Here is a 57,671-nt window from a genome sequence, read left to right on the forward strand (position 1 = left end):
GCACTGTTAACCTTCACTTCTGGACGAAGTGTCAGAATCATGTTCTACGTCTTGGCGGGCATAGGTCGGCAAACCGACAAAATGCCGCCAAGGGGAGAATATGACGATAGTTGAGCGTGCAGGCGCCAAAGCTGTAGTGAAGGAAGACGCTGGTAGTAAAATCATGCGTCACGCTACCGTTTTGTCTGGTCAATTGCAGCAACTCAGAACTCGTATGTATCCCCCAAAGGCTGAAAAATCATTGCGTCATTTTATGACCAATGAGGTTTCCAGATTGACTTCCATTCCTGACTCCACCCTGAAACTGATGTCCAGCGAAGGACGTGGACCCGTTCCGAGTCGGTTGGAGAACAATCACCGAGTTTACACTCTTCCGCAAATTAATGAGCTGCGCGAACTGTTTGCCAAGCAGAAGCCCGCCGACGCGCTTCGTTTTCTGCCGCGTCGTCGTGCTGGTGAACATTTGCAGGTGTTGGCGATCGCCAACTTCAAGGGCGGTAGTGCCAAGACGACAACCTGTGTGCATCTCGCGCACTACCTCGCTCTGCAAGGCTATCGGGTGCTGGCGCTTGATCTGGACCCACAGGCTTCCTTGTCGGCAATGTTTGGTGCGCAGCCGGAAGTGGATGTTGGTGCAAACGAGACAATATATGCGGCGCTGCGCTACGAAGATGCTGAGCGTCGTCCAATTCGCGACATTATCCGCAAGACCTATTTTGACGGTATTGATCTGATACCCGGCAATCTTGAGGTCATGGAATATGAACATGAGACACCGCGTGTACTCGCCAATAAGTCCAGTTCAGGCGCGATCTTTTTCGAACGACTGAAGTTGGCTCTTGATGAGGTTCAGGACGACTATGATATCGTTATCCTGGATACGCCGCCATCTCTTGGCTTTCTGACGTTGAGCGCTATCTACGCTGCCACCAGCATGATCATCACTGTGCATCCTGCCATGTTGGATGTCGCGTCGATGAGCCAGTTTCTATTGATGATGGGTGATTTGATCGGCGTTCTCAACGAGAGCGGCGCGCAGCTCGATCAAGATTTCATACGGTATTTGATTACACGTCATGACCCGAATGATGGGCCTCAGTCCCAAGTGGTGGCGATGCTACGTCACCTGTTTGGCACCGATGTTCTGTTGCCAACATCGATTGAAAGCACAGCCGTGGAAGCGGCCGGACTTGCCAAACGTTCCCTCTATGAACTGGAGATGGGACAGATCGGCCGGGATACTCATAAACGTGCTCGCGAAGCCGTCGATGCCGTGAACGAAGCGATCATTGATTTGATCAATAGCAGTTGGGGGCGCAAATGAGCAAAGGATCTCGCAAATCGATCGTGGCCAGTTTCGGACTGCTTTCGGCTGAGTTGGAAAATCACCTGAAGGGTGAGGTTTCTGCACCGGCAGTGGCACCTCAGGCTGCCAACAACCGTGTGGGAGCTGGTGTCATTGGTGCTGCACATCGTGCCATCGATGATATTCGTGCCGAGCGTGACCGTTTGAAAGCTTTGGTAGAGGCTGGTGGTGGTTCACTGCTGATGCTCGACACCGCCGTTGTTGACCCCTCGCCCTATCCGGACCGTTTGCCGGAAGATGACCCGGATGCATTTCAGGCCTTCAAGACGTCGATTGAGACTGACGGACAAAAGGTACCTATTCAGGTTCGCAAACACCCAACGGCAGCCGGCCGCTATCAAATTGTCTACGGTCATCGCCGGTGGCTTGCCGCCAAGGAACTGGGCAAGCCGGTTCAGGCAATGGAAGTGGATATTTCCGACCTGGATCTTGTTGTCGCGCAGGGTATTGAAAATGCCAGCCGACAGGATTTGAGCTGGATCGAGCGTGCCTTGTTTGCATCGCGTATGGATATGGCCGGGATAAAGCCGCGCGACATTTATGCGGCGCTTTCAATCGATGACGCCGAACTGGCGCGGATGCGTGGCGTTTACCGCACCGTACCAGCCGACGTGATTGAGGCCATCGGCCGGGCGCCTAAGATTGGTCGACCGCGTTGGGTCGATTTCGCTAAGCGCATCAGCGCCAACAAAAATGCTCTGGAGGTAATCCGGAAAACTCTTGCCAATGGCAACGGTAAGTTGCTGACATCAGACAAGCGGTTCCAGAATGTGCTGGAAGCCATCAAGCCGACGGTCACCGAAAAGGCACCGACCGAGATACTCGACGCCAATGGTGATCGTCTCGTGGCACTGAATATGTCCGCAAAAGAAGTTCGCATTTCTGCCGAGGATCAGCTTGGCAAGGAATTCATCAAGTTTGTTGCTGAGCAATTGCCGACACTCGTCGAGCAGTTTTCGCTTCAACGCGCAAAAAAGAACAACTGATAGCACAAGCTATCTTGTTGATCGAAAACGAAGAAAGGTATTTACCGCAAAAGAAAAAGGCCCCCAAACGTTGCCGCATGGAAGCCTCTCTCAGATTTAGCACTTCGAGAATCGCATTTCCATGATTCACAGTCAAGAGTTTTCGGCATCTTTTTGGTGAGCGGATTTCTGTTGCCTTAAAAGAGGTAAAAGAAGATGCAACCTGTCAATGTAACGACGCCCTTTGGGCGGCGGCCGATGACGCTTGACCTGATGAAACGGCAGGTCGCTTCGGCTCAGATTCAATCCGGTAAAACCGCCGATAAGTGGAAAGTGTTTCGTGATGTGTGCGAAGCTCGAGGTATGCTCGGCGTGCAGGACAGATCACTTGCTGTGCTCGACGCGCTTTTGAGCTTTTATCCTGAAACAGAACTGCGTCAGGGTGACCAGCTCATCGTATTTCCATCAAACGCGAGTCTTTCAGTTCGCGCCCATGGCATGGCGGATGCAACATTACGCCGGCATTTGGCAGCATTGGTTGGAGCAGGGCTTATTGTCCGCAAAGACAGCGCTAATGGCAAACGGTTCGCCCGCAAAGGTCGTTCAGGGGAAGTCCAGGACGCTTTCGGTTTTGACCTTTCACCAATACTTGCACGAGCAGAAGAATTTGCACACCTGGCGCAAGAGGTGGCTGCAGAGCGTGCGAAGTTCAGACGGTCAAAAGAAGCTCTAACGATATGCCGCCGCGATGTTCGCAAGCTCATCTCGGCCGCGATCGACGAAGAGGCAGACGGCGATTGGCATGCTGTTGAAGAAGTTTACAACGAGCTGGTCGCGCGTATTCCAAGGTCGCCGACGACCGATGAACTGAATTCGCTGCTCGATGAGATGCAGATACTCAGGGCAGAGGTACTCAATCTGCTGGAAACACTAGACAATTCAAATAATATAAGCGGCAATGCAGATCATTTTGAGCGGCACAAACAGAATTCAAATACCAACTCTCTTAATGAACTTGAAGCTAGCTCTGAAAAAGAGCTGGACCCGAAACTTGGTGTCAAAACAGCCAAGCCGAATGTGGAGTTGAAGGCATTTCCTTTGGGTATGGTGCTTCGGGCCTGCCCCGAGATTGTGCCCTATGGTCCGTCCGGCGTTATTGAGAATTGGCGCGATTTGATGAGTGCCGCGGTGACTGTTCGCTCAATGCTGGGTGTCAGCCCGTCCGCCTATCAGTCGGCGTGCGAAGTCATGGGCCCTGAAAATGCGGCGGTTGCAATCGCCTGCATTCTGGAACGAGCACAGCACATCAATTCAGCTGGCGGGTATCTGCGCGATTTGACCAAACGCACAGCACTTGGCGAATTCTCATTGGGACCAATGTTGATGGCTCTGCTGAGAGTGGCTGGGACTAATCAACGCCAGGCGGGGTGACGCGGTGGTGTCATGTGCAAATGAGCTTGTCGGGGTTTGTCTTTATAAAAGTCCAACGTCTGATTTCCGAAATCGGTCGGTGGTTCATAGCAAGACGATGGTAGTCGACTGATGTCGGAAGCATTAATCGCTGGCAGCCGAGTGTGGAAGATTGCAGCGAACCGGCGGGCTTAAAGTCGATTTCGCAAGTGGCATTAAATGGAAACAGAATTTGTTTCGAAATGCCACTGCTACTGTTGGTGAGATTTTGGCCCGATGGCTCGGCATATTTCCAGGCCGAGAGAAAATAGTGATGTCAGCTCTCGCTTAGCGAGATTTGCAGCGGAAGTGATTATAAACCATCGATCAACTGAACTGTACAAAAGGCAATGAGCCACTGAAGTGGCTGTTACGTTTTTAATTGTCGGTAGAAAGGGGGAAAAGGACACGGCCAATCTATTGGCGATATGGGACGACAGTGACGGCTAATGTAAAGCCGCCCGTTAGGGCAAAATAAAACCCTGTCAACTGACAGGGTTTTAGGTGTTTCTGTTTGCCTGAATCAGGGGCCTTCGCTGGTATCGAGGCTATGCTGAATATAAAGTGCACGCAATTTTTGGCTTATAGGACCAGGCTTTCCGTCGCCGATATTTTGTCCGTCTATAGCGATGACGGGCATAACGAAAACCCCGGCCGAAGTGATAAATGCTTCCGCGGCTGATTTTGCTTCATCAGGTGTAAAAGACCGCTGTTCCGTCGGAATACCGGCCTTATCTGCGATATCAAGAATTGATCCGCGGGTAATTCCATGGAGCAGAGCATTTGATAATGCGCGGGTGATAAGTGTGCCATCGCCGGTCACGATATGAAAATTGTTGGATGTGCCCTCGGTGATGAAACCATCCTCGACAAAGAGAGCATCATCTGCGCCCTTGCGTTGGACTTCCATCTTCGCCATCGACGAATACAACAATTGTACGGTCTTGATCTGGCGATTAGACCAACGGCCTTCAGGGACCGTGGCGACCGAAATTCCGGTTTCCCATCGTGGATTTGCCAAGACATTGCGGGCCTGGGTAAACATCACAATTGTTGGCTCGAGACTGGCACTATAGAGAAAGTCGCGATCTTCGGCACCACGCGAGATTTGCAGATAGATCAAACCGTTCGTAAGTTCATTTCGGCGAATGATTTCGAAATGGAGCGACTTGAGAACATCATTGGTCACCGGCGGTTTGATACCGAGCGCTTCGAGTGAACGGGCGAGACGTGCCGCATGGCCAGTGAAGTCGATCAGCCTGCCGTTAGCGACTGCGGTTACTTCATATATCGCATCGGCGAAAAGATAACCGCGATCGAAGACAGAAACCTTAGCGTTTTCTTCCGCGACCCATTCACCGTTGACATAAACGGTCCTGCTCATTTCGCTTTTCCTTTAATGAATTTTGAAGCTCACCTGTCCTACAACATGTGTGATTAACGGGGAATTGCTTTCCTTTCGAATGCCGGTTGAATACGGTTTGCCCAGTTACACTCATTTCCAAAAAAGGTGTTTTTGATAGATGTCCCAACTGCCGCCTATTGCATTTGTCTCGCGGAGTGATGCCGCCTCCGAAGCCGACTGGATCAGTGCCTTGAGTGCGGCTTTACCGCAAGAGACAATCATCTCTTTTTCGGCAATGTCGGATGATGAAAAGCAGCGCGCAGAAATTGCTGTTGTCGCCAATCCCGACCCCGAACACATCGCAGCACTGCCAAACCTGAAGTGGGTTCATAGTCTTTGGGCCGGCGTTGAACGTTTGGTTGCGGAGTTGGGTCCAAAGGCTCCACCTTTGGTTCGACTGACTGATCCGGAACTTTCGCGGGTTATGTCTGAGGCAGTTCTTGCCTGGAGTTATTACCTCCAACGGGATATGCCCGCTTATCGGAAGCAGCAACAGCATCGTGTCTGGCAGGAACTGGAATATCGGCCACCGAGCGAAATGGCCGTTGGTCTGATCGGCCTTGGCGAGTTGGGTGCAGCTTCTGCCCGAAAACTGAAAGATGCGGGTTTCAACGTGATTGGCTGGAGCCGCTCGATGAAATCGCTAACCGGAATTGAAACAGTTGCCGGTGATGATGGGTTGAACACCATGTTGCAGCGTAGCGATATTGTTGTCTGCCTCGTGCCACTCACCGAGCAGACCCGTGGATTGCTCAATGCATCTCGGTTTGGAATTATGAAAAAGGGCGCCAGCCTTATCAACTTCGCACGCGGACCGATTATCGTGACTGATGACCTCTTGGACGCTTTGGATAGTGGTCAGCTTTCACACGTTGTCCTCGATGTCTTCGAAGTGGAGCCGCTACCCGATAATTCGGCGTTTTGGGATCATGAGAAAGTGACAGTGCTACCGCACATTTCCGGACCAACCAGTCGTGAAAGTTCCGCGCGTATCGTTGCTGGGAATATTCGCAACTGGCGGCAAAATGGCACCTTGCCACCGACTGTCGATATTCAACGGGGATACTAGATTTTGGACAAAAATAACCCGGCTTTGATGTGGCCGGGTTATCTTGGAGCGTGATGCGATGAAGCGCAGCTGTGCTCTTAGAATTTCGTGGTTACGCCAAGGAAGAATGTGCGGCCATTTTCCACAAAACTGGATTCGCTCTTCGGCTGTGCGTCGAAGATGTTATTGATGCCGGCTTTGAAGTCTACATTCTCATTGAAGCTATACCTGGTCGAAATATTGGCAACAGCGTAAGGCTCGACGTTCTGAGCGATGAGCGTTTCAGGTGTTGTGACATAATCGACCTGCTTTCCGTAATAGTCGCCTGAGAGTGTGAAGCTCAAATTCTCACGGGCCTGCCAAACCAGTTCCGTATGGACGGAGATTTCCGGATCCGCAGACAATGGCAGGTTAGTTTCGAGGTTCTTCGATTCAAACAGCCAGGTAAACGAGTTTGTCCAGGTCAAAGTGTCGTGTAATGGAATCGAGAAGTTACCTTCCAATCCCTGTGATCTCGCACGGTCGACATTGATCTGCTGAACATATTTCGTGCCGCCGGCAGTGATCAGGGAAGCTACGCGGGCAGAGGTAATTTTGTCTTCAATTTCATTGAAGAAATAATTCAGGCCCGCCTGCAATCCGTCGGAGTTTTCGTAGAAAAGACCGCCTTCGAAACTGTTGCTGGTTTCCGGTTTGAGGTCTGGATTACCGACCATTTCGCAAGGGCCGCCGACAGCACCGCAGCCGCGACCGCGGGATGTTTGCACCCAATTCGGATTGAGCTGGCGAAGATCAGGTGCTTTGAAAGCCTGAGCCCAACCGGTTTTGAACGTCAAATCCGGAGTGACATCCCAGGTGATGTAAGCGCGCGGAGAAAGATGACTGTCAAACATGTCGTGGTAGTCATAACGCAGACCTGTTGTCAGATGGACAGTTTCGATAATGTCGAGCTTGTTTTCGGCAAACAGCGCAGCCGTCCAGTTGTCGGTTTGTGGAGAGCCACTTGTTCCGGTTACGGTATTGGCCTTGCCAAGATTTTCCGGATCGTCCAGTTCTTCGTAGCGGAATTCGCTGCCAATAGTCAGGCCATCGGTCCAGAAATAATCCAGCGGCATGGCCAATTTACCGTCCAGCGTGTAGCTGCGAACGGTGATGCTGTTGCCGAGAACATCGCCCAAACGATCGGTGATGGTGTGTTTGTTTTCGGCATTTTCCATAAAGCCGGTGACTGTCGAGGTGCCAAAGTCCCACTCGCCGACATGGCGAAGCGAAACTGAGGTGCGCTCAATTGTTGTCGGTGTGTCGGCCTCGCCCGGTTCAAGATACGGGATGTAACGCTCACGCCCAAAACCCGCTTCGAGATCAATAACTTGATCGGCTGATGGCGTCCATGTCAAACGACCTGTCAGGTCGAAATCACGTGTGCCGCGTGGTGTCTCCACACCGCCGCCCAAGCTTTCATCAGCTTCTTTTTGTTTACTGACATTGCCAAATGCGCTGAAGGACAGAACATCAGGGATGATCGGACCACTGACGTAACCGCTGAGTTTCTGTTTGGAGCCGGTCAGGGCATTGCTGGGCAACAGCGTTTCTGCGGTCACCGATCCACGCCAGCGATCACTGTTTTTCTTGGTGATGATATTGACGACACCGCCCAATGCATCGGAGCCATAAAGTGTCGACATCGGGCCGCGCACGACTTCAATACGTTCGATTGCATCGATCGGCACCCAATCAAGATCGCCGTTATATTTGCGCATTGTCGTCAGGCCGGCGTTTACGCGCTTGCCGTCTATGAGGATGAGTGTGTAGCTGGAGCCGAGGCCACGTATACTGACACCGCGTGTGCCATTACTGCCAAATCCGACATTAACGCCCGGCTGAGTGCGAATTGCCTCGGAAATATCAGTGACGGCTCTTCGTTCAAATGTATCAGAGTTGATAACCGATACACTGGCCGGTGCGTTGCGCAAATCGGTTGCGACCGACGAGGCTGTCACGACAATCTGTTGAAGCATAAGTGCTTCTTCATCTGTGGCTGTGTCAGCTGACTGTTGCGCGTAAGCGTTTTGAGCAATGAAAATGGCTGTACTCGCGAGGCACGCCAAGGCAATTCGGTGCTTTCCGGCTTTCAGGTTTTGGCTTGGATGCTGGCGTTTTTTTGCGCGCAACATCGTCCCCTGCCCGTCCCCTCGACGGTCAGCGATCAACTTCATGTGACACTCCAGACAATTAACTTGAGTAATGGTATCCACATAATTAACGGCTCTGGTAAGAGCAACCTTGTTGTTTTCGAATGATTCCAAATTTGAATATGAGGAAGTTACGGGGCAGAACGGAGATGTCGTGACAGGGGAAAAAAAGCGACGCGGGGGCGTTGATCAGGCACAAGATCGATCAGGACAGTTGCGTCTTTTGATCGTGCTGGACACTCTTTTGCGAGAGGGGAGCGTCAGCCGCGCTGCGGCAAGCATGGGTATACAGCCACCTGCAATGAGCAGAATGCTCGGCCAACTTCGGGAAATTTATGGCGATCCACTATTCCATCGAACGGCGCGAGGGTTGGTGCCGACGCCACTTGCAGATTCCCTGCGGGTTCGTGTTCGGGCACTTGCGGCAGAAGCGGATCGATTGTTAGCGCCGCAAAAAGAGACTGTCTCCTCCTCCAGGCCGGGTGAAACCGGTTGGAGCGGCCCTGCCCTGTTGGATGCACCACCGCTTGCGGTTCGACCCTCGATGCTTCTGGATGGACAGCCATCACCGGAGCACATCGCCGATAAATTGTCCCGGATAGGGGATAACGCGCCGCCGATGCAGAGACTTGCGAAATATATCGCTCTGTCCGGCGCAGGCGTAGGTCGCAGCCGCTCGCTCAACCAGGAAGAAGCGCAAGACGCCTTGTCCATCATTCTCGACGGCGAGGCAGATCCGATCCAGATTGGTGCTTTGTTGGCGACAATGCAGTTCCGCGGTGCAACGACATCGGAATTTGCAGGTTTTGTCACGGCACTTCGTGCTCATCTCAAGGTATCGGATGTCGGGACCACGACGGCCGATCTTGATTGGCCGGTATATTTATCACCGAAGTTACGCACCTCTCCCTGGTTCATGCATGCCGTGCGACTGGTTAATATGGCTGGTTACCGCGTGGCAATGCACGGTTCTGCCGGCGGTGGTCAGGACGAAGCAAAATTTGTTATCGCTGCGAAGATGTCGGGCATTCCCGTTTGCGCATCGATCAAAGATGCAAAAAATGCGCTGAAGACGGCTGCGAGCGTCTTTATTCCAATGGAAACCCTCGACGCACAAATTACCCGGCTTATCGGTCTGTATCCGTTGATGGAAATGCGCTCGCCGCTCAATACGATTCTGCAGTTGATCAATCCCTTGGGTGCAAAGGCCAGCATCATGGGTGCGTCGGGATCTGCGCGACGGGATCTACACCGCGATATTGCGATGTTGCTGGGTGTGCAGCAACTGTCCATCATCGGCAATATCAGGGATATTCCGGAATTTGGCCCGTTCAGAACGACGACAATCTATCGTTTGCTGGATGGTGCATCCTGTGATTTTTCTATTCCGGGCATGAAGCAGCCAGGTGCAGAACCGGACACGTTGATGACGATGCGGGAATACTGGTTTGCGGTTTGGACAGGTGCGGCGCGTGATGAACGCATGGAAATGGTGATTTGCGCGACGGCCGCCATGGCGCTGATGACGATTGAATGTGCATCGGCGGATAGTTTTCTGGAATACTATCAACGTGCGTTGAGACTATGGAAGGACCGTCTGGTGGCGGCTGCGTAACCATGGTCATGAGTATGACAGCACCTTCAAAATCCGCAATATGATGCAACAGCTGTAAAGTGGCCGCGTTAAAAACCAGCGTCTGAAATGTATTCTGGAAATATGGATTGAAAGATTGGCGGGATATTGAAGGTGCCGTTAACGCCATGATCTAAAAAGATAAATCCCGTTTCTTCGATCATGGTGTGGCCTTATGTTGTGGCACTTTTTAGCTCAAAAAATGCCACAACAAATATCGACCTGATGTCAAATTACCGGATAGAGGGACCAGAAAAACAGTTCGTGTTCCTGCTCCACATCCTTACGAGATGCCTCGTCGCGCGCAGTGCGTGCCGCAGTTTTTTCACTGCCCGTTTCTGACTTGTTCTCGGGCATTCTGCGGCCGAGACCGAAGAGGTCAAAGGAAAGCATGTTCATACCTGCTACCATTTACGTATCTCCTGTCTAATCGTTTACGTCCCGTTAAGTGTGCTTTGTTGCCACTTTTTCGTCAAGATTGGTCAGGCAATCAATTTTCTATTTTTTCTGTAGACTATAGCAAGAATGTTTACTGATGGAACGCGAGAGAAAACGCGGGCTTAATGTGGGTCTTCGTAGGTTTTTGCCAGAGCTGAGTGGGCAGAGATCGCGTCATGTGCGACATCAAAATGTTTGAGTAGGGAGATATAGGCATCGATATTGGCGGTGACTGCGTCTCGAGAGGCGCGATGTCCCGTGTGGTTGAAGCGGACAAGTCGTTCCGCGCCAAGACCTATACCCGATGTGAGATCAGATCCTGCACCCCATGATCGAGCTGCGAAGTCATTCAACGCGATTTTTTCTGGTAATATGACGGTTGTCACAAGCGCGGATGCCTGGTCTTTTTCTACCCATAGTGTGGCGCCCAAGGCTTGCAATGCACTGCGGGTGGCGCTTGCCGCGTGCTTATGGCGCGCCACAATGTCGGCAATTCCCTCTTGCTCCACACGCTGCAAAGCTGCTCTCAAGGCATAGAATTCCAGTGGCGCCGGTGTGCCAGGGAGTGCACCTCTCCCTTTCTCAAGCCATTGTTTTTTCTGGTCAATCAGCGACAACATGGAATCGCGTGGGGGATTATCATGATCAAGAAATGCCCATGCCGCTTTGCTAATCGAGATCGCAGATAGTCCGGCTGGACCTGCCAAAGATTTTTGCGGGCCAATGACGGCGATGTCTATGCCCAGCCTGTCGACCTCCAATGCGTGGCCGCCGACGGAAGCAACGGCATCCACCACGGTGACAATGCCGCGTTTTTTTGCAAGGGCAACGATCTCCTCCAATGGATTGAGAATGCCACTGGCCGATTCCGCGTGCACCACTGCAAGGATTTGGATGTCAGGTTCTGCATCAAGGGCGGCTTCGACAGCTTCGATTGTGATCGGTTTGGCTGGGGCAGCCTGCAAGTTGGTCACTTGCACGCCGCCGCGCGACAGCCAGCCGCCGAACCAGCTGCCATAGGGGCTAGTGACGATGTTGAGTGCGGTGAGATCTGGTCGTGCCAGACTGGTCGCAACGGCTTCAAGTGCCAGCACCGCTTCTGCCTGAATTAGGAGAACATCGTTTCGAGTGCCAAGTATCGCTGCCAGCTGGTCCGCCAATGGCGCATAGGCATCGGCCGGGAAAGGGGGTGTGTCGAGCAGGAAAGTCCAGTCACGGTTCGGCATTGTGGATGTCCTCATGCAATATATTAAGCCGCGGAACGGCCTCAATCAGTTGTTTGGCGGCGGCAGATTGCGGTGCGGCAATGACTTTGCCGGTAACACCGCTTTCAACGATATGCCCTTTTTCCATCACCGCAATGCGATGGCAGACAGCCCGAATAACGGCAAGATCGTGTGATACAAAGATGCAGGCGATGCCGGTATCACGCTGAATTTCAACAAGAAGTTCTAAAATTCTGCTGCGAACGGAGACATCAAGCGCAGAGACGGCTTCATCCATCACCAGTAAATCGGGGCGTAGTGACAGGGCCCGGGCGATCGCAACACGTTGGCGTTGCCCACCTGATAGAGCCATGATCGGGCGTACGGCGTAACTGGCTGGTAGACCCACACGTTCCAGCAATCGGTGAATTTCACGCTCACGTCCCGTGGCTGGCACAATATTGTGGATGCGCAACGGATCGCCAATCGCACTTGTGACCGTTGCGTGTGGATTGAAGGCCCCTACAGTGTCCTGAAACACCATCTGCATGTGCTTGCGCTGTTTTCGAAGCGCTGCCTGCGGCAGAGCCAGCCAGTCCTGTCCTTGAAAACGAATAGACCCGCTATCCGGTGGAACAAGCCGCATTAAGATACGGGCTAGTGTCGATTTTCCGCAACCTGAAGCGCCGGCAAGACCCAACGTTTCGCCGTTTTCGACGCTGAAGGTGATATTGGACAGTGCCGTCACCTGGCGTGGTCCGCCGTCATAGGTTTTTGACAGTCCTGTTACCTGCAGCAGTGGTTCGGTCATTGTTGGGGCTCCAGCACCAGCGGTGGCGTGGAAAGATCAATATGCGCGGAAATCAGTTCGCGCGTGTAGGGATCTTCGGGAGAGTTTATGACCTCACTCGCCCTGCCCTGCTCTACAAGCCGTCCGGATTGCAAAACAGCAATGCGGTCCGCCAGACTGCTGGCCAAAGCGATGTCGTGAGTGATGAAGATCAGCGTCATGCCTTCCTCTTGCACCAGACCATCGAGCAGTCGGGCAATTGCCGCCTGAGTGACGCTATCAAGCGCACTTGTGGCCTCGTCGGCTATCAATATGGATGGCTGTGCCGCAATGGCTGCTGCAATTGCTACACGTTGTTTCTGGCCACCTGAGAGCTGATGTGGATAGGCATTCACCAAGCGCTGAGGTTCCGGCAATTGAACCCGTTCCAGCAGGTCCACAGCCTGTCTCAACGCCTGTCGATAGGAGATATCGAGATGCTGATGTGCAGTTTCGGCGACTTGCTCGCCTATTTTCAGCACAGGATTGAGGCTACTTCCAGGATCTTGAAAAACATATGCCAGTTCACGACCGGCTTGTGGGCGGGCTTTTATGCGCTTTCCATGCAGGGCCCAATCAATTGAGCCGCTCGATTTAGCGCCCTGCGGTAAAAGTCCCGCGAGAGATCTGGCCAGTGTCGTTTTGCCAGAACCGCTTTCACCGATGATTGCCAGTCTCTCTCTTGCATAGATCTCAAGGTTAATATCTGTCAATGCCGGAGTTCGTTGTTTGGGGTAGGTTATGCCGAGATTTTGGATATGGCACAGTGGAAGCGTCATTGGTCCCCTCCCCTGTCGCTTTTCGACAAAGCCTGATTGATACCTTCGCCCAGAAGATAAACACCCAGCACCAGTGTCAGCAAACCAAGGCCCGGTATGATGGAGAGCGATGGTGCTGAGCGAAGCACATTACGTCCCTCGGCAATCATCGATCCCCAGGTGACGATGTTCGGGTCTCCCAGTCCCAGAAACGACAAAGCGGCTTCTGTCAGCACGGCTGCTGCGACGATGATGGCAGCCAGTGCCAGAACCGGTGGCAGGGCATTGGGCAATATCTGCCTGAAGGCGATTTCAAGCGGGTGCATGCCGATCGTGCGGGCAGAGGCGACGTAATCGCTTTCACGAATGGACAACACCTGTGCGCGCGTCAAACGGGCGGGATCAGCCCATGCGCCGAGTGCAATTGCGATGACCACAATTGGCATGGAGGTACCGATGGTACTGACGAAGGCAAGTGCCATGAGAAAGCTGGGCACGATTTGAAAGGCGTCAGTGACACGCATCAGTGCCTCATCAATCAGGCCACTGGCGAAACCGGCAAGGGTGCCAATGATCGTACCGAGGGTTATTGCGGCGATAGCTGCGGCCAGTCCGACGGCGAGTGACGCACGTGTGCCATGTACCAGCCCGGCCAGAACATCGCGGCCCAGCCTGTCGGTTCCGAGCGGAAAGCTCATGTCAGTGAACGGCGGAATGAGTGGCGCACCGGCAATCGACAGAGGATCGGCAGGAAAAAGATAGGGCGCAGCCAGCGCAATCGCGCTCAGTGCGAGCAGGATGATCACGCCGGCCAGTCCCGATGCGGAAGCCATGAGAAAACTGAGCTGTTTCATGTGCCGGTGGTCCCTGCCCCGACGCGCGGATCAAGCGTGGCATAGAGGATGTCGACAAGCAGGTTGACGACAATCACGAACACGGCGCTGACAAGAATGATGCCCATCAACAATGGCGTATCTCGTCCCGACACAGCTTCCTGCGCTAGACGTCCAAACCCCGGTATGGCAAATACGCTTTCAATCACTACGCTGCCCCCCAGCATCGCCGCTGACTGCAAACCAAGCACCGTGACGAGTGGTAACAGGGCATTGCGTGCGACATGGCGTAGAACGATCCTGCTGCGTGAAAGTCCCTTCGAGCGGGCAAACAGTACGAAGTCGAGTTTCCAGATGCCGGCCATGGAGGTGCGCATGACACGCAGGAAAAGTGCCAGATAGATCAGACCGAGACTGGTAACCGGCAAGACGAGATGTCTGGCGATGTCCAGTGCCCTCGCCCATCCCTGTTTGCCCGACGCGATGGTTTCAATACCGGATGTCGGAAACCAGCGAAGCTGAACCGCGAATATAATGGCAAGCACCAGGCCGAGCCAGAAACCCGGCATGGCGTAAAGTGCCAGTGAAGAGACCGACAGGAACCGATCACGCACACTTCCCGGTTTCGCCCCGGCAACAATGCCAAGCGCTGAGCCCAATGCGAAAGAAATGGCTGTGGCGCTTCCCATGAGTAGTAGCGTATTCGGCAGCCGTTCGAGTATGAGCGCAAGCACGGGGCGATCGAAGGACAGAGACCAGCCAAGGTCTAAACGCGCTATGGAGCCAACGTAGAGCCAAAGACGGGCAAGCTTGGATTGGTCCAGGCCGTATTGCGCCCGCAGTGTCTGCACAAGGTTCGCATCGCCGCCACCAATCGAGGTTAGATAGGCATCAACGGCGTCTCCCGAGGCGTTTTCAAGCAAAACAAAAGTAAACAGCAAAACGATCAGCAGGACCGGAATGGCGCTGACGGCTCTTCGTTTCACTAATGTCATGGACCGGCGCATAGCTGATATCCCCGACTATCGATATTCTTGCGAGCGCAGCCAATCAGTATTCGGAAGCATTGACCAGCCTGTTGTGAAAATTTGTCATCCCGAACTTCGGCCGGTGGTAAACCCACGGCGATAATTGCTGAACTCGAAAACGTCGATACTGCAAAGTGCAGCAGATTTTTATGGAGGCCGACTGTTGTTGAAGTTAGGGTTTGGGAGAGTTGTCACCCTGCCAAACCCTGTCAGGTGTCAGGAAACCAGTTCCGTATCTGCCCAGTTCGAAACCGCCCAGCGTGGGTTGCTTGCCACATTCTGCACGGTATCGCGGGCAACGGTGATGAAGCCCCACTCAGCAACATTGATGAGAGGCAGATCCTCGGTGACCTTTTTTTGGAACTCCTTGTAGAGTTCCGTACGGGTCTCTGTATTGACCGCCTCGGCAGCCTTGTCGATCAGCGCATCCAGATCCTTGTTTTCATAGCCACCCTGATTGGAGAAGCCGACACCAGCCGGTGTGCCTGATTTGACGAGAATGGTGGTGGAGATGGCCGGGTCTCCACGGAACACAGGTGGAGCAATCGCCAGATCAAATGCATGATCGGTGTAGACTGCCTTCTGATGTGCGGCGGAATCATTGTTGACCAGCTCGGCATCAATGCCGACTTCCGCCAAAGCCTGCCGCAGATAGGCACCAAACTGTTTGGTTTCATTAAAATAAGGTGCCGGCAGTAGCTTCAGCGAGAAGCGATTACCGCCCTCCCCGCGCTTGTAACCAGCCTCATCAAGAAGGGCGTCGGCCTTAGCAACATCGAAATCATAGGTCTCCACGTCGTCCGTGTAGAACTCAGGCGCATTCTTGGGTACAGGGCCGCTCGAGGCCGTTGCATAACCAAGGAAGATGGTGTCGACCACGAACTTCTTGTCGATAGCATGCGCAATCGCTTGGCGCACCTTAAGGTCGGCCAACTCCTTGCGGCGGTGATTGATTTCGACGACCAGCTGGTAGGTGAGCGCTTCGTAACCGTCGGCAATCACCTTTATGCCCGGCACCTTGGAGATGCGCGACAAGTCTGCCAGCGGAACCGCCGAGAAGGCCGCAAGGTGGATTTCTTCCGCCTCAAGCGCAGCACCCGCCCCCGCCCTGTCTGGCAGAATGCGGTAGATGATTTCCTGCAGCTTCGGTTGGCCGGCATTCCAGTATTTTTCATTGCGTGTCAGACGGTAATACTCACCTGGTTTATATTCCGCAAACACGAATGGGCCCGTACCAACCAGCTTGTTGTTGGCCGGATTGGTGGCAATGTCGGTGCCTTCATAGACATGTTTTGGCAGGACGCTGGTGACGACCGGAAGCGCGTTACGGATAAGCTGGAATGGTGTTGGCTTTGAGAACCGGAAGATTGCGGTATGGGCATCCGGTGTGTCGACGGTTTCGAGATGCGCGAAAACCAGACGGCCGAGGTTCTGCAATGTCTTCCAGACGGACAGCGCCGAGAAAGCAACGTCAGCCGAAGTGAAGGGTTTGCCATCGTGCCAAGTGACGCCCTCACGCATTTTGAACGTGGCGCTCAGGCCATCTTCAGACCCCTGCCATTCCACGGCAAGACGCGGTGCAAGCCCATCCTTACCATCAAAGGAGGCTTCGGCCAGCGGCTCGATGACCTTGCTGGAAATAAAGAACACGCCGTTTGACGCGACGATCGCAGGATTGAGGTTTTTAGGTTCGGAGTCGGCGGCGACAATCAGACGTCCGGAGGCTGCTTCCTGCGCAAAGCCCCTGCCCGCAAGTGTGGTCGAAGTGGCCAGCAGAATGCTGCTTTTCAAGAGCAGACGTCGGGACAGTGAGGATGAGAAAGACATGATTTCACTCCGATAGATGAGATGCTTCGCGGGCCGCAATGCAGCATCTTATGCCTGCGGTGAGAGGAGTGTCCATCTTAAAGGGACGATAAGACAGCAATTGCATTTCAGCTTTTTTGAGATGCAGAGCAATTTAGATGCAATGTGTGGTTTTGGATGAAATGCTATTCTGCGAACCCTGTGACGCTATCAAACCGCATGAAAACACTTGCACGCTTTCCGCTCCTATTTCATGGTCTGTCGCCAGATAAGACGGCCCCTGCCCGATAACGATTTTGCAAGACGCTCAAGGATATTCCATGCCATCCGCCGATAACAAACCTGTATTCAACTCTCTTGTCGCTGAGTTGTCGCCACCACCTGTTCCCTTCGTTTTTGCCTGGGCACGGGCTTACGATGGCGCACGCGGACCGATGATCGACCTGTCTCAGGCCGTACCGGGTTATGCGCCGCATGACGATATTCTGCGTTGGCTGGGTGAGGCGGCATCCTCAAAACAATATTGCGGATACGGTCCGATTGAGGGTGAGACCGAGTTGCGGGATGTCTATGCGCAGCACGTGTCAGAGCTTTATGGTGCGAGTGTTGGCATCTATAATATCCACATCACGTCGGGCTGCAATCAGGCCTTCATGTGTGCGGCGATGGCCGTAGCCAAGGCTGGCGACAGTGTTGCATTGACGGATCCGTTTTATTTCAATCAGGATACGACACTTGCGATGCTCGGTATCAACCGGGTGCTTGTGTCCTGTGACCCAGATAACGCATTTCTGCCAGACATCGCTGACGTCAAAAGAGTGTTGGACACGGGCGTGAAAGCTCTGGCTCTGGTAACGCCAAACAATCCAACCGGTTCGGTTTATCCGCCAGAATTGTTGCTGGAGATTTTCCATGTCTGCCGGGAAAAAGGTGTATGGCTTATCCTCGACGAGACCTACCGTGACTTCCTTCCCGGCCACACGCCGCGTCCACACACATTGATGAATGTCGAGGGATGGCAGGATAATCTCATCATGCTGTACAGCTTCTCGAAATCCTTCTGCGTGCCCGGGCATCGACTTGGCGCGATAACAGCGGGCCCACAGGCTGTGACCGAGATCGCCAAGATCATGGACAATCTGCAGATCTGTGCAGCGCGTGCACCGCAGGCCGCCGTTGCAAAGGCTATTCCCGCTTTGGCCGATTGGCGCGATGACAATCGGCTCGAGATTGAAAGACGGGCCGATGCACTGCGTCAGGTCATGCCGAAGATCAGTGGTTGGGACCTGGTTTCTGTTGGTGCTTACTTTGCGTTCATCCGCCATCCGTTCCGTGGCGTTTCGTCTGCAGCAGTCTCGGAGCAGCTGGCGAAAAGGGCAGGGGTGGTGTGTTTGCCGGGCGTCTATTTTGGTGAGGGCCAAGAGGACTATCTGCGCTTCGCTTTCGCCAATGCCGATGTTGAAACCATTGCCAAGCTGGAGAGCCGTCTCTCTGGATTTACGCTAGCATAAGCTGCTGAAGACCAAGACATCCCGCGAGTTGACAGCTGTCAACTCAGTCAACAAAACCGCAGAATCCCAGATTTTGCGGTTGTTATTTTGTCCTTATGAAATGGGATAGTTTGTGCCCTTATGCCACATTTAGACCACGTAAGTGGTGGTTGGCGGGCCGTCGATAAAGTTAAATAACTGAAATGCTTTCATATTATTCGGTTGACAGCTGTCAACCAGTGCTGAGTTTCGTGCCAAATTTCAGATGTTTTGGGTCGCGGAGTGCTTGACGGGAATCACTGAATCCGTCATCCTGTTACGGAAATTCGCAAAAATTTGAGTATTTGTCGTAACTGGACCAGATTTCTGTAAATCTCGGTATGGTTCGTCAGCTTGAGATAGTTGTCCTGGTCCTCCTTCTGGCGCTCAAGGAATGATTTCACCGCTGTCGAACCCACAGTCCTCATACTCGCCAGTCAGGAGATAGAACCCATGGTGTCTGTAGTGCAGGCGACCGATGAAAAGCCACAGGGCACGCCGAGCATCGTGGCAGATGCCGCGATTGCGGCGGACGCGCGTGCGCTGTCCGAGCAATTGAAGGCGATGCGTGAACGCCTGTATCCACCGATGGCACAGAAGACACTGCGCCAGTTTTCCTCAGGTGAGGCTGCAAAGCTCATCGGTGTTTCGGATGGCTACTTGCGCCAATTGTCGCTGGCGGGCGAGGGGCCACAACCGGAAACCGGGACCGGCGGCCGACGTTTCTATACGTTGAACGACATCAATGCACTGCGCCATCACCTCGCTGAACAGGCTTTGGCGAAAGGCAACACTGCGAAGGCACGCAGTTATCTGCCGCAGCGTGATCTGTCGCGCGGCGAACACATGCAGGTCATCTCGGTGACCAACTTCAAGGGCGGCTCTGGCAAGACCACTTCAGCTGTTCATCTGGCGCAATATCTGGCGCTGACCGGTCACCGGGTTCTCGCCATCGACCTCGATCCGCAGGCATCATTGTCGGCGATGTTCGGTTATCAGCCGGAGCTGGATCTGACCGGCAATGATACGCTGTACGGCGCTATTCGTTATGACGATCAGGCCCGCCCACTCTCGCAGATCATCCGCGGCACATATTTCCCGGGGCTTGATCTGGTCCCTGGAAATATCGAACTGCAGGAATTCGAGCACGAGACGCCACAGGCGCTGACACGCCGCCACAGCGGCATAGACAGCGGGCCGCTGTTCTTTGCCCGTATACAGGCCGCTCTGGCCAGCGTGGAGCTGAATTACGAAGTGGTGGTCATCGATTGCCCGCCGCAGCTCGGATATCTCACCCTGTCAGCGCTGTGCGCCTCCACATCCGTTATCGTTACCGTCCATCCGCAGATGCTGGATGTGGCATCGATGAACCAGTTTCTGTTCATGACCTCGGATTTGCTGGGCGTGGTGCGTGAGGCTGGCGGGGAGTTAAACTTTGACTTCCTCCGCTATCTCGTTACCCGTTTTGAACCGAATGATGGACCGCAAACACAGATTGTCGGCTTCATGCGTTCGCTGTTTGGGGATCGGGTTCTGACCGCGCCGATGCTGAAATCCACAGCTGTTTCCGATGCAGGCCTGACCAAGCAGACACTGTATGAAGTGGGCCGCGAAAACTTTACCCGCACCACCTACGACCGCGCGCAGGAAGCGATGAATGCGGTCAATGCGGAAATTGAGAAACTCGTTCACGACGCATGGGGCCGATAGGAGGCTGACGAAGATGGTTGGAAACTCCCGTAAAACCGAACTCAAGGCTTTGTTTGGCGGCTCTCTGCCTGTTACGACAACACCGGCTGTTGCGCCGGAAGTCAAACCTGCCAGCCCCGCACCAGTGGCTCCGGTCAGCAATACAGAGACAAATGCACCGGCGCGCAGCGCCTCTGGTGCAGTTCGTGCCATGGGCCTGTCGCTTGGTTCAATGACCCGTGAAGCCGAAGAGGCGAGGGCGCTGCGCCAGGCCATGAGCGACGGCGAGCACGTTCTGGCCGTTGATCCAGCGCAGATCGATGCCTCATTCGTCGAGGACCGTCTGAGTGTGGCGGGTGTAGATGATGAAGACTTTGCGGTGCTGCTGGAAAGTATCCGCGAAAGTGGCCAGCAGGTGCCGGTTCTCCTGCGTCCGCATCCGGAAAAACAAGGTCGTTACCAGACGGCCTATGGTCACCGTCGTATTCGTGCGGCGCTTAAACTGGGGCAGCCGGTCAAGGCAATCATTCGCTCTTTGAGCGATGATGAGCTGGTTTTGGCGCAGGGTAAGGAAAATGCCGAACGCCGTAATCTTTCCTTCATCGAGAGAGCAATTTTTGCCAGAAACCTCGCGGAGCGCGGGTTTGATCGTAAGGTGATCGGTGACGCGCTTTCGGTTCAGAAAAGCGAACTCTCCCGCCTCATGCAGGTGGTGGAAAAAGTGCCAGCCCGGTTCATCACTATTATCGGGGCTGCTCCCAAGGCCGGCCGTGATCGTTGGATGAAGTTGGGTGAGATGCTGCAGAGTGATACCGCTCAGGGCAACGCCATGGACGAGATCGGCACAGATCGTTTCGGCACATCGCAAAGCGACCAGCGGTTTGAATTGCTGTTCAAACGACTTTCGGCCCGCCCGCCTGCCAAACAGAAAACCCAGCGTCCACGTGAACTCCGCGACGGTAAGGGGAAGGTGTTTGCGACACTGCGCGTCGATGGCAAAGCGCCGCGGATCGACTTTGTCGGAAAAATTGATCCGGAATTTATCGAGAAGGTCGTCGATCTGCTGTCGCGGGAATACACGGCGCATACTGCTAAGCGCTGATCGGAACAGGCCAGAGCACATCTGCGTGTGTTCAATATGTTGCGCTCTGGCTTTTACACCGATGACACTGGATTCTCGCAGGCTGGAACTGGGATTGAACCAGCCATTTCGGATGGATTTGGACGTTGAGCTTCGCAATCGAAGCAAAAGCCGCTATTTTTGCCGATTAAGAACCTGACGACGGGGCGTGCGGTTTTGGGTGTAGATCAGCATCAAACTCCACATAGCTCTCCGTGCCACAGCTATGCTTGTTGGACAGAATCTGTCCCTGCTTTCACACTCAACGTCCAAAACCGATTGCGTTGTGTTACGCAACGACTGAGAAAGTTACGCCCTCGGCGGCTAGGCAATTGCTGTAGTGGTCGATCGACGCGACTTGATCGATATGCCATACGCCGGGCGCGATGGGTGTGTCAGTAAGTAACTGCACGGTGTTTGCAGCGACCAACGCAGTGATCGCCGCTTCCTCTCTTCCTTCCAGTGACATGGTGGCCGTGGCCTCGCGGCCACTACGTGAGCCCGTCACCACCACTGAAAGAGCCGTGCGATCAGAACCGAGCCTGATGTGCATCATGCTCTTGCTGACCAGGCGGCGGAGAAACGCGCTCTTTGTCATGACTGGCAGCAGGTGGAATAAAATCCGACTTAGAGTCGCGCTATCAAAGGTCAGCAATGTTCTAACCTTGCCGATACCGCGTGTGCGGCGAAGCACGTGTTGATCTGCGAAGTTGAATTCCATTGCCGGGTGCGGGCGGTCATTTTTACCGAAATGCAGTTTTTCAATGGGTGCGCGTTTGAAATTCTGAAGTGTCCAGTCGATGGCAGCTGGTCCGTGCGTGTCACCAAGGCCGAGCAAGATACCGATACGCGCATCCGTCGCGTCATCCAGTTTCTCGGCACAGGCCTTGACCAGCAGATTGGTGAGGCCCGGCGCGAGACCGACGGACAGAAGCGCCGTTCCGCCTGATGCCCTGGCGAGTTGGGCTAGCTGCTCGACGTCTCTGAAAAACGTATCGTCGGCAGTAATGTCGATATAGCGCAAGCCCTTCGTCAGAACATGTTCGATGAAGCCGGTGTCGGTTTGGTCAATGCAGACAACAACCGTCTTAATTGCGGCAAGTGCTTTGCTCCAGGTTTGTGGATCGCGCACATCAAGCTGTGTTGCTTTGCATCCCAAACGCGTGGCCATGGCATTGGCTTTGTTTTCATCACGGCCGGCGATGCAGACCTCATAGTGACCGGCTTTCTTTAGACGGCGAGCGATCTGGCTGCCGACATGGCCATATCCGCCGACGATCATGACGCCCGGTCGGATTGTTGTGTTATCACCCATTAGTGTCGCGCCTTTGCATGTCAGGCCGAAAAATTTATGTTCCGGCGAATCGATTGGTCCGATGGCAGATAAAGCAGATGGCAACTGAACTATCCAAATGGGAAGAACAGGGACTGCGAGGTGAGGCAGTGGGCACGAAACAGGCACCCCGCCATGTGTCGCAATGCCCGGTTGAGGATTGGCTGACGTTTCTCGGACACCGCTGGAGTGCGTTGATCCTCTGGCGTCTCTCCGATCGTGAATTCGGTTTTTCAGAACTCATGGAGACGCTGCCGAAGATTAGCCCGAAAGTCCTGACGGAGCGGCTCGAAGGTTTTGTCGAAAGGGGATTGGTAACCCGGTCCTCCACATCGACCTTTCCCCGCCGGACAACTTATACCCTGACCGATGCAGGACGGGAGATTACGCAGATGCTATCGCGGCTTTACGAGTGGGCGCGCTGAGAAGCCTTTCACGGGCCGTATTTTTCTAGATCGAAAAACTGTTGTTTGGGAACACACATGAAGGGCAAATATTGATGCGGCTTTTGGCATCGCCGGAGCGCTTGCTTTGGTTCTTGCATAAGAGGGATGGGACTCAATGACGACGAGTTGGCCCGTCTCGTTTCGCAATCTCCTGGAGCGATGCAGACAGACACACTGACATCACAATATCCCGTAACTAACGGACGACCTTGAGAAGACGGTCGAGCCGCTCCGCGAGCCTGACCTCCTGATGTTCAAGCCTTCCGTGCGTCTCACAAACTGCCATAACTAAATAACTGGAAATATTGGGATTTAATCTCTTTCCATGATTGTTTGTATGAATAAAGTAATACTTAATTTAAACTTTTCGCAAAATGTACAATTTGCAGGTTCCCGCTTTCAAGGCTGGAGCCGGTAGAACAATCGGATCACGCTCTTGCCCTGCATGATGCAGTTGCCAACAGCATTGCCGCTTGTCGCCCGATGAGTGGGCCCACCTACCTGCAATGTCTTATCATGTGCTCACAAACTGCCCCCGTAGGGCCGGTTTCGAGGCCGTCTGGCTTGAGGTCTATATGTCGTTTTTGAAAAATGCCAAGATACAAACAAAAGTCGTTTTTGTAATTGCTTTGATGAGTATCGTTTCGTTGTCTGGCCTGGGTTATGTCAGCCTGCAATACAAACACACTGATAATAATTATAGTGAGTTCATCGCCAATAACGGTGTTGCAGCGGTCTTGAACGCCAGAACCAGCGGTAACCTCAATGCCTTGGGCATGCAGGTTCTCCGTGCCACTCTCAATGAAGCTGGCAGCAGCGATTTTGAAAACGCCGTCAAGACGTTCCGTGGTGACAGCAAGCAGCTTGAAGAACGCCAGAACACGATCGTAAAGCTTATTCCATCGCGCGCCGATGCGGCGCGTGACATTCTTAACGGCGTTGCAGAGGTACAGGCTGTCGGAGAACGCACTATTGCACTGATGCAGGCAGGACAAACTGCAGATGCTCAGAAGATGGCGCTGGAGCTCCTCAAGAAGCTGGGCGAAGTTTCGCCAAAAATCAGTGCCGGTAACGAGCAACTCATAGAGAGAATGGTCAAGGGTAGCGACGAGCTTACTGCAAATACCAACAGTACGATTTTCAAGAGCATTACCGGCATTGTCATTCTGTCCTGTCTGCTGATTGCACTTGGCCTTTACGTCTCGTCGCGTGGCATCACGATGCCGATTGCCCGTCTTCGCGAACGGATGGCTTCGCTGGCAAATGGCGACACGGCCGCAGGCGTTGACGGCATGGACCGCAAGGATGAAGTCGGCCAGATGGCCGCTGCCGTACAGGTCTTCCGTGAAGGTGCCATTGAGCGCATTCGCCTTGAGAATGAAACGGAAGCCAATCGTTCGCTGTCTGAAAAAGAGCGAATTGAACGCGCCAAGCAGAAAGAACAGGAAGAGCGAGACGTGCAGTTTGCGGTCGATAATCTGGCCACAGCTCTTTCTAAGATCGCGCATGGCGATGTCACCTACAGGATTGCACAGCCTTTCGTTGGCAATCTTGACGGTATTCGTGGCGACTTCAACAAAGCTGCAGAACAGCTGCAGACGACGCTCAACCAGGTTGCCCAGAATGCGCGCGGTATCGATGCTGGCGCAAATGAAATCAAGTCCGCCGCTGATGACCTGGCCAGAAGAACAGAACAGCAGGCGGCTGCTGTTGAGCAGAGCGCTGCAGCACTAGAAGAAATCACGACGACGGTTCAGGACTCGACAAAACGTGCGCAGGAAGCAGGCCAGCTCGTCAGCCGCACAAAGGTTGGCGCCGAGAAGTCTGGCGAGGTGGTTCAGAAGGCCGTCGCGGCTATGGAGCAGATCGCAAAATCTGCAGGAGAAATTTCCAACATCATCGGCGTCATCGACGAAATCGCTTTCCAAACCAATCTGTTGGCGCTGAACGCCGGTGTAGAAGCCGCGCGTGCCGGTGAAGCCGGTAAGGGCTTTGCGGTTGTTGCGCAGGAAGTGCGTGAACTGGCGCAGCGTTCTGCGGGTGCTGCAAAGGAAATCAAGAACCTCATCACAACCTCAAACAGCCAAGTACAGCAGGGCGTGCAGTTGGTTGGCGAGACCGGCAATGCATTGTCGGTAATTGTTGCTGAAGTGCAGGAGATTAACCGCCACGTTGCTGCGATTGCAGAATCCTCTCAGGAACAGTCATCCGGTTTGCAACAGATCAACACCGCTATTAACCAGATGGATCAGGACACGCAGAAAAACGCTGCGATGGTCGAAGAAAGCACGGCTGCAAGCCACGGACTTGCACGCGAGGCGCTGTCGCTCAACCAGCTGCTGTCCAGGTTCACGCTGTCTGACAATGGATATGGCTCTGCTTCTCCCAACGTTCGCCCGGCATCCCCAGTCGATAAACCGGCGGCCTCTCCGGCGCGTGCGCTTGGTGGCAAAGTTCGGGCTGCATTTGCAGGCAATGCTGCGCTGAAGACCTCTCCCGATAGCTGGGAAGAGTTTTGATTGTCGTACAGCCTTAGCGGTTGACGAATCTTGATGACAACTCCACCCCACCCGGCGTGTCCGGGTGGGGTGGTTTTGTTTTAAGCCTGTGCGGTTTCATTTGCACGCGACCCATATCGGACCTTATGAGTTCGATATAACCGTCAGTTTGCCGTGCATAGGAAAGAATATTCTCGGCTTTGTCGGGTTTTGTGGTTTCGAAAAGACGAAAATGTCGATCATCGCCGTTATCACGATAGTTTTTTTTCGACGTTGATGTTGCAGCGCAGCAAAAAGTAAGATTTTCTTATTGTTCTTCTCCTAGCATTTTGGCTTGGAACATAGCGACCAAATCTGGTCACCAGCGCGCATGATGTGCGCCGCCTTTTCAGGCGGTTTCCTTTTTTCTTCCTCACATGCCTGACGCCAAACGCTTAGTCCCTCTGCCCCGCACCGAGGTTTTTTCCGATGCTCCAAAATTTAAAAATCAAAACCAAATTTCTTATGGCGATCGCCATTCTCAGCCTCATTTCACTTGCTGGTCTGATGCACCTGACTTTGAAGTTTTCCGAGGCCAACACGGCCTATTTCGGCTTTCTCCAGCATGAAAGCCTTGGTGCAAACTACGGTCCCCGTGGCGCAGCAGGAACCTGGACCGCGACGACTTGGCTCACGCGTGCGCTGGCTCAAAATCCAGCATCGCCCGCCTTCAAGGACTTTTCCGAGCGTTTTACTAAGGAACTTGCTGGCGCGCGTGGGCGCCTTGCGCAGGTGGCAGACCTCGTGCCGTCTCGTAGAGAGGCGATGAACGAAATCCTCGTTCTGGTCGACAATTTGAAATCGATTGGTGATCAGGTGCTGAAAGCCCATGCGGAGGGGAACTCTGCAGAGGTCGAAAAACTTTCCGCGATGCTCGACAAAGCCGTGATTGACCTGTCACCGAAATTCGGTGCCAACAATGTCGTTATGGCCGAAGCTTTGACCAAAGGTGGCGAAGAACTATCGAATTCAGTGTCACAAACAATCCTTTACACGACTTGCGCCTTGTTGGCCGGCATCGCAATCGCGATTGCAACCAGCCTCGCCATTGCTCAAAAAGGTATCACCGCGCCGATGGCACGGTTGCGTGAACGCATGGCGTCTTTGGCCGCCGGTGATGTTCGTTCAGACATCGACGGCCTCGTACGAAAGGATGAAATCGGCCAAATGGCCGAAGCCGTTGCAGTCTTTCGTGATAATGCCCTTGAACGGGCCCGCCTTGAACTGCAAGCCGATGAAAACCGCAGTCTGTCGGAGAAGGAGCGCGTTGAACGGGAAGAACAGCGTGCCCGCGAAGCATCCGAGGTCAAGTTTGCCGTTGAAAACCTTGCTAAAGGCCTCAGCAATCTCGCCGACGGCAATGTCGTCTATCGCATCGAACAGCCTTTCACATCTGTGCTGGATGGAGTTCGCGGCGACTTCAATGCGTCAGCAAGCAAGTTGCAGCTGGCGCTGGAACAGGTTGCTGAGAATGCCAGCAGCATTGAGGCCGGTTCGTCTGAAATCAGATCTGCCGCCGACGATCTTGCCAAACGGACTGAACAGCAGGCCGCTTCCGTCGAAGAAACAGCTGCAGCCCTTGAACAGATCACAACGACCGTCAAAGATGCGGCCAGCCGTGCCCATGAAGCCGGGTTGCTGGTCAGCCGGACACGGGCCGGTGCTGAAAAGTCAGGCACCGTTGTACAAAATGCCGTTGCCGCCATGGAGCAGATCGAAAAGTCTTCGGGCGAGATCAGCAATATCATCGGCGTCATCGATGACATTGCTTTCCAGACCAACCTGTTGGCACTGAACGCAGGTGTTGAAGCAGCACGCGCTGGCGAAGCCGGCAAGGGCTTTGCTGTTGTTGCACAGGAAGTGCGCGAATTGGCGCAGCGTTCCGCAAACGCGGCCAAGGAAATCAAGGCTTTGATCAACAACTCAAACCAGCAGGTACAGAACGGGGTTGAACTTGTCGGCGCAACCGGTACAGCCTTGAAAACGATTGTCGCTGAGGTGCAGGAGATCAACCGCCACGTCAACGCAATCGTTGAATCGGCACAGGAACAGTCCTCCGGATTGCAGCAGATCAACACTGCGGTAAACCAGATGGATCAGGACACCCAGAAGAATGCGGCGATGGTAGAGGAATCCACCGCAGCCAGCCACGGCCTTGCCCGTGATGCTGCATCGCTGAATGCGCTTCTGGCGCAGTTCAAACTGTCTGGCCGTTCTCAATATGCTGCTGTTCGTCCAGCACAAGCGCGCGACGTTCCAGCGGCATCACCAGCACGTAATCTTGCACGCAAGGTGGCGTCAGCCTTCTCCGGCAATGCGGCACTCAGCACGGCGTCCGATAGCTGGGAAGAGTTTTGATCTTCCCATGAGATAGGTAATGCTTTGAAAGAACTGCATCCCCGTCACTGCGTGTTACGAAATGATGGGGATGCACAGCTGCGACATTCGCTTTTCCAGCATCGTGTGCGGAGGCCGGTACCACATGCAATTCGATGACGAAAATTTTATTCATCATTCCAAAAAAATGCCACCAATCATGAAGCATCAGCTGTGGCTGAACGAACCGCGATTCATGCAGTAAAATCAAATAGAAAATATGTGTAGAATACTCATGTTTTTTTAGCGGGGGGCTAAACGCGCATGTTTCAGCGTCGTCTCGCATGGTTGCAATCCCATTTGACCTTGACTAAGCCCTGTGGCGCGGGTGCTGCAAACGCATAAGCCGTCCAGCGTCTCAGGCGAAATTGACATGTGCAGTAGTGTTTGGCTTTACAGATTTGAAGGGCGCGGGAGGCTGATTTGTCCGCAGCCCTGAATGCAATTTTCCAGTCTCGCCGACGCTCCCTGATCTGGGCGGTCATGAAGATCGTTGGTGATCCACAGATCGCTGAGGATGTCGCGCAGGAAGCCTATCTGCGTGCCCGGCGGGCGATAGAAAACGGCTCAATAGACCATATTGAAGCATTCCTTCACCAGACCGCGCGCAACTTGGCTCTTGATCACCAGCGCCATCGCAAAATGCGCTCGACCTATGAAGCCGATGGTGTGAGCGACGATTTTCTGCAGACCATTCCTGACAATGTGCCGTCGATTGAGGCGGCAATATTGGATAGGGAGCGTTTTCATGCGCTGCAAAAGGCGCTGAGTGAATTGCCTGAGCGAACGCAGACCGTGATGAGACTGAGCAGGATCGAAGAGTGGTCCAACCGAAAGATCGCCGAACATCTCGATATTTCAGAGCGAACCGTTTTCAATGACCTCAAGCTTGCCATGGCCCATTGCCGCGAAACGCTTGCCCGCTTTGACAGTCGATAACTCCCCGGTTTTGAAAACGGGATAACTTTCTTTGCTGAATTTCAGCGCGTCGAGCGTCTCATATATAAAAGGCGCGAAAACAGCATCAATTGGACGGCTTGAGTGGCACCACAGGACGACGATCAGGATATGAACCAGAGCGGCTTCGAACACGATAATCCCATCGTGGATGACGCTTTGGAGTGGTTTGCCCGCCTGCGCAACACAACACCTGATCCGGCGACCCAAGCTGCCTTTGAACGTTGGATTGCGACGAGCCCGCTTCACGCGCAGCATTATCGCGAACTTGAAGAGATGTGGGGAGCGCCCGCATTCAAAAAGGCAGTACAGAGCCTTCCGGCAACACCCGTGCCGCAGCTGGAGGTCAAAACAAAAAACCTTGGCTGGACGCGCCGTTTTGCTGCCATGGCGGCCGCCGCTGTGATGGCCATCGGTATATGGCAATATCCGGTGATGATGTTGCGGTGGGAGGCTGATTACCTCACCACCGTTGGCGACAGGTCTAGCGTGACGCTGCCGGATGGATCGGTGATGACGCTGGATACCGCGTCTGCGGTTGCCGTCGATTTTGCTGATGGAAAGCGCAATATCAAGCTGTTGCAGGGAGAGGCGTTTTTTGACGTTAAGCCAGATCCGGCCCATCCATTTCGCGTAGTGGCAAGTTACAGTGAAGTCGAAGTGAGGGGCACGGCGTTTTCGGTGCGTCGCGACGATGAGGCCGACCGTGTGGTACTGGAACACGGGCTTGTCGAGGTTCGCCGTGTCGGCAATCAGCCAGAGAAAGCCAATCTTCGCCCCGGCGAGATGATTTTTGCCAGTGGAGCATCGCTTTCGGCCATCTCTCCGGCCGATCTATCAACTGCGCTTGCATGGCGCGATGGCCGCCTTATTTTTGAAGACCAACCCTTCTCCCGCGTGCTCAGTGAATTGCAGCGTTACTACAGAGGTACGGTCGTTATGGTCGATAAACGTCACGACCAGTTGGCTGTGACCGGTAACTATCGTCTCGACAATGTTGAGGCTGCAATCCAGACACTCGCGGATGCAGCAGGTGTCTCCATGACGCGTCTGCCGGGCGGGATCATAATCCTTCGTTAAATTCTCAACTATTTTTTCCGACTCGCCACACCTCGTTCGTCAAAGAATACGAAGGCCCATGCCAACATGATGTGAGCAGGGCCCTTTGGAATTGATGAGAAGGGTTTGGGAATGGGGCATAAGAATTTTGAAGGCGGCGTTGCAAAGACCGCTGGCAGACAGCAAAGCCGTTTGCGCGTGGTGTCGCTGCTGATGGCATCCACTGTTCTGGGATTTGTTTTTACCGGCACGACCACGTTTGCACAGGCTCAACAGAATGCCGCGCTGGTTGCCGATCATGCCGTCAAGTTCTCCATTCCTGCACAGCCTCTGTCATCCGCCATCAATGCCTTTATCCGCCAGACCGGCTGGCAGATCAGCTACTCTTCCGCGCTGGTCAACGGCAAAACCTCGACTGCTGTTGCTGGCAGCTACACGCCATCGCAGGCTTTGCAGCAGCTTGTTGCCGGTACCGGCGTCAGCATCCGTTTGAGTGGAGCAAATTCTGCAGCGTTGATTGTCGGCGACAGTGCTGCGACTGGTCCCGTCGATGCGAGTGGTTCAATACTGCTTGATCCGATCACGATCGTCGGCAAGACAGGGCGCATAGCAACGCTTGGCGTATTGGCCGACGAGGATGCCAATTATCGCAACGCCGGCAGCAGCGCGTTTCTAAGTGAACAGAAGGTTCAGCGGTTTCGCGGATCGTCGGTTGGCGATTTTATCAAGGGAACGCCGGGTGTTCTGACCGGGGATAACCGCAACAGCGGTGCTGTCGACGTGAACGTTCGCGGTATGCAGGGGTTTGGCCGTGTTCCCGTGGTTGTTGATGGCACCACGCAGCAGAACACGGTTTACCGCGGTTATTCTGGCGTCGCCTCACGCAACTATGTTGATCCCGACATGATTGGTGGCGTTGTTATCGAAAAAGGTCCCTCTGCCAGCGTCTATGGTGTTGGCGCAACCGGCGGCCTTGTACGCATGGAAACCATCAATGCAGACGATATTATCAAGGGTGATAAAAACTGGGGTATTCGGGTGCGTGGTGGCTTGATGAGCAATACGACCACACCGCCAGCCGTTGGCACGCCGGGTGGTTATCCGCCCTTGGCAAAGTCCCGCTTCATTACCGGTTGCAACTACACCCCCTGCGCCGTCGATACTATTCCTGATGACTTGCTCTCGGGCAGCCCCTACGGTTTGGACCGCCCTGCTTTTCTTACCCCGACCACCGGCAATGGTAGTGTCGCAATTGCCGGACGCAATGACATGTTCGAGGTCGTCGGCGCCTATGCAAGACGCAAGAACGGTAACTATTTTGCCGGAACGCGGGGCAGGACACCCGTCCTGAAAAAATCCTATGACACGATTATTCGTCCGGGACGAAGTGGCACTCCGGACCGGATTACAGACTATACGGTTTTCTCTCTAAATGGCCTGAACCGCTATAGAGGCGGTGAGGAGGTTCTCAATACCTCTCAGGATAACACGTCCTATATGCTGAAGTCGAAACTGGAATTGGACGGCGGCCACACCTTTGATATGAGCTACATGCGGTATCACAGCATGTTTGGTGAAATGATGCCGTCGGTGATCATCCGTTTTGATGGCGCAACGCAGGCACCTCTCAGTGAGGTTTCCGTCAACACATACCGTGCCGGGTACAAATGGAACCCGGAAGAAAACGATCTGATCGATCTCAAAGCTAACCTCTGGATGACAGACACCGACACCAAGATTGTTACGCCTTATGCCTTCAGCTTTCCTTTCGGCGGAACATTGGAGTTGCCGCAGGCCTATTGGGATATCGCCAAACGCTACGGTTTCGACGTCGTCAACACATCTGAGATCGACACGGACTGGGGCGAAGTCGGTGTGTCAGTTGGCGGATCCTTTGTGTATGAGACCATTGAACCGCCATCCGGTCATGTGAATATTGATTCCAATGGATTGCTCGCCTCGCGTGACGGATGGCGCAAGGAAGCCAGTGCATTTACTGCCGTCGATTGGAAACCCACCGATTGGCTGAAGTTCGATGGTGCGATCCGTTACACGTGGACGCAGTCTTATGACAACAACACCAATTATGGTTCCACCCTGCATAACGAAGAGAAAAACAGCGGCTGGGCGCCGATGATCGGCGCAACGCTCGAGCCGTGGGACGGCATCCAGTTTTACACGAAATATTCGGAAGCGATCCGTTCGCCGAGCCTGTTTGAATCGACCACCGGGTTTTCATTCAATACCAACCCGCTGGTTGGCGTAAGACCGGAGCATTCACGCAACACGGAAATCGGTATCAATGTTCTTCAGGAGGATGTTCTGCTTGGCGGGGATAAGGTGCGGTTCAAGGCGTCCTATTTCAACAATAATGTGAAGGACTATCTGTCCCGTACAAACTACCCGGATGTGTCCGTCAAGAACATCGATAGCGCTTTGTTTCGCGGTTACGAGGCGTCGATCGGTTATGACGTCGGGTGGGGCTACTTCGATATCGGTGGCACGGTTTACGACAAGACCGAGTTTTGTGCTGAAGAGTTGAATCTTGGCGTAAATTGCCGATCTTCCGGCATTCAGAACGGTTATGCCCAGCTGCATTTGCCGCCTCGCAAAAGCGCTTCGCTGACAGCCGGTGTCCGGCTAATGGAAGAGGCTCTGGAAGCTGGTGGACGTGTGACTTTTGTTGGCGACCGGGGAACCATGACCAACAATGACACCGGTGGTTATACGACCGTTGTCAATTGGTCGAAATACACACTGCTTGATCTGTTCGCGAGCTATAAGGTCAATGACAGTGTCAATATCGACCTCGCCGTCGATAATGTTACCGACGTTTACTACATGGACGCATTGACGCTTGGTCTTATGCCGTCTCCGGGACGTACGTTCCGTGTTAACATGACGGCAAAGTTTTGATCTCACCGTTTTGAATGAGGTGCAAGGCGTTGGCCTGACACTCGGGATTGGTGGGTCTGACCTCGAATAAACTTTTGCAAGCATGCGGCCTGAATGTTCAGGCCGCATCTTCACACCGATCAAGTCTCGTTGTCGTGTACGCCTTGGATCATTTCGTCGGTGACACGCAGTTCCGCGCCAACCGGCGTCATCGCGGTTGTTGCTGCAAATGGCGCAACATGGTTCGATTCGGGGCGGACACCACGTCTCCAAAAGAAGAATGATATCAGGCCGACGTTGAGAACAGCCAGTGACCAGAACAGGCCGGACGCGCCGAAATGGTTCATGACGGGCGAAATGGCGATTGGACTGATTGCCGAACCAAGGGAGTTTATCAGCAACAGACCCTGAATGATTGGCACCAGCGATTCTGATGAGGCGCGGTCGGCCGCAAAGCTGACCGATACCGGATAGATGGCAAACACGCCGCCGCCGAACAGGAACATGGTGATCATGAGTGTCGTCGATGTATGTGGCAGCAACAAAATGGCAGCACACAACAACAGGCAAATGAATGCCAGTGTGATCAGCACGATACGTCTGTCCTGCCGGTCAGACCAGCGTCCCACTGGATATTGCAGCACCATAGCGCCTAGGATGACGCTGGCCATCATGTGACCGACCTCTTCAACCTGCAGGCCAGTATGTTGCAGATAAAGCGGCAGAAGCGAATATATTGCCGCAATTGCGACACCAGAACCAAAGCAGCCGATAACGCCACTCGGCGACATCTGAAACAGTCGGGATGGTTTGAGTGCTTCCACCCGTTCTACTGTTGGTGTTATGCGCGGCAAGATCACAATTGGCAGGACCGAGAGTGAGGCAAGCATCGCTGCGGTGATGAACGGTGCAGTTTCTCCCAGGCCTGCAACGGATCCAAGCAGCACCTGACTGAGAGCGCCAGCGCCATAAAATGAAATCATGTACAAAGCCAGCAGACGGCCGCGTACACTCTGGTCGGCGGCAAGCAACAGCCAGCTTTCAATGACAAGAAAAATACCAACTGTCGTCCAGCCATACACCAGACGCGCGAGGATCCAGACGGTCCAGTCCGGGGACAGTGCCTGCATCAGGATGCTAACGACGCCCAGCGATGCAAAACTGCTATAGGCGCGAATGTGACCTATCCGCACGATCAGTCGGTCGTGGAACAGAGCGCCGATCGTGAGGCCGATAAAATAAGCTGAAGAAACAATGCCAACCATGTTGGCGGATGCGCCGCTGGCGTCAAGCCGCAGGGTGGTAAGCGATGACAGGAAGCCATTTCCGACACTTAGAATAAAAAGGCCGAGTAGCGGAGCCAACACCTTTGCCAGGAGTTGCATAGACATGAGTATCTCATTTCAGGGGGGAGGATATGGGAAGGCTGATGAGTACCTGCAAACATTGGCATTCATCGGGTTTTACACAGATCAAGCTGGACATTGCCGGAAACAGGTAACGACATATTGGTCGTAAATACTGATGTTTTTACAAAGGGATAATCCAGTCTGACGGAACCGTTTCAGCGTCGTTGCTGAACCAGTCCGAATAATCAAATTCGGCGGCAATCTCGTCTTATTGGGACCAAATTGGAATGCCGGAAACGACAAATTACTGTCCAATTTGCGACATCGCTGAAAATAGAGTTTTTGGCTGAAGCGGCTGCTTGGTTTCGTTGGTCTGCAGCGCTAACCCCCAACCTCCTGTCACGCAGGAGTGGTGGATCTCAGGTAAATCATCACCTCGTATCATATATGATGCATCATGCTTGACGCATGATATTTTTCTTCGTATGTTTTTTTCACTGAACGGCAGGGGCCACAGTGGAGGAGCTGGCTCGGGCGCCGCCGGAAATGGCGGAGGTCGGGGCGTGCCTCGTAACGACAAAAGCGAGATATGTTTATGCAGAACACCGAACTGGGGCCGGAGCTGATTGCCCGTCTCGAGGAGCGGGCGAAATTCGTCCGACTGGAGACCATTCGGCTTATCAGCATCGCCAAGGTCGGACACTATTCGTCCGTCTTTTCATGCGCCGAGATTTTCTCTTCACTCTATTATGACGTGATGAATATTCGGCGTGGAGAGCCGAAATGGGCTGATCGTGATCGTTTCCTGATGGGCAAGGGCCATGCGGCGGTTGGTCTGTTTCCCATTCTCGCTGATCTTGATTTCTTTCCCGTAGAATGGCTGGACGACTATACGCGTCTTGGCAGCCCTTTGGGTGACCATCCCGACATGCGCAAGGTGCCGGGTGTCGACTTCAGCTCGGGTTCTATCGGCCATGCGCTATCCAATGGTGTTGGCATGGCGCATGGCGCGCGGATCCAGAAGCAGAATTTCGACGTCTTTGTCTTGCTGGGTGACGGCGAGATGCAGGAAGGCCAAGTATGGGAAGCGGCATTGAACGCGTCCAGCCACGGCCTGTCCAACGTCATCGCCATCGTTGACCGCAACGGCTATCAGCTGGATGGCAAGGTGGACGATGTCATTGCAATCGAGCCACTGGATGAAAAGTGGCGTGCTTTCGGTTGGGAAGTGCATGTGGTCGATGGCCACGACATTGTTGAGCTCACCGAAAAACTCCGTGAGGTCAAGGCCGACCGCGAGCGTACCAAGCCATGCTGCATCATTGCCAAGACGCTGAAAGGCAAGGGCATTGATTACATGGAAACGGAGCCTGGCTGGCATCTTGGTTGGCTTGCCCCGGATGATGAAGAGCGCGCGCGCCAGACCATTCTAGATGGAGTCCAATAATGAACGCCCCACAGAACCCACAATCCTGGCAATATCGCGATCTCAACAAGAAGGCGCCGTCGCTTTCCGTGCTGTCCGATGCGCTGATTGAACTTGTCGAAGCTGGCCATCCCATTGCTGCAGGCACTGCCGACCTTCAGCACTCCAACGGCCTTTTTGCCTTCGCGGAACGTTACCCCGATCGTTTTGTTCAGTTCGGTATTTCCGAACAAAACATGGTGTCTGCCGCCGCTGGTATGGCGACGACCGGGCTTATTCCCTATGTCGCAACCTTCGCGTCTTTCATCGGTCTGCTGACATGCGAACAGATTCGCATGGATGTGGCCTACTGCGCGCAGCCGGTGCGGCTGATCGGGCATCATACCGGCATTTCCATGGGCTTTTACGGCACGTCCCACCATGCCACGGAAGACATTTCCACCATGCGGGCCATCGCGGATCTAACGCTTATCTCACCCTCTGATGGTCAGCAGTACAAGCAGCTTTTGCTGGAATCTGCTGTATACAAGGAACCGATCTATTTCAGAACCCATCGTGGTCACGATCCGGTTGTTTATGACGACACGGAAAAATTCCAGATCGGCAAGGCGAAGGTTCATGCTATCGGCAAGGACCTCACCATCATTGCCTGCGGCATGCCGGTACATGGCGCGAAAGCGGCCATGCAGGCGCTTAACGCCAAGGGTTACTCCGTCGGTTTGATCGATATGCACACCATCAAGCCGCTCGATGTTGAGGCGGTTCTTGAGGCGGCCAAAGCCTCCAAAGTCGTCCTGACGGTGGAAGAGCACAATATTCTTGGTGGTCTGGGTTCCGCGGTCGCTGAAGTGATGGCGGAAAACCCGGGTGCGGCTCGATTGGTGCGTCACGGTATCATGGATGAATACAGCCTGATTGCCCCGCCAACCCATCTTTACCGCCACTACAAACTTGATGCGGCCGGTATTGAAGACGTGGCATCACGTCTGGTCTGATCTCCCGTGGTCCGTAAAAACGGGCTTGAAAAAATGGCGGTCTCTTGGGAGATCGCCATTTTTGTTGTGACAATAGAAACGTTTAGCTCCCGATGCCACCCAGGCAGATATATTTTAGCTCCATGTAGTCATCCATGCCGTATTTCGAACCTTCGCGGCCGGTGCCGGATTGTTTAATGCCACCAAACGGTGCGACTTCGGTGGATACCAGCCCGGTGTTGACGCCGACGATGCCGTATTCAAGTGCTTCTGCCACCTTGAAGACACGCGACAGATCACGAGCATAAAAATAGGCGGCTAACCCGAATATTGTGTCATTGGCCATCTCGATGACTTCGTCGACATCGCTAAACCGGAAAACCGGAGCGAGCGGTCCGAATGTTTCTTCGCGTGCAACAGCCATGCCCTGATGAACGTCGCGCAGGACGGTTGGTTGGAAGAAACACCCACCACGCTCATCGGGTTTGCCGCCCACAACCAGTGTGGCGCCTTTTGAGAGGGCGTCGGCTATATGCTCCTCGACTTTGGCCACAGCTGCCTTGTCGATCAGCGGGCCGAGTTTGATGTCTTCTTGCAGGCCGTCGCCGATTTTCAGATTTGCCACGGCTTTCGCTAATTTCTCGACAAATGCGTCGTAGATGCTGTCATGGGCATAGATGCGGTTGGTGCATACACAGGTTTGCCCGGCATTGCGGAATTTCGAAAGGATTGCGCCTTCGACGGCCTCATCGATATCGGCATCGTCAAAAACGATGAATGGTGCGTTGCCGCCAAGTTCAAGGCTCAGTTTCTTGATCTGGTCCGAGGCCTGACGCATCAGGATGCGACCAACTTCCGTGGACCCGGTGAAGCTCAGTTTCCTGACCTTTTCATTCTCGCAGAATTCGGCGCCGATTGCTGAACTTGAGGCGGAGGTCAGTACAGAAAATACGCCGGTCGGGACGCCGGCACGCTCTGCGAGGACCGCCAGTGCCAATGCTGAAAGTGGTGTCTGTTTTGCCGGCTTGGAGATGAATGTGCATCCTGCCGCCAGCGCAGGAGCAGCCTTTCTGGCAATCATGGCGATTGGGAAATTCCACGGGGTTATCGAGCCAACCACGCCGACCGGTTGTTTGATGACCATGATGCGTTTGTCATCGGCGTGGCCCGGGATCATGTCGCCATAAGCACGTTTTGCTTCCTCGGCAAACCATTCGACATAGGCCGCGCCATAGGCAACTTCGCCGCGCGCTTCAGCCAGTGGTTTGCCCATTTCCGTGGTGAGGATGATCGCCAGATCTTCTTGATTGGCCATTATCAGTTCAAACCACTTGCGCAGTATCTTGGAGCGCGCACCGGCGGTCAGGGCTGCCCATTTCTTTTGGGCAACATATGCCGCGTCGATTGCTCGCGCTGTCTCCGCGCGACCCATGTCGGGCACTGTGGCAATTTCCTTGCCCGTTGCGGGATTATCGACAGCCAGTGTGCGACCGCTGTCAGCTATTGCCCACTGGCCAGCGATGAACGCCTTGTCTGCAAGCAGGCTCGGATCAGTGAGCCGGGAACGAAGATCATGTGTCACGGGATAAGGTTTCCTGTTGTTATGCAAAGTCGAGCATGACCTTGATGGCCTGCTGTCGGTCACGGGCGAAGGCGAAAGCGTCGTCAGCGCGGTCAAATGGGAAGGTGCGGGAAATGATTGGTCGCACATCGATGGTGCGGTCTGAGATCAGCCGGACAGCCAGATCAAATTCGCTGTCGAAACGAAATGATCCCCGGAAGGTGATTTCCTTGGTGACGACAGGATTAAAGGCTGTGGTTATCTCGTCAGGCAAAAGCCCTACCTGAATAATCGTGCCGCCGGGCTTGGTGACGCCAATGGCTGTCTGCATTGCAGCCTGATTGCCAGAGCATTCAAACACCACATCGAACTGCCCCCGATCGCGGTATTCTTCTTCCATCACACCGGGCATTGTGACGTTCCAAGTCTTTTCTGCCCCCAATTGCGCTGCCAGACGAAGCGGCATGTCGGCAACATCGGTCGCAGAGATTGCAGCTGCTTCGGCGTGTCTTGCAGCAAGGAATGTCAGTGCGCCGATTGGCCCGAAACCGGTGACAAGAATGCGTTTGCCCCGCAGATCCGGTGCCTGCGATACCGCATGCAGGCATACTGCCAATGGTTCTGCGCAGGCTGCTTCATCAAGCCCTGCAAGTGTCCCGACCGGCACGGCCTGCGCCGCCCGAACCACTACATATTCGCGGAAACCGCCATCAATATGTGGGTTGCGCATGGCGCTGCCCATGAAGCGCATATTGGAGCAGTGCCGTGGCATGCCCGACGCGCAGTAGCTGCATTTTCCACAGGCGAGCGACGGATTGACTGCTACTGATGTACCGACGCTTTTTCCAGAAACATCTGCGCCAAGGCGTTCGACAACGCCCGAAAGTTCGTGTCCGGGCACCATCGGTGCCTTCATGCGCACTGTCCCGAAGCCGCCATGATGGTAATAATGCATGTCCGAGCCGCAGATTCCCCCCTTATGAATGCGGACCAGCACCTCTCCGTCGCCTGGAACGGGCATATCTCGATCCTCGATCACCAGATGATGTGGTGCGTGTAATACAACTGCCTTCATTGCTCCTCCCAAAGACTTTTGCGTTGACGACAATCAAATATCATGCATGATACGTGATGACAATGCGAGGGAGGCGCTGATGGAGATTAACGGGAGAACGCAAGTTCTCATTCATATTGCGTATCCGTCTGCGCATTTGCGGACTCCGCAGCTGTTTAATGCCCGCTGCACGGAGCGTGGGCTGGATGCGGTGCTGGTGCCCTGGCAGGTCCACCCTGACAATCTCGTCGCCGTGATGAATGCGCTGCGCATCAGCGAAAGTGTGCCCGGTGCGATTATCACAATCCCTCACAAGGAGACCGTTGCTGCGTTGTGCGACAGGCTTGAAGGCCCTGCCGCATTGCTTGGTGTTGCCAATGTCGTTCGCAAGGATGCTGACGGAGCCTTGGTCGGTCGTATACTCGATGGTGAGGGTTTTACGGGCGGTCTATCGCGTCTGGGGCGTAACCCAGCTGGCAAGAAAGCGCTTTTGGTGGGCGCGGGCGGTGTTTCTGTTGCCATAGCCGATGCGCTTCTGGCGGCCGGTGTCCGCGAGTTGGTTATCAGCAACCGTACCGAAGCCCGTGCGCAAGCGTTGGTGGACCGTTTGCGGGCACTGTATCCGGCAACACCTGTCAGTGTTGGCAAGGCCGATGGCACCGGTTTCGATCTGGTGGTCAATGGCACGGCTCTTGGCATGCATGATAATGATCCGCTGCCGCTTGATCCCGATACGCTGGAGCGTGACAGCATCGTTGCCGAAGTCATCATGTCGCCACCCGTTACGCGGCTTCTGGAAGAAGCGCGCCTACGCGGCGCGACTGTCCACGAGGGCGTTCATATGCTGACCGGCCAGATAGATCCTTTCATTGATTTCGTTGTCCGGCAGGTCCCGGACGAACATATTTTGAATATCCGGAGAGAAAACGCATGATTATTTTTGGAGCACCACGCCGCTATATTCAGGGGCCAGGCGTTCTTGCAGCCATCGGCAAGGAACTTGCGGGATTTGGAACATCCGCGATCCTTCTGGCCGATGATAATGTCAACGCAATTGTTGGCCCAACCATCACCCGCAGTGCGCAGGAGGCAGGCGTTAGTGTGACAGGTCTGCGTTTTGGCGGCGAAATCACCTATGCCGAGATTGAGCGACTGGTGAAGGAAGTGTCCGATGCAAAACATGACGTGGTGATTGCTGCAGGTGGTGGCAAAACCATCGATACCGGCAAGCTGGTGGCAAGGGCGCTGAAGGCCGCTTTCATTTCGGTTCCGACGGTTGCCTCAAATGATTCTCCCACCAGTCATATTGCCGTTGTCTACGACAGCGACCACAAGCTGGTTGGCGTGGAACAGAACCGTGCCAACCCTGATCTGGTGCTTGTCGATACAGCTATCATTGCCAAGGCACCGCTGAAATTGCTGTCGGCAGGCGTTGGTGATGCGCTGGTCAAACGTTTTGAGGTTGAGCAGTGCATCGGCGCAAAGGGTAACAACGTGTTTGGCGCGGCATCACCGCGCTCTGCGCTGGCGCTCGCTCATGCATGTTATGATACTGTGCGTGAACACACCACCGCCGCTTATGCCGCGCTTGAGCGCGGCGAACCGGACGAACATCTTGAAGCACTGGTTGAAGCTTGCGTTCTGATGAGCGGGCTTGCCTTTGAAAGTGGCGGACTTTCCGTGTCTCACGGCATGACGCGTGGACTGTCAGCAGTACCCGGTATCGCCAACGCACTTCATGGTCATCAGGTCGCTTACGGCCTGCTGGTGCAGCTTGTGCTTGAGGACCGCGATGATAACTTCATGGCCGACATGTACGATTTCTATCGTGACGCCAAACTGCCGCTGAAACTGGCGGATCTTGGTCTGGACGAGCGGTCGAATTCGGTTGTCGAAACCATCGCCACCGTGTCTGCAGAGGCCGCGCATATGAAGAAATTTGCAAAGCCGATTTCGGCTGACGATATCGCCCGCGCCATTACCATCATCGAGGCCGCTTGATCATGACCACAGGGACTGAACTTTTCTCGTTGAAAGGCCGCGTTGCATTGGTAACCGGTGCTGGTCGTGGCATTGGTTTTTCCTTTGCCAAAGGACTTGCCTCGGCAGGTGCGCACGTCGTTATCAACGATATCAATGCTGATAACGCCAACGCTGCGGTCGAGAGCTTGAGGGCCAGCGGCTGGAGTGCCGAAGCCATCACCTTTGATGTGACTGACACGCCAGCGGTTGCCGCCGCTGTCGACGGTATTGTTGAGCGCAATCGTAGGCTCGACATATTGATGAACAATGCCGGTATTCTTATTCGCAAGCCGGTTGAAAGCCATGACATGGATGACTGGAACAAGGTCATTTCCATCAATCTCAGTTCGCTCTACGGCGTGGCGCGTGAATGCATTCGCCACATGCGCAAGCAGAAATACGGCCGTATCATCAACACAGCGTCGGTCATGGCCATCAGTTCGCGCCCCGGCGTCATATCCTATGTTGCGGCCAAGCACGGGGTGGTTGGCATAACACGTGGTTTGGCAGCGGAGCTTGGTTCCTTTGGCATCACGGTCAATGCGATCGGCCCTGGTTATATTTTGACTGACATGAACAAGAAGGTGCTGGGGACGGGAACTTTTGAGCAGCAGGTCATCGACCGCACGCCTCTGGCACGCTGGGCCGAGCCAGATGAGTTAATGGGTTCGGCAATCTTCCTGGCGTCCGAAGCAGCAAGTTTTGTGACAGGCCACGTCTTGATGGTGGATGGCGGCATGACAGCCAATGCATTCCTCACCGAAAGCGCTGATCTGGGCGTGGCAAGCTGATGACGACAATTGCAAAACTCGAAGCGAGGTCTGTCTGCATCCCGCTTCAAAAACCGGTTCAACTCGGTCCTGTTACCATCGCACAACGGGATTATGTCGTTGTGAAGCTGGTGCTTTCCGACGGGTCGGAAGGTTACGCTTATGGCTATGATCGTGGTCTGCCGCTCTTTGATCTGGTGGCCAAGGCGGCCCGGCATTATCCGGGCGAAAAGGCGGCCGATCGAAACCGGTTGCGTAAACTTGCACTGGGACCAACGCCTGCACCGCGTGCGGCCATGGTCAGAGGAATGAGCCTTTGTGACATTGCGCTTTGGGATGCCTGGTGCGTGTCGGTTGGCCAACCGCTTTCCACTGTTTTGGGCGCCGTTCGGGACAAGGTGCCTGTCATGCCGGTGATCGGTTACGGCATGACGCCGGAACGGGCTGCCACGGAAGGCGCAAATCTCGCTGCCCGCGGGTTCAAGACCATCAAATGCATGATTGATGGGCTAAATTTCGAGGCTGACAAGGCTGTCATGGAGGCTCTTGCTGCGTCACTGCCAACAGGTGTCAAATTTGGGATTGATGCGCATTGGTCGTGGACCAGCATTGATCAGGCGCTTCCCTGGTGCAGGCTGGGGGAAAAGCTTGGTGGTGCTTTTGTTGAAGACCCATTCGCACCAACGCAGGTGCATGCCATCGCCTCATTGTCCTCGCGGCTCGACATTCCGCTGGCGGTGGGCGAGGACGTCATCGATCTCTCGGGCTTTCGTGATCTTGCCAATGCTGGCGGTATTCTCCGGGTCGATGCCTCGGTCAGTGGCGGCATTACCGGTGCAGTAGAGGCAATTGCGGTGGCTCGCGCCTTTGACAGGCCCGTCATTCCGCATGTTTTTGCAGCGCTTCACGCTGAGCTGGCATTGGCTTTTGATGCGGTTCGCTGTGTCGAAATGATCATGCCGGAGGTCGGGGCCGATCCGATCGACCAGTTTTTCTTGTCACCTCCGGTCATCGAAGGCGGAAACATCATTGCCACTGGACGCAAAGGTGCGGGTCTCGCACTCGATTGGGACCGGCTGGCGCCCTACACAACCCGTCAGGAAATTTTTTCGAAATGACAGATCAGGCCTATCTGGAAAAATGGGGACAATCCAGCCTCGACCATACCGGCTGGATTACCCCCGATATTGAGCGCTCGGTTGCCTTCTGGACCAATGTGATGGGATTTGAGGCGAAACCGATTGGCGAACGACGTCAGCCATGGATTTCACGCTTCATGGGTGTGCCAAATGCGCAGGTGAAGCTCGTGCATCTCTATGGCCATGGTGGCCATATCGAGTTCATCCAGTTTGATGAACAGGACACGCCATCCGTGCCGCGTAGCAGCCAGCCGGGTGCCGCACATATCTGCCTGCGTATAAAAAATGTCGAGGCGCTGCGCGATGACATTCTCCGGAATGGCGGATCTGAGCAAGGCGAACTGACAGAGATTACCGAGGGTATAGCGGCCGGTTTGCGGGGGTTATACATGCGTGATCCACATGGCGTGCTTATCGAACTGGTCGAGCTACCCAGGTCATAGAGAAGTATGTTAGATCATATATGATTTGTTTCGTTGCCTGAAAGGATGCCGGATTGGCCCAGAAACCTATTTCGCGGGAAAACCTGTCGACACAGCTTTATGGCAATTTGCGCAATGCACTTATGGACGGCCAGTATGCACCGGGCCAACGCCTGACGATCTCAGGCGTGGCCGAAGAATATGGCACGAGCATAACCCCGGTACGCGAAGCGATTTTCCGTCTGGTCAGCGAGCGGGCCCTGGAAATGCGCGCTGCCACATCTGTGCAGGTTCCTGATCTTTCCCCGCAGAGTTTGCGGGAGGTGCAACGTATTCGCGTCGAGCTTGAAGGTGTTGCAGCAGGACGTGCAGCAGAATTGGCCACCAAGGCAGATATCAAGGCGCTGAAAGCCATCAACGCTGAATTTATCAAGGCCGCTGCGACAAGCCCTGAGCGAGCAAGTGTTTTGAACCGCGATTTTCACTTTGCAATCCTGCGTCTTGCGCAATTGCCGATCCTCGAAAGCATCTGTGAAAATATGTGGGTCCTGATGGGCCCGTTCCTTCGTACCTTCCACGACCGGATGCCGGTACGTCAGCTTTCGGGTGACAATCACAAACATTATGACCTGATTGCTGCGCTGGAAGCCGGAGACGCACAGGCAAGCCGTGCCGCCATGCAGGAAGATATCCTTTGGGGCGAGGAAATGGTCCGGACCCTCGAAGCCGAGCGCAAGACAGCCGTCTGAGCAATCCTGGATTTCTGATTTTATAACCGCCGATGACCTCATCGGCGGACACTTTTTCACGCCCGGAGAAACCGCATGAAACTTCTATATGCAGTGCCTTCACCCTATTCCCGCAAGGTTAGGGTGGTTGCGCACGAACTCGATGTGCCGCTTGAATTGGTTACCGTCAATGCCATGTCTGACGATGTCACGCTTGCTGCCGTCAATCCGATGAACCGTGTTCCGGCCCTGCTGCTGGACGACGGAAAGGCATTTTTTGACAGCCCGCTGATCAGCGAATATCTCGATGTAACCTATGGTCCAAAGCTATTTCCGTTTGAGAGCGGTGCGCGCTGGCAGGCGCTGCTGCAACAGGCCCTGGGTGACGGGATCATGGACGCGGCAGTCCCCCGCCGCCATGAAACATTGCGTCCTGTAGAACAGCAATCGCCTGAGCGTCTCCGGCTCTACAGGCGCACGATTGACCAGACACTGGCGCATCTGGAGCAAAACATTGGTGAACTGTCCCGCTTCCATATTGGGGCGATCTCGATTGCCTGTGCGCTGACATATCTGGATTTCCGTTTTTCCGAGGATGCTTGGCGAGTTCGTTACCCCGCACTCGCGTCATGGTTGGATGCTGTCTCCGCCAAACCGTCGATGCAGGCCACTTTGTTTGAATAACACGCGTTTGCAGGCTGTTGGCGGACTTGACGCTGAAAGAATATGATGCATGATATATGACTGAGGCCGAGGAGGAGTGAGCGGTGCTGGAGGAGCAGCCAGCCGCACACGGACCACAGGTCGGGATCGTCTTAACCGTGCCGGGGAGGCACGACACGTCCATCTGGAGGAAAATATATGCTGAAATTCACCCGTAGAGTTTTTGCGGCGAGCGTTGCTGCCAGCCTTGCTATGTCCTGTGCGCTGCCTGCTTTCGCGCAATCGCCGACATTGCTGCGCATGAACATGGTGGTGTCCAATCAGGACAAAACCTACCCGCTTTGGCAGGAGTTTGCCAAGGAGCTGGAAGCTGCGTCCAATGGCACACTCAAGGTCGAAATCTTCCCGTCGGAAGCTTTGGGCAAGACGGTCGACATGATCGACACCATCTCGCGTGGTGCGCCGGTACTGCAGGATTCCGATCCGAGCCACCTGTCCAACTATGTGCCTGACTTCTCGACTTTCATGGCCCCGTATCTTGTGAAGAAGCCTGAGGATATCGAGAAGCTGTGGAACTCTGACACGGTCAAGGACATGGAAGCGAAGCTTTCCGAAAAGGGGCTACGTGTTGTTACGCTTGTTTATTTCGGCACACGCCATCTGCTTTCCAACCGTGAGGTAAAGGCTCGTCCCGATACGGCTGGCATGAAGATCCGTAATGCCCCAACCAAGATGTGGAACGAAGTGTCCAAGACCCTTGGTGGAAACCCGACCAACACCGCATGGTCTGAAGCTTACAGCGCCCTTGAGCAGGGTGTGGCGGATGGCGTGGAAGCGCCGCTATCGTTGCTTTATTCATCGAAGCTCTATGAAACCCGTCCCAATATATCTTTGACCGGTCACGTTGTTGCCACCACCTCAATCCTGATGAGCCAGAAGGTGTATGACAGCCTGCCTGATGACGCCAAGAAAGCTCTCGATACCGTGGGTCGTGCTGAATCGGCCAAGCGTATCCCGAAAATCCAAGCGCTTGAAACCGAGTTCCGCAAGACGCTTGAAGACAAGGGCATCCGCTTCAATGACGTGGACAAATCGTCCTTCTTTGAAGCTGCTGCGAAGGTTCCGGATGCCTTTCCTGAGTGGACGCCTGGCGTCTACGACAAGATGAACGACATCATCAAGTAAGTTCCCATCTCCTCCACGCACTCATCGTGATGTCCGGTTCTGCCGGACATCGTTTATCTATGGAGTAAAGATCATGCATGTGATGAACCGGTTAGCTGGGCTCGTCTCAAAATTCGAGGTGACGGTATCTATGGTCGCATTTGCCACCATGGTGCTGGTTATTTCGGCCAATGTCATCATTCGTTTTACGACGGGTAACTCATTGGTTTTCACTGAAGAAATTGCCTATATCGCTTTCGGCTATTCCGTCTTTTTTGGATTGTCACTGCTGTTTCGAATGCGTGCGATGATCGCGGTGGATCTGGTCGTTGATATGTTCGCGCCCGGCCCGAAGTATATTGCGCATATCATCAGCTACATCATCATGGTCGTGATCTGTGGGTATTTCTTTTATCTGGCTGCAACGCTTGCGATGTCCGGATGGATTCGTCGTACAGCGTTTCTTGAAATTCCCTATTTCTGGATCAATCTCGCGCCGGCCATCTCGTTTGGTCTGATGACATTTTACAGCATCCGCTTTCTGGTGATGCTCCTCAGAGGGCAGGAACTGCCATCTGTTGATCTGGAAGAGCAGATGTAACTGTCATGTGCTGCGACCTTCTTCATCCCGTTATTACTTGCTCCATTGGGAGCGTCTGGGGGCTCACATGGGCTTGACTTCCTACCTGCCGCTTTTCGTCCTTTTTGCGCTGTTTCTTTTGCGTGTTCCGGTTGCTTTGTCACTGATGGGTGCTGCGGCTTTCTACTTCGTGTTCATCAACACTTTGCTGCCGACCGACACGATGGTCACCAATCTGATGGCCAATACGGAGGCGTTTTCCTATCTGGCAATTCCGTTGTTCACCTGTGCGGGCGTCATTTTCAACTATTCAGGAATTACAGATAAAATCCTGAAGCTGTCGAACGTGCTGGTTGGCCATTACACTGGCGGGATGGCGCAGGTGAATGTGTTGGTGAACATGCTGCTGGGCGGGCCTTCGGGTTCTGCCAATGCTGACGCGGCCATGACCACCAAGATGATCGTGCCTGAAATGACCCGACTTGGTTACGACAAGGGTTTTTCCACTGTGGTAACCGCCGCCTCATCCTGTATCGCGCCAATCATCCCGCCCGGTATCATCTTGATCCTTTATGCGCTTGTGGCTGATGTCTCGATTACGCGGATTTTCTTTGCCGGCTATTTGCCGGGGCTGCTGATCTATGTAGCGATTGCTATTACCGTTGCGATCATTTCGAAAAAGCGCAACTACAAGCCTAGCCGAGAAGGCAGGGCCTCATGGGGCGAGATCGGCCGTCAGGCGCTGGATTCCAGTTGGGCCCTGTTTCTGCCGATCGTTATCCTTGGTGGCTTGCGTTATGGCCTGTTTACCCCAACCGAGGCTGGCGCGATTTGCGTGATCTATGCGGCGCTTGTCGGTGCCTTGGTTTATCGCCAGCTGAAATGGTCGCACATTCCTCTCATTCTAATGGAGTCTACACTGGCGACTGCGGGCGTGATGTTCCTGATCTGCGCGGCGACTGTGTTCTCGGCCTACCTGACGTGGGAAGGCATTCCCGCCATGGTAGCCACAGCCCTGACGACGAATATCTCCGATCCGCTAATCATGCTGCTTGTCATCAACCTCATTCTGCTCGCTGTTGGCGCGTTCTTTGAGGGTGGTTCTGCAATGATCTTGATGGCACCGCTTTTTGTGCCTGTGGTCTTGGGCATGGGCATCGACCCGGTACACTTCGGCATCATCATGTCGATCAACCTGACGATTGCCGGCTTTACTCCGCCGGTTGGTACGATGATGTTCATCACCATATCGATCGCCAAGGTGAAAATCGGCCACTACATCCGCGAAAGCTGGCCATTCCTGTTTGCGTTGCTCGCAGTGCTATTCCTGGTGACTTACATCCCCTGGATTTCGCTGATCGTACCAAGGCTGTTCCTCTAAAAACGAAAACAGGGCCCGAAAGGGCCCTGGTGTTATTTCGATGTCTGGAAAGGCCTGTTGTAACGCCGGCTAACCGACCATCAACAGCCGTGCGGGTTGCAAGGAAACCACTTCATCGGGTGTGCCTGCCCGGTTGATGGGAGCGGGAGGTATCACAAGTGGCAATTGGCCGTCGGGTTTGAGAATACCGGCCATTTCCGCCAAGCTATCAGGTTAAATCGCAATTCGAGGTGAATGAGCTTCCAGGTGTGAGCGGAAATCAATGCAGGGTGATGGAGGCTGGCACCTTCTGTCGGCGTGTCTCAGACTGCCTGACGATGCGGGCTCTTAAGCTGAATGGCAATGGTGCCAGGATCATGCCGGCATTGTGTAAGGCCATTGCAAAGGTCTCGGCAGACGCCGCCACCTTGATCTGATCGCTTTCGGCGCATAGCTGTTTCAGGCAGACACGGAATATTTGCTCATCCCAATGCTGAATCCCCGCGATAATACCGAGCACCAGAACTTCGTCCGGACTGATAAACCGTGAACCTGGCGGATAGGTGGCAAGTGGGCTAGCTCGAAAAGTCTTTAGTGCGGCGACAAGTCGTTCAAGAGCTACGGCAGCTTCCGCGCCCGCAGGTTCGCCAAGATTGTCGTGATAAAGACGCAGTACTGATTGTGAAGTCAGTTTGGTGCGACTATCAGCCAATCCGGCCAGGAATCGATAACCCTCGATGACCAGTTGTTCGGCCCGGCGGTTGAGATAATCCTCGTTTGTGGTTGCGGCGCCAACCGTCATCTGTGCCAAGGCAACTCTCCTGAATGAATGATCTGGGCCGACGGCCCAGTCATGATGTCATGGCCAGTTATGATTTCAGGGTATGTGCCGCAGCCATTCGTCGGTCGAGAATTTCTCGGCTGCCAGCTTTTCGGCCGCTGCGTATTCATCCGCAGAAACGCCACCGGCAATTCCGCCATTGAGGGATCGGAAGGTTTCCTTCATCCGCTCGATGATCTCTTCGCGTGGTAAGCCGGTCTGGCTGCGCAGGGGATCAACGCGTTTGTTTGCGCTGGTTGTGCCCTTGTCGCTCAGCTTTTCCCTGCCAATGCGCAACACCTGCACCATTTTGTCGGCATCCATGTTGTAGGCCATGGTGACATGGTGGAGAACGGCACCCGACGTGAAGCGCTTCTGTGCAGCGCCACCGATCTTGCCCTTGGAACTGGAGATGTCGTTGAGCGGTTTATAAAACGCATCAATTCCCAGGGAGTTCAGAGCTTTCAAAACCCAGTCATCAAGGAAGGCATAGGAGTCTGCAAAACTCATGTCGCGAACGAGTTCGGCTGGTGCATAGAGTGAATAGGTCACGGTCGTGCCGGGCTCGACGAACATTGCCCCACCACCCGTGATACGACGTACGGTCTCAACGCCGAATTGGGTCGCAGCCTCCATGTCCACTTCATTACGAAGTGACTGGAAACCGCCAATAATGATGGCCGGACGTTCCCATTCCCAAAAGCGCAGGCAAGGGGCGCGGCGGCCTTCGCCCACTTCCTTTGCCAGAACTTCATCAAGGGCAAGATGCATGGCCGGACGAAGCGCAGGGGTCTCGATGATCTGCCATTCATAATCCCGCCAAGTGCCAGTGACGCCGAGCGCCCGGCGCACAGCGATTGCGACGGCCTCAGGGCTGAAGCCGATCATTTCAGCGCCAGGGCGCAGGCCGGCTCTGATCGCGGCAACAATGTCTTCAACGGTCGAGATAACCGGTAGCCCTTCCAGTGAGGTGCGGATATCGTCCAGAGCCTCGGCCGGCTCGAGGAAAAAGTCGCCGTGCACCTGCACGTTCGTCAGACGGTCGTTGATATTATCAATATCCACGACCACGAGCTTACCGCCCTGCACCTTGTATTCACCATGCATGCTAGTGTTCCAATCCAGAAGGCCTATGCCTTGTCATTTCAATCAGGGGAAAGAGACCAGATTTCCATATAGTGAGCGCAGCTTTGCCTTTACAGCATCCGAGCCGCGATAGATGTCGATGAAGTTGCGCAGGTTTGCGTCGTCCTTCATGTCAGGACGCGTGACAAACTGGAACGCATAAATCGGGTCGTTCTCGAAGATCAGGCCAGATGCCGGGTCAAGACCTGCCAGTTTGGCAAATGTCGGATAGGTGGCGGCGGCATCGACCTCATCCAGCGCGCGGGCAATCTGCGGGCCATCAAGCTGCACGATGTTGAGCGGTTTGTGCCAGACGACAACGTCTTCCAATGTCGCGCGGTGACCAACATCGGGCTTCAGTTCAATCAGGCCCGCGCGCTGCAGCAACAACAGGGAACGGGCGGTGTTGACGGGGTCCCCGGAGAAAACCACGCGGGCATTGTCAGGCAATTCTTCAAGCGTTTTGTATTTTTTGGAATAGAGTCCGAAGGGCGTGCTGAATGCCGGGGCGACCGGAACCAGATTGTGCCCGGTATTTGCGTTGGTGAATTCCAGAAACGGAATATGCTGGAACAGGTTTGCATCGACTTCGCGATCGGCAACCGCCGTGTTGGGGGTGTTCCAGTCGTTGAACTCGATGATCTCGATCTTCAAGCCCTTGGCTTCGGCCTCTTTCGCTGCAATCTCAACAGCTTCATTTGAAATACTCGTCGCCAAGGCAATGCGCAGCGCTTTTTGTTCCTGGGCGATGGCGCTTGGAGCGGCAGACATGCTGGCCAGCAATGTCGCGATGATACCGACAACAATCCTGCGAGACATTCTGGTTCGCGCTGAAACATCTCTCAAACGGCATTGGACGAACATAACGAATACTTTCAATTTGGAGCGTGGGCGGTGCGCATGCTCTACCTGATCCTGCTTGGGCCTACATAACATGATATTTTCCGTCAAGAATGTAATTCAACTTTGAGAGGCGGACGATACCTTTGGTCGCATGTGCTTCATTGCTGTTTGATATGGAGGTGCGGTGAGCAGACTTCAAACCGTCGGGGGGCGTTCGCAGAAAAGCAACAAGGTGGACGCAAATTGATGCTGTTCGAGACCCGGCTAATCTTCTAACGATGATCGCAAAACAATCAGAGGGATTTACATGAGCAAGCCGTTTTACTGGAATGAATTGAATACCTACGATTTTGCTCATTTATCGCCGGAAAAAACCATAGCCATCCTGCCACTTGCCTCGACTGAGCAGCATGGGCCACATCTCCCCGTTGCAACGGATGTTGCCATTGCCAATGGTATGCTTGACGAATTGAAGATACAGCGCCCTGACGACCTCGACATACTCGTGCTGCCGACGCAGGAGATCGGCAAGGCGAATGAGCATGTCTACGGTCCGGGGTCATTGTCTTTTGGCCCCGAAATTCTTATCCCAGCCTGGACTGCCATCGGAACCAAAGTTGCGGAAGCCGGTATCCGCAAACTCGTGATGGTCAACTCCCATGGCGGTAATGCAGACATCATGAGCATTGTTGGCAGGGAGCTGCGGGTGCGCCACCAGATGGCGGTTATCTGCACTCATTGGGGCCGCTTCGGTCATCCGGATGGTTTGATCAGTGAGCATGAGAGACAATTCGGCATTCATGGCGGCGAAGTGGAAACGTCGCTGATGCTGCATTTCCGGCCTGAGCTCGTGCGTATGGAAAACGCGCAGAACTTCGTGTCGAAGGCTGAAAGCCGCTCGAAATTCATGCAACCAGCGCCGCCGCATGTACTGTCCTGGCTTGCCCATGACCTGAACCCACATGGTGTGGTTGGTGACGCGACCAAGGGTACTGCAGAAAAGGGCGAGATCATCTGCCGCCATCAGGTGGCAGGTTTCGTCGAACTGCTGCGCGAATTCGAAGGATTTTCGCTGGATGAATTGTATTCCCGCTGAGAACAGCGGGACTTTTCCCTTAAAATATCTTTGCGGCGGTAATCTCGACTTCGACCTTGAATTCCGGACGCGTGAAGCCACCCACCACGATCAAGGTCGAGGTGGGTTTGCGATCCAGAGTGAAGCGATCGCGCACGGCCATATAGGCTGGAAAATCTTCCCGGCGTGTCACGAAGCCGGAAATGCGGATTACATCCGCAAAACTCATGCCCGCCTCCTCGAGAATTGCACCTATTGCCTTGAAGCACAGTTCTGCCTGTTCGCTGACTTCGCGTGGAATGACATCATCCAGACCGATGCCGAGCTGCCCGGAGGTGACCAGCAGGCTGGCGCCCGGAGGCACCAGCAGACCGTGATTATAGGCTCCGAACGGTTTGGGAACCGCAGGCGGATTGAAAACCTGTTGCATGATGTGGGCTTCCTTTTCGCCGTTACCGTTTAGCGGGCATAGAGTTTGTCCAGTCGGACAAGGCGACCAACCAGGATCAGGGCCATCACTGTGAACACAATCAGCACTGCGGAGATTGCATGGGCTGTCGGTTCAAGACTGAAGGTTGATTCTGCGTAGATACGAACCGGCAGGGTTGTCAGGCGTGCCGTGGTCAGGAAGCTGGTGACCGTTACTTCACCAAAGCTCAGCAGGAAGCCGACGAGACTTGCTGCAAACAGACCCGGGGCAAGGCCTGGCAGTGTGATCAGGAAAAACATCCTGAAAGGGTCGGCGCCCAGACTTGCGGCCGCTTCCTCCTGCGAACGATCAAGCTGCATGACCGAGGTGGTGAGCAGGGTGATGGCAAACGGCAGGATGACGATGACGTGGATTGCCACAAGTCCGAGGAACGGCGGCACGATCAGATAGATTTGCAGCAGTTTCAGCATGCCGACACCAATTGCCACATGCGGCAAAGACAGTGGCAGCATCCAGAATGTCATCAGGACGGAGCGCCCCTTGAACGGAAAGCGGGCTAGGGCAAATGCTGCCGGAAGCGCCAGTGCAATGGCAACCAGCACCGAGACCGTGGCGAGCTGAACTGAAACCCAGAAAGCGTCCGCATAGGCACCGTTGAACAGAACTGCGTAATACCACTTGAGTGTGAAGCCCTTGAAACCGGCGGCCGTTGCCTGTGGCACATCGTTGAAGCTCTGGATGCATACGAGCACCAGTGGCAAGAGAAGCAGGCCAAGCGATGCCACCAGCAAAAGGCGGGCGATCACGAAACCGACGGTATCTGCCAGCCTGACAACGATATTCGGCAGGAATACCGGGTTGCTGGCGCGCTCGTTCAGCCATGGCATCAGACGTTTCATGCCGATGCCGCATAGCGCTGCAAACGCCAGGCTGGTGATGGTCATGATGACGGCAAGCGCCGAGGCAAGTGGGGCGTTGAGGTTCTTGATCGCCTCCTGCATGACCAGCATGCCTGTCGTCCAGACCTTCTTGCCGCCAAGCAGGGTGGCGGACACATAGGCTGTACTGGCCATCAGGAAGACGATGACAAGGCCGGAACGCAGGCCGGGCAGCGACAGGGGGAGGTCGACCGTCAGAAAACGCATCGCAGGCGATGCGCCAAGGCTTTCGGCAGCCTCATGCACACGCGGTGAGGTGTTCTGCATGCTGTCGTAAAGCGCAAGAACCATGAAGGGCAGGAAGACCTGCGCCAGAGCAACCGCCACAGCGCCATGGTTGAACAGCATGTTGGCGGCCTTGGGAATACCAACGAGGCCAGTCACCGAATTGATCAATCCGTCCGGCGCAAGCAGCAGAATGATGCCGAGCGAACGGACGACCACGTTGGTCAACAGCGGAATGAGAATGATGGCAAAGGCCGCGGCCCGGTATTTCACCGGAATGCGCGCCAGCCAGTAGGCGAGTGGATAACCCAGCAGGGCCGTCAGCAAGGTGACGCCAAGGCCGAGTGCAATGGTTTCACCCACAACGCGGAAATAGAAACTGTCGGTGACGATACCAATATACTGCGCCAGCGACGGCGTAGTGATCAGTGGTCCAAACGGATCAGGGTATTCGTGCAGCGACAGCAGGAAGATCGCGGCCATGGGGGCCGCGAAAGACAGGAGTAGCCAAAAAGTGACCGGTGCTGAAAGGGCCGGTCCTATCCACCGTGTCATCCGGCGATCTCCCGGTCATAACGGGACTGCCACTTGGCGCGGTTGGCGTTGATGAAGTCCCAATCAAAATCAACCAGCTGCGAAACCTGCTCATCACCAACGATCAGCTTGCTCTTCAGATCGTCAGGAATGGTGATGTTGTTGACGGTCGGGGAGTAATAGATTTCGCGGGCATAGGCCAGCATGCATGGCTCGGACAGGTGCAGGTTGACCCACTCTTCTGCCAGCTTTTGGTTCTTGGTACCTTCGGTGATGCAGGCAACGTTCATTGCCAGTGCCTGACCTTCAGTTGGAGACGCGATCTCGATGTTCGGATTGCGGGTTTCCGCGTAAGAGCGGGTGAAGCTGCCGAACTCGACGGAGAGATCGCAGATGCCCTGATCGAACATTTCAAACAGCTGTGCCTGACTTGCCTGAATGGCGGCAAAAGGCTTCAATTCCTTGACCTTTTCGACCACCAGATCGAAGTCCTTTTCAGTGCCGCCCCATGCACGGGCTGTCATCATCAATGCAGAAATGCCTTCCGCGCCGAGGCCGTCCGGCCAAGCAATACGACCCTTCCATTCCGGGTTCCAGAGATCCTTCCAGGACGTGATCGGCTTGGATGCCTTGCGCTTGTCGTAAACGATCGTGCAAGGGTTGAAGGCAACGCCATAACCTCCCTTGCGGGCGCTCGGGTAAAGCGCTTCGAAATTGGCAACGTTCGCGGTCGGTTCCTGTGTGACGCCATCTTTTACGGCTTGGCGGCTCTCATAGATGTTGAGGTAAAGGACGTCGAAGCTCGGGCGGCCGCGCTCGGCATAGGCGCGTGCGCGACGGTCACCAGTACCACCAAGCACGTAGCTGATCTTGCAGCCGTATTTTTCGACAAGCGGCTTTTCAACATATTCTTTGACGATCTTTTCCTGGGCGCCGCCCCAAATGCCGACAACCAGTTCGTCGCCTTTTTTGATTTCGGCGTAGGCCGGGCGGATGATGTGAAATGGAGCTGCGAGGCCAACGCCAGCACCTGCGCCAAGTACGAGCCTGTTGAAATTGCGACGCGATAGGGTCATTGCAAATACTCCTGTCCGGTTCAGATGTTGGGTGGGGTCAGATAAAGGTAGCGCCGCCGGGCTGGGCCTGAAGGCTGCATGGTGCGCCAAGCGGTGGTGGCGGCAAATCCGAGGGAACGATCACCCGGATCGTACCGGCTGCAGACTGAATGTCCGCTTCCCAGGTGTCTCCGAGATAAGCTGCGTTGATGAGTGTGCCGGGCAGGGTCAGCGGACCGGCTTCGTCAGTAATTCTAAGCCGTGAGGCGCGCAGTACCAGTCGGGTTGCGCCATCTGGCGCGCCGGTGCAGGACAGGCCGGGTGCGCGGAAAACGCCATTTTCGCTGCGGCCTTCGATAACGGTCCGGGCACCGAGGAAGGATGCCGTAAAGGCAGAGCGTGGATTGTCGCAAAGCTGCTCCGGTTTGCCGATTTCTTCCATGATGCCCTTGCTCATGACGGCCACACGGTCCGACATGGCCAGTGCTTCCTGCTGGTCGTGGGTGACAAAGACGGTGGTGATGCCAAGGCGCTGCTGAAGCGAGCGGATTTCGCTGCGCATATCGGCGCGCAGATGGGCATCAAGGTTGGAAAGTGGTTCGTCGAGGAGCAGAACATCAGGCTCGATGACGAGCGCACGTGCAAGCGCCACACGCTGTTGCTGGCCGCCGGACATCTGCGTTGGATACCGATCCTTGTAGGGGCCGAGGCCCACAGTCTCAAGGGCTGCCGCCGCCCGTTCACGACACTTTGCCTTGTCGACCTGTCGCATACGCAGGCCAAAGCCGACATTATCCAATGCTGTCAGATGCGGAAACAGCGCATAGGACTGGAAGACCACGCCGATATTGCGGGCGTGCACCGGCTTTCTGGTGATGTCCTCATCGTTGAGAATGACCCGTCCCATGGTCGGTTTGACAAAGCCTGCAATCATGCGCAGCGTCGTAGTTTTGCCGCAGCCAGAGGGGCCGAGAAGCGAAAGAAGTTCGCCTTTCGGCACTTCAATCGTCAGACCGTCGACGGCCGTCTGGTCGCCGTAGCTCGCTGTTACGTTGTCCAGGGTGAGATAATGTTTATTTGACAACGTCATATCCTCGGGGCTGTAAATTCATGCGGGCTGTATCGCAGTGATGATGAAATCAGCTGCAAAATGCTCAATATTTGAGCTTCAATAATTACTGCTTATCATATGAGCATTAAGGTATTGAGTGAACTCCACGGACGCCGATATGCGGTATAGATGAAACGCTATATCGACGCTCAGATCGGCAGCTGATTGAGGGAAGGGCGTACCGGCGACAGGGTCGGCTCGTGCAGGCTGAATTCAAATTCCTTCGCGACATCCCGGATGATACGGCGCAGCCATTTGTGGGCAATGCTGGTGTGGTTACGCTCGTGCCAAAGCAGGTAAAGATGCATGCGGTCGAACTCTGACGGCGCATCAATGACCTGCAGGTGCTGGTCAGGTGTGTTGGCGGCCATATGTTCGGCATAGGCGCGCGCCGTGGTGAAGATAAGATCGGTGCCGCCGACGATAGGCGGGATCATCGCATATTCGGGCACGGACATGGCAATGTTGCGTTTCAGCCCGAGCTGCGCCAACCGCCCGTCGATCGGGCTGAACCCGGCGCTGGAACTTGCTGTCGGTGAAATGTGGCTAGCGGCGAGATAGGCATCGAGTGATATCGCGTCCCCTGCAGCCAAGGGGTGATCGCGATGGGCAATGCAGGCAATGTCGCATTGAAACAAGGCGGTAGACTTCAGGCTTGGCTGCGGTGCAGGCCAATTGCCGATGACCACATCGACATGGCCCGCACCAAGTTCTTCGGGAAGGTCAGGATTATCACCCGGCGGAAAGAAGTCGAGTGTGACATTGGGAGCATTGTGATGAATGCGCTTGGCTATTTCCGGGACGAGAAACACCCCAAAACAGTTGAGCACAGCAATGCGAATATTCTGGCTGGATAGACGCGGATCGAAATGGTCTTGACCGTTTAAGGCATCAGACAGGCCAAGCAGCACACTGCCGATCAGCGTCTTGATCTCTTCGCCTCTTTCGGTCAGCACAAGCCGTTGTCCGGCTCGCACGAGCAGCGGATCGGCAAAGATTTCGCGCGCTTTCTTCAGGCAGGCGCTGACCGTGGGCTGGCTGTGCCCGAGCAGCACCGCCACTCTTGAGACATTGCGCTCGGTAAGCAGGAGGTAGGTGGTGCGGAGCAGCCGCACATCTATCGAGGGATTAATATTCGCAAACATGGTCATTCCCGGTCGTCTGGTTCAGGAAATGCAAGGGTCATGCCATTAGAGAGCCGCACCATCAGATCTTGGATCGGTAGCAGCTTCGCAAAGCCCGTTAGGATGCAGGACAACGGCTCCGGCATGGCCGCAAAGATCGGAAAACGGCGCGATCATCTCAATGTCGTGTCCCGCCGTTTTGAGCTTTTCGACAAGTGCCGTATCAAAGCGGCTTTCCAGTTTCAAATTGGTGCTGCTGGCGCCCCATGTGCGGCCGAGCAGC

At 54.5% G+C, this 57,671-nt stretch carries 49 protein-coding genes (1 of these 49 running past the window's edge); 27 read left to right on the plus strand and 22 right to left on the minus strand.

The window, feature by feature from the left end; genetic code table 11:
- Positions 1 to 100: 100 nt before the first annotated feature.
- The 3 genes from repA (ACZ5FM_RS17730) (at position 101) to repC (ending at position 3,762) form a co-directional block, all read left to right on the plus strand.
- Positions 101 to 1,324, plus strand: coding sequence for a plasmid partitioning protein RepA (repA, locus tag ACZ5FM_RS17730; protein ID WP_192489028.1), 1,224 nt, complete (start codon positions 101 to 103; stop codon positions 1,322 to 1,324).
- Positions 1,321 to 2,352 (plus strand): plasmid partitioning protein RepB, encoded by a 1,032-nt coding sequence (gene repB / locus ACZ5FM_RS17735; RefSeq protein ID WP_464040783.1) that lies wholly within the window; start codon positions 1,321 to 1,323, stop codon positions 2,350 to 2,352. Before repA (ACZ5FM_RS17730) ends, repB (ACZ5FM_RS17735) begins: the two co-directional genes overlap by 4 nt.
- 195 nt (positions 2,353 to 2,547) lie before the next feature.
- Positions 2,548 to 3,762, plus strand: coding sequence for a plasmid replication protein RepC (gene repC, locus ACZ5FM_RS17740; RefSeq protein ID WP_464040784.1), 1,215 nt, complete (start codon positions 2,548 to 2,550; stop codon positions 3,760 to 3,762).
- Between the two features lie 541 nt (positions 3,763 to 4,303).
- On the opposite strand, the gene ACZ5FM_RS17745 is transcribed toward repC, so the two are convergent.
- The gene (locus tag ACZ5FM_RS17745) at positions 4,304 to 5,164 is read right to left on the minus strand and encodes a D-amino-acid transaminase (protein ID WP_464040785.1); all 861 of its coding nucleotides are present in this window, start codon (positions 5,162 to 5,164) and stop codon (positions 4,304 to 4,306) included.
- Between the two features lie 148 nt (positions 5,165 to 5,312).
- Between ACZ5FM_RS17745 and ACZ5FM_RS17750 the strand changes: the two genes are divergently transcribed.
- Positions 5,313 to 6,254, plus strand: coding sequence for a 2-hydroxyacid dehydrogenase (locus ACZ5FM_RS17750; protein WP_464041047.1), 942 nt, complete (start codon positions 5,313 to 5,315; stop codon positions 6,252 to 6,254).
- Between the two features lie 77 nt (positions 6,255 to 6,331).
- Here ACZ5FM_RS17750 and ACZ5FM_RS17755 read toward each other — a convergent pair whose 3' ends face one another.
- Positions 6,332 to 8,449 carry a TonB-dependent receptor domain-containing protein gene (locus ACZ5FM_RS17755; RefSeq protein ID WP_464040786.1) on the minus strand — a complete coding sequence of 706 codons (2,118 nt, stop codon included), beginning with the start codon at positions 8,447 to 8,449 and terminating at the stop codon, positions 6,332 to 6,334.
- A 130-nt stretch (positions 8,450 to 8,579) separates the two neighbouring features.
- Here ACZ5FM_RS17755 and ACZ5FM_RS17760 point away from each other — a divergent pair, with 130 nt between their 5' ends.
- Positions 8,580 to 10,040, plus strand: a complete 1,461-nt coding sequence (locus tag ACZ5FM_RS17760) for a glycosyl transferase family protein (RefSeq protein WP_464040787.1) — start codon at positions 8,580 to 8,582, stop codon at positions 10,038 to 10,040.
- Positions 10,041 to 10,286: 246 nt separating this feature from the next.
- Here the strand turns inward: ACZ5FM_RS17760 and ACZ5FM_RS17765 are convergent, their stop codons facing one another.
- The 7 genes from ACZ5FM_RS17765 to ACZ5FM_RS17795 all read right to left on the minus strand — a co-directional run bounded on the left by ACZ5FM_RS17765 (position 10,287) and on the right by ACZ5FM_RS17795 (position 16,976).
- A complete protein-coding gene (locus ACZ5FM_RS17765) occupies positions 10,287 to 10,469 on the minus strand; it encodes a hypothetical protein (protein ID WP_250985003.1) in 183 nt (60 codons plus the stop codon).
- A 149-nt stretch (positions 10,470 to 10,618) separates the two neighbouring features.
- Positions 10,619 to 11,722 carry a pyridoxal-phosphate-dependent aminotransferase family protein gene (locus ACZ5FM_RS17770; RefSeq protein WP_464040788.1) on the minus strand — a complete coding sequence of 368 codons (1,104 nt, stop codon included), beginning with the start codon at positions 11,720 to 11,722 and terminating at the stop codon, positions 10,619 to 10,621.
- On the minus strand, positions 11,709 to 12,512 hold the full coding sequence (locus tag ACZ5FM_RS17775; protein WP_464040789.1) for an ABC transporter ATP-binding protein: 804 nt from the start codon (positions 12,510 to 12,512) through the stop codon (positions 11,709 to 11,711). Before ACZ5FM_RS17775 ends, ACZ5FM_RS17770 begins: the two co-directional genes overlap by 14 nt.
- Positions 12,509 to 13,309, minus strand: coding sequence for an ABC transporter ATP-binding protein (locus tag ACZ5FM_RS17780; protein WP_259147202.1), 801 nt, complete (start codon positions 13,307 to 13,309; stop codon positions 12,509 to 12,511). The genes ACZ5FM_RS17775 and ACZ5FM_RS17780 overlap by 4 nt, the downstream gene beginning before the upstream one ends.
- A complete protein-coding gene (locus ACZ5FM_RS17785; protein ID WP_250985007.1) occupies positions 13,306 to 14,142 on the minus strand; it encodes an ABC transporter permease in 837 nt (278 codons plus the stop codon). Before ACZ5FM_RS17785 ends, ACZ5FM_RS17780 begins: the two co-directional genes overlap by 4 nt.
- On the minus strand, positions 14,139 to 15,128 hold the full coding sequence (locus ACZ5FM_RS17790; protein WP_464040790.1) for an ABC transporter permease: 990 nt from the start codon (positions 15,126 to 15,128) through the stop codon (positions 14,139 to 14,141). The genes ACZ5FM_RS17785 and ACZ5FM_RS17790 overlap by 4 nt, the downstream gene beginning before the upstream one ends.
- A gap of 237 nt (positions 15,129 to 15,365) precedes the next feature.
- Positions 15,366 to 16,976: an ABC transporter substrate-binding protein gene (locus ACZ5FM_RS17795; protein ID WP_464040791.1), complete on the minus strand. Its 1,611-nt coding sequence runs from the start codon at positions 16,974 to 16,976 to the stop codon at positions 15,366 to 15,368.
- 299 nt (positions 16,977 to 17,275) lie between these two features.
- On the opposite strand from ACZ5FM_RS17795, the gene ACZ5FM_RS17800 reads away from it, so the two are divergent.
- The 3 genes from ACZ5FM_RS17800 to repB (ACZ5FM_RS17810) all read left to right on the plus strand — a co-directional run bounded on the left by ACZ5FM_RS17800 (position 17,276) and on the right by repB (ACZ5FM_RS17810) (position 21,275).
- Positions 17,276 to 18,466: an aminotransferase gene (locus ACZ5FM_RS17800; protein WP_464040792.1), complete on the plus strand. Its 1,191-nt coding sequence runs from the start codon at positions 17,276 to 17,278 to the stop codon at positions 18,464 to 18,466.
- Between the two features lie 471 nt (positions 18,467 to 18,937).
- Positions 18,938 to 20,194 carry a plasmid partitioning protein RepA gene (repA, locus tag ACZ5FM_RS17805; RefSeq protein ID WP_464040793.1) on the plus strand — a complete coding sequence of 419 codons (1,257 nt, stop codon included), beginning with the start codon at positions 18,938 to 18,940 and terminating at the stop codon, positions 20,192 to 20,194.
- Positions 20,195 to 20,207: 13 nt separating this feature from the next.
- Positions 20,208 to 21,275, plus strand: coding sequence for a plasmid partitioning protein RepB (gene repB, locus ACZ5FM_RS17810; RefSeq protein WP_250985012.1), 1,068 nt, complete (start codon positions 20,208 to 20,210; stop codon positions 21,273 to 21,275).
- A gap of 307 nt (positions 21,276 to 21,582) precedes the next feature.
- Here the strand turns inward: repB (ACZ5FM_RS17810) and ACZ5FM_RS17815 are convergent, their stop codons facing one another.
- Positions 21,583 to 22,608: a saccharopine dehydrogenase NADP-binding domain-containing protein gene (locus ACZ5FM_RS17815; RefSeq protein ID WP_464040794.1), complete on the minus strand. Its 1,026-nt coding sequence runs from the start codon at positions 22,606 to 22,608 to the stop codon at positions 21,583 to 21,585.
- A gap of 77 nt (positions 22,609 to 22,685) precedes the next feature.
- Here ACZ5FM_RS17815 and ACZ5FM_RS17820 point away from each other — a divergent pair, with 77 nt between their 5' ends.
- The 6 genes from ACZ5FM_RS17820 (at position 22,686) to ACZ5FM_RS17845 (ending at position 32,917) form a co-directional block, all read left to right on the plus strand.
- Positions 22,686 to 23,051, plus strand: a complete 366-nt coding sequence (locus ACZ5FM_RS17820; RefSeq protein ID WP_250985014.1) for a winged helix-turn-helix transcriptional regulator — start codon at positions 22,686 to 22,688, stop codon at positions 23,049 to 23,051.
- A gap of 596 nt (positions 23,052 to 23,647) precedes the next feature.
- On the plus strand, positions 23,648 to 25,591 hold the full coding sequence (locus ACZ5FM_RS17825) for a methyl-accepting chemotaxis protein (protein ID WP_464040795.1): 1,944 nt from the start codon (positions 23,648 to 23,650) through the stop codon (positions 25,589 to 25,591).
- Between the two features lie 447 nt (positions 25,592 to 26,038).
- Positions 26,039 to 27,967: a methyl-accepting chemotaxis protein gene (locus tag ACZ5FM_RS17830; RefSeq protein WP_464040796.1), complete on the plus strand. Its 1,929-nt coding sequence runs from the start codon at positions 26,039 to 26,041 to the stop codon at positions 27,965 to 27,967.
- A gap of 441 nt (positions 27,968 to 28,408) precedes the next feature.
- A complete protein-coding gene (locus tag ACZ5FM_RS17835; RefSeq protein WP_464040797.1) occupies positions 28,409 to 28,924 on the plus strand; it encodes an RNA polymerase sigma factor in 516 nt (171 codons plus the stop codon).
- Between the two features lie 102 nt (positions 28,925 to 29,026).
- Entirely contained in the window at positions 29,027 to 30,022 is a 996-nt protein-coding gene (locus ACZ5FM_RS17840; RefSeq protein ID WP_464040798.1) for a FecR family protein, read from the plus strand.
- A gap of 111 nt (positions 30,023 to 30,133) precedes the next feature.
- Complete coding sequence (locus tag ACZ5FM_RS17845; RefSeq protein ID WP_464040799.1) at positions 30,134 to 32,917, plus strand: TonB-dependent receptor; 2,784 nt, start codon at positions 30,134 to 30,136, stop codon at positions 32,915 to 32,917.
- Positions 32,918 to 33,036: 119 nt separating this feature from the next.
- Here the strand turns inward: ACZ5FM_RS17845 and ACZ5FM_RS17850 are convergent, their stop codons facing one another.
- Positions 33,037 to 34,287, minus strand: a complete 1,251-nt coding sequence (locus ACZ5FM_RS17850; protein WP_464040800.1) for an MFS transporter — start codon at positions 34,285 to 34,287, stop codon at positions 33,037 to 33,039.
- Between the two features lie 553 nt (positions 34,288 to 34,840).
- Between ACZ5FM_RS17850 and ACZ5FM_RS17855 the strand changes: the two genes are divergently transcribed.
- Both ACZ5FM_RS17855 and ACZ5FM_RS17860 read left to right on the plus strand, forming a co-directional pair.
- Positions 34,841 to 35,692 carry a transketolase gene (locus ACZ5FM_RS17855; RefSeq protein WP_259147215.1) on the plus strand — a complete coding sequence of 284 codons (852 nt, stop codon included), beginning with the start codon at positions 34,841 to 34,843 and terminating at the stop codon, positions 35,690 to 35,692.
- The gene (locus ACZ5FM_RS17860) at positions 35,692 to 36,666 is read left to right on the plus strand and encodes a transketolase family protein (protein WP_464040801.1); all 975 of its coding nucleotides are present in this window, start codon (positions 35,692 to 35,694) and stop codon (positions 36,664 to 36,666) included. Before ACZ5FM_RS17855 ends, ACZ5FM_RS17860 begins: the two co-directional genes overlap by 1 nt.
- An 82-nt stretch (positions 36,667 to 36,748) precedes the next feature.
- Here the strand turns inward: ACZ5FM_RS17860 and ACZ5FM_RS17865 are convergent, their stop codons facing one another.
- Both ACZ5FM_RS17865 and ACZ5FM_RS17870 read right to left on the minus strand, forming a co-directional pair.
- Positions 36,749 to 38,227 carry an NAD-dependent succinate-semialdehyde dehydrogenase gene (locus ACZ5FM_RS17865; RefSeq protein WP_464040802.1) on the minus strand — a complete coding sequence of 493 codons (1,479 nt, stop codon included), beginning with the start codon at positions 38,225 to 38,227 and terminating at the stop codon, positions 36,749 to 36,751.
- Between the two features lie 19 nt (positions 38,228 to 38,246).
- Entirely contained in the window at positions 38,247 to 39,281 is a 1,035-nt protein-coding gene (locus tag ACZ5FM_RS17870) for an L-idonate 5-dehydrogenase (RefSeq protein ID WP_464040803.1), read from the minus strand.
- Positions 39,282 to 39,360: 79 nt separating this feature from the next.
- Between ACZ5FM_RS17870 and ACZ5FM_RS17875 the strand changes: the two genes are divergently transcribed.
- From ACZ5FM_RS17875 to ACZ5FM_RS17920, 10 genes are all read left to right on the plus strand, one after another.
- Positions 39,361 to 40,194: a shikimate dehydrogenase family protein gene (locus tag ACZ5FM_RS17875; protein WP_275642132.1), complete on the plus strand. Its 834-nt coding sequence runs from the start codon at positions 39,361 to 39,363 to the stop codon at positions 40,192 to 40,194.
- Complete coding sequence (locus ACZ5FM_RS17880; RefSeq protein WP_464040804.1) at positions 40,191 to 41,261, plus strand: glycerol dehydrogenase; 1,071 nt, start codon at positions 40,191 to 40,193, stop codon at positions 41,259 to 41,261. The genes ACZ5FM_RS17875 and ACZ5FM_RS17880 overlap by 4 nt, the downstream gene beginning before the upstream one ends.
- Positions 41,262 to 41,263: 2 nt before the next feature.
- Complete coding sequence (locus tag ACZ5FM_RS17885; protein ID WP_464040805.1) at positions 41,264 to 42,073, plus strand: SDR family NAD(P)-dependent oxidoreductase; 810 nt, start codon at positions 41,264 to 41,266, stop codon at positions 42,071 to 42,073.
- Positions 42,073 to 43,170, plus strand: coding sequence for a mandelate racemase/muconate lactonizing enzyme family protein (locus tag ACZ5FM_RS17890; protein ID WP_192488998.1), 1,098 nt, complete (start codon positions 42,073 to 42,075; stop codon positions 43,168 to 43,170). The genes ACZ5FM_RS17885 and ACZ5FM_RS17890 overlap by 1 nt, the downstream gene beginning before the upstream one ends.
- A complete protein-coding gene (locus tag ACZ5FM_RS17895) occupies positions 43,167 to 43,634 on the plus strand; it encodes a VOC family protein (RefSeq protein WP_192488997.1) in 468 nt (155 codons plus the stop codon). The genes ACZ5FM_RS17890 and ACZ5FM_RS17895 overlap by 4 nt, the downstream gene beginning before the upstream one ends.
- A 53-nt stretch (positions 43,635 to 43,687) precedes the next feature.
- Positions 43,688 to 44,362: a GntR family transcriptional regulator gene (locus tag ACZ5FM_RS17900; RefSeq protein ID WP_192488996.1), complete on the plus strand. Its 675-nt coding sequence runs from the start codon at positions 43,688 to 43,690 to the stop codon at positions 44,360 to 44,362.
- 75 nt (positions 44,363 to 44,437) lie between these two features.
- Positions 44,438 to 45,025, plus strand: coding sequence for a glutathione S-transferase family protein (locus tag ACZ5FM_RS17905; protein WP_464040806.1), 588 nt, complete (start codon positions 44,438 to 44,440; stop codon positions 45,023 to 45,025).
- A 177-nt stretch (positions 45,026 to 45,202) separates the two neighbouring features.
- A complete protein-coding gene (gene dctP / locus ACZ5FM_RS17910; RefSeq protein ID WP_250985031.1) occupies positions 45,203 to 46,189 on the plus strand; it encodes a TRAP transporter substrate-binding protein DctP in 987 nt (328 codons plus the stop codon).
- A gap of 73 nt (positions 46,190 to 46,262) precedes the next feature.
- Entirely contained in the window at positions 46,263 to 46,769 is a 507-nt protein-coding gene (locus ACZ5FM_RS17915; RefSeq protein WP_464040807.1) for a TRAP transporter small permease, read from the plus strand.
- 67 nt (positions 46,770 to 46,836) lie between these two features.
- Positions 46,837 to 48,129 (plus strand): TRAP transporter large permease, encoded by a 1,293-nt coding sequence (locus tag ACZ5FM_RS17920; RefSeq protein WP_210323934.1) that lies wholly within the window; start codon positions 46,837 to 46,839, stop codon positions 48,127 to 48,129.
- Positions 48,130 to 48,388: 259 nt separating this feature from the next.
- Here ACZ5FM_RS17920 and ACZ5FM_RS17925 read toward each other — a convergent pair whose 3' ends face one another.
- The 3 genes from ACZ5FM_RS17925 to ACZ5FM_RS17935 form a co-directional block, all read right to left on the minus strand.
- The gene (locus ACZ5FM_RS17925; protein ID WP_464040808.1) at positions 48,389 to 48,919 is read right to left on the minus strand and encodes a hypothetical protein; all 531 of its coding nucleotides are present in this window, start codon (positions 48,917 to 48,919) and stop codon (positions 48,389 to 48,391) included.
- 66 nt (positions 48,920 to 48,985) lie between these two features.
- The gene (locus tag ACZ5FM_RS17930; protein WP_464040809.1) at positions 48,986 to 50,035 is read right to left on the minus strand and encodes a lipoate--protein ligase family protein; all 1,050 of its coding nucleotides are present in this window, start codon (positions 50,033 to 50,035) and stop codon (positions 48,986 to 48,988) included.
- Positions 50,036 to 50,077: 42 nt separating this feature from the next.
- Positions 50,078 to 50,872, minus strand: coding sequence for a MetQ/NlpA family ABC transporter substrate-binding protein (locus tag ACZ5FM_RS17935; RefSeq protein ID WP_464040810.1), 795 nt, complete (start codon positions 50,870 to 50,872; stop codon positions 50,078 to 50,080).
- 331 nt (positions 50,873 to 51,203) lie between these two features.
- Here ACZ5FM_RS17935 and ACZ5FM_RS17940 point away from each other — a divergent pair, with 331 nt between their 5' ends.
- Positions 51,204 to 51,992, plus strand: coding sequence for a creatininase family protein (locus ACZ5FM_RS17940; RefSeq protein ID WP_464040811.1), 789 nt, complete (start codon positions 51,204 to 51,206; stop codon positions 51,990 to 51,992).
- 19 nt (positions 51,993 to 52,011) lie between these two features.
- Here ACZ5FM_RS17940 and ACZ5FM_RS17945 read toward each other — a convergent pair whose 3' ends face one another.
- From ACZ5FM_RS17945 to ACZ5FM_RS17970, 6 genes are all read right to left on the minus strand, one after another.
- Entirely contained in the window at positions 52,012 to 52,401 is a 390-nt protein-coding gene (locus ACZ5FM_RS17945) for a RidA family protein (protein ID WP_250985037.1), read from the minus strand.
- A 29-nt stretch (positions 52,402 to 52,430) separates the two neighbouring features.
- On the minus strand, positions 52,431 to 54,119 hold the full coding sequence (locus ACZ5FM_RS17950; RefSeq protein ID WP_464040812.1) for an ABC transporter permease subunit: 1,689 nt from the start codon (positions 54,117 to 54,119) through the stop codon (positions 52,431 to 52,433).
- Complete coding sequence (locus tag ACZ5FM_RS17955; RefSeq protein ID WP_250985039.1) at positions 54,116 to 55,174, minus strand: ABC transporter substrate-binding protein; 1,059 nt, start codon at positions 55,172 to 55,174, stop codon at positions 54,116 to 54,118. The genes ACZ5FM_RS17950 and ACZ5FM_RS17955 overlap by 4 nt, the downstream gene beginning before the upstream one ends.
- Before the next feature lie 37 nt (positions 55,175 to 55,211).
- Positions 55,212 to 56,237 carry an ABC transporter ATP-binding protein gene (locus ACZ5FM_RS17960; protein WP_250985040.1) on the minus strand — a complete coding sequence of 342 codons (1,026 nt, stop codon included), beginning with the start codon at positions 56,235 to 56,237 and terminating at the stop codon, positions 55,212 to 55,214.
- A 176-nt stretch (positions 56,238 to 56,413) separates the two neighbouring features.
- Positions 56,414 to 57,409, minus strand: a complete 996-nt coding sequence (locus tag ACZ5FM_RS17965; RefSeq protein WP_464040813.1) for a LysR family transcriptional regulator — start codon at positions 57,407 to 57,409, stop codon at positions 56,414 to 56,416.
- Between the two features lie 45 nt (positions 57,410 to 57,454).
- A protein-coding gene (locus ACZ5FM_RS17970) for a gamma-glutamyltransferase family protein (RefSeq protein ID WP_464040814.1) crosses the window boundary here: on the minus strand, positions 57,455 to 57,671 show its 3' portion. Its footprint extends 1,364 nt past the window's final position; the window shows 217 of its 1,581 coding nt (coding positions 1,365-1,581); its start codon lies beyond the right edge, outside the window; its stop codon occupies positions 57,455 to 57,457.

The organism is Agrobacterium sp. 5Ca50 (genome assembly GCF_055381905.1).

Excerpts from the sequence above, each read along its gene's own strand:
- ACZ5FM_RS17930 (WP_464040809.1), bottom strand. The coding sequence starts at position 50,035 with ATGCATGGTGAATACAAGGTGCAGGGCGGTAAGCTCGTGGTCGTGGAT.
- ACZ5FM_RS17785 (WP_250985007.1), bottom strand. The coding sequence starts at position 14,142 with ATGAAACAGCTCAGTTTTCTCATGGCTTCCGCATCGGGACTGGCCGGC.
- ACZ5FM_RS17820 (WP_250985014.1), top strand. The coding sequence starts at position 22,686 with ATGGCAACTGAACTATCCAAATGGGAAGAACAGGGACTGCGAGGTGAG.
- ACZ5FM_RS17780 (WP_259147202.1), bottom strand. The coding sequence starts at position 13,309 with ATGACGCTTCCACTGTGCCATATCCAAAATCTCGGCATAACCTACCCC.
- ACZ5FM_RS17860 (WP_464040801.1), top strand. The coding sequence starts at position 35,692 with ATGAACGCCCCACAGAACCCACAATCCTGGCAATATCGCGATCTCAAC.
- ACZ5FM_RS17800 (WP_464040792.1), top strand. The coding sequence starts at position 17,276 with ATGCCATCCGCCGATAACAAACCTGTATTCAACTCTCTTGTCGCTGAG.
- ACZ5FM_RS17775 (WP_464040789.1), bottom strand. The coding sequence starts at position 12,512 with ATGACCGAACCACTGCTGCAGGTAACAGGACTGTCAAAAACCTATGAC.
- ACZ5FM_RS17940 (WP_464040811.1), top strand. The coding sequence starts at position 51,204 with ATGAGCAAGCCGTTTTACTGGAATGAATTGAATACCTACGATTTTGCT.
- ACZ5FM_RS17945 (WP_250985037.1), bottom strand. The coding sequence starts at position 52,401 with ATGCAACAGGTTTTCAATCCGCCTGCGGTTCCCAAACCGTTCGGAGCC.
- ACZ5FM_RS17830 (WP_464040796.1), top strand. The coding sequence starts at position 26,039 with ATGCTCCAAAATTTAAAAATCAAAACCAAATTTCTTATGGCGATCGCC.
- repA (WP_192489028.1), top strand. The coding sequence starts at position 101 with ATGACGATAGTTGAGCGTGCAGGCGCCAAAGCTGTAGTGAAGGAAGAC.
- ACZ5FM_RS17850 (WP_464040800.1), bottom strand. The coding sequence starts at position 34,287 with ATGTCTATGCAACTCCTGGCAAAGGTGTTGGCTCCGCTACTCGGCCTT.
- ACZ5FM_RS17770 (WP_464040788.1), bottom strand. The coding sequence starts at position 11,722 with ATGCCGAACCGTGACTGGACTTTCCTGCTCGACACACCCCCTTTCCCG.
- ACZ5FM_RS17880 (WP_464040804.1), top strand. The coding sequence starts at position 40,191 with ATGATTATTTTTGGAGCACCACGCCGCTATATTCAGGGGCCAGGCGTT.
- ACZ5FM_RS17885 (WP_464040805.1), top strand. The coding sequence starts at position 41,264 with ATGACCACAGGGACTGAACTTTTCTCGTTGAAAGGCCGCGTTGCATTG.
- repB (WP_464040783.1), top strand. The coding sequence starts at position 1,321 with ATGAGCAAAGGATCTCGCAAATCGATCGTGGCCAGTTTCGGACTGCTT.
- ACZ5FM_RS17915 (WP_464040807.1), top strand. The coding sequence starts at position 46,263 with ATGCATGTGATGAACCGGTTAGCTGGGCTCGTCTCAAAATTCGAGGTG.
- ACZ5FM_RS17815 (WP_464040794.1), bottom strand. The coding sequence starts at position 22,608 with ATGGGTGATAACACAACAATCCGACCGGGCGTCATGATCGTCGGCGGA.
- ACZ5FM_RS17825 (WP_464040795.1), top strand. The coding sequence starts at position 23,648 with ATGTCGTTTTTGAAAAATGCCAAGATACAAACAAAAGTCGTTTTTGTA.
- repB (WP_250985012.1), top strand. The coding sequence starts at position 20,208 with ATGGTTGGAAACTCCCGTAAAACCGAACTCAAGGCTTTGTTTGGCGGC.
- ACZ5FM_RS17795 (WP_464040791.1), bottom strand. The coding sequence starts at position 16,976 with ATGTCTTTCTCATCCTCACTGTCCCGACGTCTGCTCTTGAAAAGCAGC.
- ACZ5FM_RS17955 (WP_250985039.1), bottom strand. The coding sequence starts at position 55,174 with ATGACCCTATCGCGTCGCAATTTCAACAGGCTCGTACTTGGCGCAGGT.
- repC (WP_464040784.1), top strand. The coding sequence starts at position 2,548 with ATGCAACCTGTCAATGTAACGACGCCCTTTGGGCGGCGGCCGATGACG.
- ACZ5FM_RS17870 (WP_464040803.1), bottom strand. The coding sequence starts at position 39,281 with ATGAAGGCAGTTGTATTACACGCACCACATCATCTGGTGATCGAGGAT.
- ACZ5FM_RS17790 (WP_464040790.1), bottom strand. The coding sequence starts at position 15,128 with ATGCGCCGGTCCATGACATTAGTGAAACGAAGAGCCGTCAGCGCCATT.
- ACZ5FM_RS17905 (WP_464040806.1), top strand. The coding sequence starts at position 44,438 with ATGAAACTTCTATATGCAGTGCCTTCACCCTATTCCCGCAAGGTTAGG.
- dctP (WP_250985031.1), top strand. The coding sequence starts at position 45,203 with ATGCTGAAATTCACCCGTAGAGTTTTTGCGGCGAGCGTTGCTGCCAGC.
- ACZ5FM_RS17965 (WP_464040813.1), bottom strand. The coding sequence starts at position 57,409 with ATGTTTGCGAATATTAATCCCTCGATAGATGTGCGGCTGCTCCGCACC.
- ACZ5FM_RS17920 (WP_210323934.1), top strand. The coding sequence starts at position 46,837 with ATGGGCTTGACTTCCTACCTGCCGCTTTTCGTCCTTTTTGCGCTGTTT.
- ACZ5FM_RS17745 (WP_464040785.1), bottom strand. The coding sequence starts at position 5,164 with ATGAGCAGGACCGTTTATGTCAACGGTGAATGGGTCGCGGAAGAAAAC.
- ACZ5FM_RS17935 (WP_464040810.1), bottom strand. The coding sequence starts at position 50,872 with ATGTCTCGCAGGATTGTTGTCGGTATCATCGCGACATTGCTGGCCAGC.
- ACZ5FM_RS17855 (WP_259147215.1), top strand. The coding sequence starts at position 34,841 with ATGCAGAACACCGAACTGGGGCCGGAGCTGATTGCCCGTCTCGAGGAG.
- ACZ5FM_RS17875 (WP_275642132.1), top strand. The coding sequence starts at position 39,361 with ATGGAGATTAACGGGAGAACGCAAGTTCTCATTCATATTGCGTATCCG.
- ACZ5FM_RS17845 (WP_464040799.1), top strand. The coding sequence starts at position 30,134 with ATGGGGCATAAGAATTTTGAAGGCGGCGTTGCAAAGACCGCTGGCAGA.
- ACZ5FM_RS17895 (WP_192488997.1), top strand. The coding sequence starts at position 43,167 with ATGACAGATCAGGCCTATCTGGAAAAATGGGGACAATCCAGCCTCGAC.
- ACZ5FM_RS17950 (WP_464040812.1), bottom strand. The coding sequence starts at position 54,119 with ATGACACGGTGGATAGGACCGGCCCTTTCAGCACCGGTCACTTTTTGG.
- ACZ5FM_RS17765 (WP_250985003.1), bottom strand. The coding sequence starts at position 10,469 with ATGGTAGCAGGTATGAACATGCTTTCCTTTGACCTCTTCGGTCTCGGC.
- repA (WP_464040793.1), top strand. The coding sequence starts at position 18,938 with ATGGTGTCTGTAGTGCAGGCGACCGATGAAAAGCCACAGGGCACGCCG.
- ACZ5FM_RS17890 (WP_192488998.1), top strand. The coding sequence starts at position 42,073 with ATGACGACAATTGCAAAACTCGAAGCGAGGTCTGTCTGCATCCCGCTT.
- ACZ5FM_RS17755 (WP_464040786.1), bottom strand. The coding sequence starts at position 8,449 with ATGAAGTTGATCGCTGACCGTCGAGGGGACGGGCAGGGGACGATGTTG.